Annotated in this window: 45 protein-coding genes and 1 pseudogene; 29 read left to right on the forward strand and 17 right to left on the reverse strand. The window is 58.8% G+C overall.

The features are described from left to right. The 7 genes from lpdA to AC1XOS_RS00770 form a co-directional block, all read left to right on the forward strand. A partial coding sequence (lpdA, locus tag AC1XOS_RS00740) for a dihydrolipoyl dehydrogenase (RefSeq protein ID WP_481960301.1) occupies positions 1–1,350 on the forward strand: 1,350 nt, incomplete at its 5' end. Positions 1,351–1,419: 69 nt separating this feature from the next. After that, positions 1,420–2,412, forward strand: coding sequence for a GDSL-type esterase/lipase family protein (locus AC1XOS_RS00745; RefSeq protein ID WP_481960302.1), 993 nt, complete (start codon positions 1,420–1,422; stop codon positions 2,410–2,412). A gap of 59 nt (positions 2,413–2,471) precedes the next feature. Continuing rightward, positions 2,472–3,482, forward strand: coding sequence for a LacI family DNA-binding transcriptional regulator (locus AC1XOS_RS00750; protein WP_481960303.1), 1,011 nt, complete (start codon positions 2,472–2,474; stop codon positions 3,480–3,482). A 51-nt stretch (positions 3,483–3,533) separates the two neighbouring features. Continuing rightward, positions 3,534–4,382: a DUF1559 family PulG-like putative transporter gene (locus tag AC1XOS_RS00755; RefSeq protein ID WP_481960304.1), complete on the forward strand. Its 849-nt coding sequence runs from the start codon at positions 3,534–3,536 to the stop codon at positions 4,380–4,382. Between the two features lie 79 nt (positions 4,383–4,461). Continuing rightward, a complete protein-coding gene (locus AC1XOS_RS00760) occupies positions 4,462–6,555 on the forward strand; it encodes a tetratricopeptide repeat protein (RefSeq protein ID WP_481960305.1) in 2,094 nt (697 codons plus the stop codon). Between the two features lie 38 nt (positions 6,556–6,593). Beyond that, entirely contained in the window at positions 6,594–6,917 is a 324-nt protein-coding gene (locus AC1XOS_RS00765; RefSeq protein ID WP_481960306.1) for a hypothetical protein, read from the forward strand. Next, positions 6,904–8,583: a CRTAC1 family protein gene (locus AC1XOS_RS00770; RefSeq protein ID WP_481960307.1), complete on the forward strand. Its 1,680-nt coding sequence runs from the start codon at positions 6,904–6,906 to the stop codon at positions 8,581–8,583. The genes AC1XOS_RS00765 and AC1XOS_RS00770 overlap by 14 nt, the downstream gene beginning before the upstream one ends. A 12-nt stretch (positions 8,584–8,595) precedes the next feature. Here AC1XOS_RS00770 and AC1XOS_RS00775 read toward each other — a convergent pair whose 3' ends face one another. After that, the gene (locus AC1XOS_RS00775) at positions 8,596–9,669 is read right to left on the reverse strand and encodes an RNA-guided endonuclease InsQ/TnpB family protein (protein WP_481960308.1); all 1,074 of its coding nucleotides are present in this window, start codon (positions 9,667–9,669) and stop codon (positions 8,596–8,598) included. A 158-nt stretch (positions 9,670–9,827) separates the two neighbouring features. Here AC1XOS_RS00775 and AC1XOS_RS00780 point away from each other — a divergent pair, with 158 nt between their 5' ends. Beyond that, positions 9,828–10,202 (forward strand): hypothetical protein, encoded by a 375-nt coding sequence (locus AC1XOS_RS00780; RefSeq protein ID WP_481960309.1) that lies wholly within the window; start codon positions 9,828–9,830, stop codon positions 10,200–10,202. Between the two features lie 46 nt (positions 10,203–10,248). Here AC1XOS_RS00780 and AC1XOS_RS00785 read toward each other — a convergent pair whose 3' ends face one another. Further along, entirely contained in the window at positions 10,249–10,485 is a 237-nt protein-coding gene (locus AC1XOS_RS00785; protein WP_481960310.1) for a helix-turn-helix domain-containing protein, read from the reverse strand. 209 nt (positions 10,486–10,694) lie between these two features. Here AC1XOS_RS00785 and AC1XOS_RS00790 point away from each other — a divergent pair, with 209 nt between their 5' ends. From AC1XOS_RS00790 to AC1XOS_RS00800, 3 genes are all read left to right on the forward strand, one after another. Next, on the forward strand, positions 10,695–13,181 hold the full coding sequence (locus AC1XOS_RS00790) for a sugar phosphate nucleotidyltransferase (RefSeq protein ID WP_481960311.1): 2,487 nt from the start codon (positions 10,695–10,697) through the stop codon (positions 13,179–13,181). Positions 13,182–13,267: 86 nt separating this feature from the next. Next, on the forward strand, positions 13,268–13,732 hold the full coding sequence (gene mscL, locus AC1XOS_RS00795; RefSeq protein ID WP_481960312.1) for a large conductance mechanosensitive channel protein MscL: 465 nt from the start codon (positions 13,268–13,270) through the stop codon (positions 13,730–13,732). Between the two features lie 108 nt (positions 13,733–13,840). Further along, positions 13,841–15,901, forward strand: coding sequence for a DUF5916 domain-containing protein (locus AC1XOS_RS00800; RefSeq protein WP_481960313.1), 2,061 nt, complete (start codon positions 13,841–13,843; stop codon positions 15,899–15,901). Between the two features lie 35 nt (positions 15,902–15,936). On the opposite strand, the gene AC1XOS_RS00805 is transcribed toward AC1XOS_RS00800, so the two are convergent. The 3 genes from AC1XOS_RS00805 to AC1XOS_RS00815 are packed head-to-tail and all read right to left on the reverse strand — an operon-like array spanning position 15,937 to position 18,941. Beyond that, positions 15,937–16,131, reverse strand: coding sequence for a hypothetical protein (locus tag AC1XOS_RS00805; RefSeq protein ID WP_309720427.1), 195 nt, complete (start codon positions 16,129–16,131; stop codon positions 15,937–15,939). 23 nt (positions 16,132–16,154) lie between these two features. Continuing rightward, positions 16,155–17,267: a DNA-processing protein DprA gene (gene dprA, locus AC1XOS_RS00810; RefSeq protein ID WP_481960314.1), complete on the reverse strand. Its 1,113-nt coding sequence runs from the start codon at positions 17,265–17,267 to the stop codon at positions 16,155–16,157. A gap of 60 nt (positions 17,268–17,327) precedes the next feature. Continuing rightward, positions 17,328–18,941 (reverse strand): outer membrane protein assembly factor BamB family protein, encoded by a 1,614-nt coding sequence (locus tag AC1XOS_RS00815; RefSeq protein ID WP_481960315.1) that lies wholly within the window; start codon positions 18,939–18,941, stop codon positions 17,328–17,330. A 145-nt stretch (positions 18,942–19,086) separates the two neighbouring features. On the opposite strand from AC1XOS_RS00815, the gene AC1XOS_RS00820 reads away from it, so the two are divergent. From AC1XOS_RS00820 to AC1XOS_RS00835, 4 genes and pseudogenes are all read left to right on the forward strand, one after another. After that, a complete protein-coding gene (locus tag AC1XOS_RS00820) occupies positions 19,087–20,142 on the forward strand; it encodes a glycosyltransferase family 4 protein (protein ID WP_481960316.1) in 1,056 nt (351 codons plus the stop codon). 68 nt (positions 20,143–20,210) lie between these two features. Further along, a pseudogene (locus AC1XOS_RS00825) lies at positions 20,211–20,636 on the forward strand (ATP-binding cassette domain-containing protein); the annotation flags it as partial. Positions 20,637–20,846: 210 nt separating this feature from the next. Beyond that, positions 20,847–21,668, forward strand: coding sequence for an ATP-binding cassette domain-containing protein (locus AC1XOS_RS00830; protein ID WP_481960344.1), 822 nt, complete (start codon positions 20,847–20,849; stop codon positions 21,666–21,668). Continuing rightward, positions 21,665–22,654: an ABC transporter permease gene (locus AC1XOS_RS00835; RefSeq protein ID WP_481960317.1), complete on the forward strand. Its 990-nt coding sequence runs from the start codon at positions 21,665–21,667 to the stop codon at positions 22,652–22,654. Before AC1XOS_RS00830 ends, AC1XOS_RS00835 begins: the two co-directional genes overlap by 4 nt. A 39-nt stretch (positions 22,655–22,693) precedes the next feature. On the opposite strand, the gene AC1XOS_RS00840 is transcribed toward AC1XOS_RS00835, so the two are convergent. From AC1XOS_RS00840 to AC1XOS_RS00875, 8 genes are all read right to left on the reverse strand, one after another. Next, complete coding sequence (locus AC1XOS_RS00840; RefSeq protein WP_481960318.1) at positions 22,694–23,494, reverse strand: ABC transporter ATP-binding protein; 801 nt, start codon at positions 23,492–23,494, stop codon at positions 22,694–22,696. Next, positions 23,491–24,249: an ABC transporter permease gene (locus AC1XOS_RS00845; protein WP_481960319.1), complete on the reverse strand. Its 759-nt coding sequence runs from the start codon at positions 24,247–24,249 to the stop codon at positions 23,491–23,493. Before AC1XOS_RS00845 ends, AC1XOS_RS00840 begins: the two co-directional genes overlap by 4 nt. Continuing rightward, complete coding sequence (locus AC1XOS_RS00850; protein ID WP_481960320.1) at positions 24,250–24,996, reverse strand: DUF1559 family PulG-like putative transporter; 747 nt, start codon at positions 24,994–24,996, stop codon at positions 24,250–24,252. A 77-nt stretch (positions 24,997–25,073) separates the two neighbouring features. Beyond that, entirely contained in the window at positions 25,074–25,229 is a 156-nt protein-coding gene (locus tag AC1XOS_RS00855) for a DUF2292 domain-containing protein (RefSeq protein WP_481960321.1), read from the reverse strand. Positions 25,230–25,231: 2 nt separating this feature from the next. After that, complete coding sequence (locus tag AC1XOS_RS00860) at positions 25,232–26,257, reverse strand: ABC transporter substrate-binding protein (RefSeq protein ID WP_481960322.1); 1,026 nt, start codon at positions 26,255–26,257, stop codon at positions 25,232–25,234. A 120-nt stretch (positions 26,258–26,377) separates the two neighbouring features. Beyond that, positions 26,378–27,007: a hypothetical protein gene (locus AC1XOS_RS00865; RefSeq protein WP_481960323.1), complete on the reverse strand. Its 630-nt coding sequence runs from the start codon at positions 27,005–27,007 to the stop codon at positions 26,378–26,380. A gap of 22 nt (positions 27,008–27,029) precedes the next feature. Further along, positions 27,030–28,313, reverse strand: a complete 1,284-nt coding sequence (locus tag AC1XOS_RS00870) for an ABC transporter permease (protein ID WP_481960324.1) — start codon at positions 28,311–28,313, stop codon at positions 27,030–27,032. Continuing rightward, entirely contained in the window at positions 28,313–30,112 is a 1,800-nt protein-coding gene (locus AC1XOS_RS00875; RefSeq protein WP_481960325.1) for a hypothetical protein, read from the reverse strand. Before AC1XOS_RS00875 ends, AC1XOS_RS00870 begins: the two co-directional genes overlap by 1 nt. 291 nt (positions 30,113–30,403) lie before the next feature. Here AC1XOS_RS00875 and AC1XOS_RS00880 point away from each other — a divergent pair, with 291 nt between their 5' ends. Genes AC1XOS_RS00880 through galK form a run of 3 tightly spaced genes read left to right on the forward strand, consistent with a single transcriptional unit; the run spans position 30,404 to position 32,813 of the window. Beyond that, positions 30,404–30,592, forward strand: coding sequence for a hypothetical protein (locus AC1XOS_RS00880; RefSeq protein WP_481960326.1), 189 nt, complete (start codon positions 30,404–30,406; stop codon positions 30,590–30,592). A 6-nt stretch (positions 30,593–30,598) separates the two neighbouring features. Then, complete coding sequence (locus tag AC1XOS_RS00885) at positions 30,599–31,615, forward strand: adenosine kinase (RefSeq protein ID WP_481960327.1); 1,017 nt, start codon at positions 30,599–30,601, stop codon at positions 31,613–31,615. Further along, positions 31,605–32,813 (forward strand): galactokinase, encoded by a 1,209-nt coding sequence (gene galK / locus AC1XOS_RS00890; RefSeq protein ID WP_481960328.1) that lies wholly within the window; start codon positions 31,605–31,607, stop codon positions 32,811–32,813. Before AC1XOS_RS00885 ends, galK begins: the two co-directional genes overlap by 11 nt. Positions 32,814–32,826: 13 nt before the next feature. Here the strand turns inward: galK and AC1XOS_RS00895 are convergent, their stop codons facing one another. Then, positions 32,827–32,961: a hypothetical protein gene (locus tag AC1XOS_RS00895; protein WP_481960329.1), complete on the reverse strand. Its 135-nt coding sequence runs from the start codon at positions 32,959–32,961 to the stop codon at positions 32,827–32,829. A gap of 40 nt (positions 32,962–33,001) precedes the next feature. On the opposite strand from AC1XOS_RS00895, the gene AC1XOS_RS00900 reads away from it, so the two are divergent. The 8 genes from AC1XOS_RS00900 to AC1XOS_RS00935 all read left to right on the forward strand — a co-directional run bounded on the left by AC1XOS_RS00900 (position 33,002) and on the right by AC1XOS_RS00935 (position 39,074). Continuing rightward, positions 33,002–33,265 carry a hypothetical protein gene (locus AC1XOS_RS00900; protein ID WP_481960330.1) on the forward strand — a complete coding sequence of 88 codons (264 nt, stop codon included), beginning with the start codon at positions 33,002–33,004 and terminating at the stop codon, positions 33,263–33,265. Positions 33,266–33,355: 90 nt separating this feature from the next. Continuing rightward, positions 33,356–34,357, forward strand: a complete 1,002-nt coding sequence (locus tag AC1XOS_RS00905) for an ABC transporter ATP-binding protein (protein WP_481960331.1) — start codon at positions 33,356–33,358, stop codon at positions 34,355–34,357. Then, entirely contained in the window at positions 34,354–35,151 is a 798-nt protein-coding gene (locus tag AC1XOS_RS00910; protein ID WP_481960332.1) for an ABC transporter permease, read from the forward strand. The genes AC1XOS_RS00905 and AC1XOS_RS00910 overlap by 4 nt, the downstream gene beginning before the upstream one ends. Positions 35,152–35,235: 84 nt before the next feature. Continuing rightward, positions 35,236–35,814: a TetR/AcrR family transcriptional regulator gene (locus AC1XOS_RS00915; RefSeq protein ID WP_481960333.1), complete on the forward strand. Its 579-nt coding sequence runs from the start codon at positions 35,236–35,238 to the stop codon at positions 35,812–35,814. A gap of 28 nt (positions 35,815–35,842) precedes the next feature. Beyond that, entirely contained in the window at positions 35,843–37,000 is a 1,158-nt protein-coding gene (locus AC1XOS_RS00920) for a DUF418 domain-containing protein (RefSeq protein WP_481960334.1), read from the forward strand. Beyond that, entirely contained in the window at positions 36,997–37,698 is a 702-nt protein-coding gene (locus AC1XOS_RS00925) for an arginase family protein (protein ID WP_481960335.1), read from the forward strand. Before AC1XOS_RS00920 ends, AC1XOS_RS00925 begins: the two co-directional genes overlap by 4 nt. A gap of 17 nt (positions 37,699–37,715) precedes the next feature. Further along, positions 37,716–38,477, forward strand: a complete 762-nt coding sequence (locus AC1XOS_RS00930) for an ABC transporter permease (RefSeq protein ID WP_481960336.1) — start codon at positions 37,716–37,718, stop codon at positions 38,475–38,477. 15 nt (positions 38,478–38,492) lie between these two features. Next, complete coding sequence (locus tag AC1XOS_RS00935; RefSeq protein ID WP_481960337.1) at positions 38,493–39,074, forward strand: Uma2 family endonuclease; 582 nt, start codon at positions 38,493–38,495, stop codon at positions 39,072–39,074. 57 nt (positions 39,075–39,131) lie between these two features. Here the strand turns inward: AC1XOS_RS00935 and AC1XOS_RS00940 are convergent, their stop codons facing one another. Next, positions 39,132–40,103 (reverse strand): aldo/keto reductase, encoded by a 972-nt coding sequence (locus AC1XOS_RS00940; protein WP_481960338.1) that lies wholly within the window; start codon positions 40,101–40,103, stop codon positions 39,132–39,134. A 42-nt stretch (positions 40,104–40,145) separates the two neighbouring features. After that, positions 40,146–42,113, reverse strand: coding sequence for an acetate--CoA ligase (gene acs, locus AC1XOS_RS00945; protein ID WP_481960339.1), 1,968 nt, complete (start codon positions 42,111–42,113; stop codon positions 40,146–40,148). A 77-nt stretch (positions 42,114–42,190) separates the two neighbouring features. Between acs and AC1XOS_RS00950 the strand changes: the two genes are divergently transcribed. Further along, positions 42,191–43,147, forward strand: a complete 957-nt coding sequence (locus AC1XOS_RS00950) for an L-threonylcarbamoyladenylate synthase (RefSeq protein WP_481960340.1) — start codon at positions 42,191–42,193, stop codon at positions 43,145–43,147. Positions 43,148–43,250: 103 nt separating this feature from the next. Here AC1XOS_RS00950 and AC1XOS_RS00955 read toward each other — a convergent pair whose 3' ends face one another. Further along, a complete protein-coding gene (locus AC1XOS_RS00955) occupies positions 43,251–44,093 on the reverse strand; it encodes a sugar phosphate isomerase/epimerase family protein (protein ID WP_481960341.1) in 843 nt (280 codons plus the stop codon). Positions 44,094–44,161: 68 nt separating this feature from the next. On the opposite strand from AC1XOS_RS00955, the gene AC1XOS_RS00960 reads away from it, so the two are divergent. Together AC1XOS_RS00960 and AC1XOS_RS00965 are read left to right on the forward strand one after the other, a co-directional pair. Further along, the gene (locus tag AC1XOS_RS00960; RefSeq protein WP_481960342.1) at positions 44,162–45,490 is read left to right on the forward strand and encodes a purple acid phosphatase family protein; all 1,329 of its coding nucleotides are present in this window, start codon (positions 44,162–44,164) and stop codon (positions 45,488–45,490) included. Positions 45,491–45,525: 35 nt separating this feature from the next. After that, the coding region (locus AC1XOS_RS00965) for a metallophosphoesterase family protein (protein WP_481960343.1) at positions 45,526–45,812 on the forward strand (287 nt) is incomplete at its 3' end.

Raw genomic sequence — 45,812 nt, forward strand, 5'->3', positions numbered from 1 at the left:
GGGACGTGTCTGAACTGGGGCTGTATTCCGACCAAAACGATGATCGGCTCGGTCGCGGCGCTGCACACGCTCAAGCATGCGAAAGACTTTGGCCTCACGGCAGAGAATGTCGGCTACGACTTTGGGGCGCTGATGGGGCGCAAGGACAAGATCGTCACGGGGCTCAATAAAGGCGTCGAGTTTTTACTCAAGAGCGTGAAAGTCAAGCATATCGCAGGCTACGGCAAGATTTTAGATAAGAACACGGTCGAGGTGACCAAGGCTGATGGCTCGGTCGAGAAGATCACCACCGCCAATATTATTATTGCTACCGGCTCTGTTCCGAGCAAGGTGCCGATTCCCGGTGTGGACAGTGCCGATATCTGGGTGGACAACGCGGCGGTCAAGGCCAAGAAAGCCGCTGGCACGCTAGCAACCGGCCCGCTCTGGACCAGCAACGAAGCCGTCAGCGCTCAGAACGTCCCCGGCGAGCTGGTGATTGTCGGCGGTGGCGTGATTGGGGTGGAGTTTGCCTATGTCTATGCGGGACTGGGCTCGAAAGTGACTGTGCTGGAGTTCCTGCCGCGCGTGATCGCCAACATGGACGAGGATCTTTCTAAAGAGCTGGCCAAGAGCCTGAAGAAGCAAGGAATTGTGATTCAGACTGGCGTCAAAGTGACCCGTGTCGAAGACAAAGATGGCAAGAAAGAAGTGTTCTTTGCCGGTGAAGATGGTGCGGAGAAGAGCCTTCCCGCCGATGTGGTGCTGATCGCCACGGGCCGCACGCCCTTTACGACCGGCCTTGGGCTGGAGAGTGTGGGCATCACCTTGGGCTCGCCCAAGGGCCGCGCCGCGATTGCGGTCAACAACAAGCTCGAAACCAGCGTCCCCGGCATCTACGCCATTGGCGACGTGATCGGCTCTGGGCTGGCGCACACCGCCACGGCGGAGGGGCTTGTGGCGGCGGAGAATATCTGCGGCCACGCGGCGACCATGAGCTATAAGGCGATCCCGAGCTGTATCTACACCGAGCCGGAAGTCGCTGCCGTGGGTCTTACCGAGGCGCAGGCCAAGGAGCAGGGCTACGATGTCAAGGTCGGCACCTTCCCTTTCCGCAACCTCGCCAAGGCCATGGCAATCGGCCAGACTGAGGGCTTTGTCAAAGTCGTCGCTGAGGCCAAGTACGGCGAGATTTTGGGGGTGCACATCATCGGCCCCCACGCCACCGACCTCATCATGGAGGCTGTCGTCAGTATCCAGCTAGAGAACACGGTGGATGAGCTCATGAAGACCGTCCACTCCCACCCCAGCCTCGCCGAGGCAATGGGACAGGCCAATGAGGACGTCAAGGGCTTGGCAATCGACAAGTAGCATATTGCACAGTGAGCAAAAGGCGAGGGGCCTCCCCTCGCCTTTTGCGTTTCGGCCAAGGAGCCTTTTATGTGGTCAAGAGAGCTTTGTTTCTTCGGGCGCTGGGACTTGCGCGGCAAAGAGCGTGCCATCACGGTTAACAGTGGCAGCTATGTCAAGGCACGCTTCTCAGGCACAAGCCTCAGGGCGAGCTTTGATCTCTCTCTGAATAAACCGCACTGCGAGTGCACCAAAGAGGGCTCGTATCCCACGATTGCCTGGCAGATTGATAGCGGCGCGTGGCAGGAAGCCGAGATATCTGCAAGCGTTAAGCTCGCCCAGGGGCTAGGTAAGGGCTCGCACACCGTGATGTTAATCGTGCGTGGCCTTGACGAGCACCAGAGCCGCTGGATGCCGCCGCTGGTTGCCAGCGTGACGTTCACCGGGTTTGAAGCGCAGAAGCTAGAGCGGGCGCTTCCCGCGTGGCGAAGGCCCAAGCTCACGATGGAGTTTCTGGGCGATAGCATCACCGAGGGCGTGATCGTGAATGAGGGACGCGCGGGGGTGCTTCCGGGCATTCCCTTCACCTGGCCCTGGCTCGCCGATGCACGGCAGTCCTACGCGGCGCAGACCGCACTGGCGCTCGGGGCGGAGTGGCGACAAGTGGGCTTTGGGGCGACGGGCCTAAAGCTTGTGGGAAGCGGCGGTGCGCCGGGAGCCCTAGCAGCGTTTGACTTCTTCTACGCCGGTTGCCCGCGTGATAAGTGGCAGCCCGATGTGGTGGTCATCAATCAAGGCACCAACGAGCCGCCTTCTCCTGAGTACCAGGGGCTCTATGGTCAGTACCTGGCGCAGCTACGCCGTGCCTACCCTAAGGCGAAGCTTGCCGCCCTGCGCCCGTTTGGTGGCGCACACGGTGAAGATATCAAGGCTGCGGTGAGTGCTTGTAATGCTGCGGGGGACTCGCGCATGTACTACATTGATAGCACAGGCTGGTACACAGGGCCCCTGCATCCCAATATTGAGGGAAGTGCCACACTTGCGGAGAAGCTGGTGCACGCTCTGAAGACACAAGTTTTATAACTTTCTCCATGGTTCTTGACAAAATCTAACCGTTTAGATAAAATGCGACGGTATCAATCATGGTAACGATTCGCGATGTTGCAAAAGAAAGTGGCGTGTCCGTGGCGACCGTCTCCTATGTCCTGAACAATGGCCCCCGTGCCGTTCGCCCCGAGACACGAGAGCGGGTTGTCTCCACCATGCGTCGCCTTAACTACCATCCCAATGCCGTCGCACGGAGCCTCGTACGCAAGCGCACCCACATGATGGGGATTCTGGTAGGCGATGAGCAGTCCGAGATCGTGAACAATAACTACTACGCCGGAGTTCTCGCGGGCGTCTTTGCAGGAGCACGGCAGCGCGGCTACAATATCACGTTTTTTACCGCAGCAAGCACCGACAAAGACATCGAGCATCATATTCGAGCGCAGCGGCCTGATGCCATGCTGATGATCGCCCCCCGGCTCGGGCAGGATCTTCCCAAGCGCCTGAAAAGCGTCGGGGTTCCCCTGGGAGTTGTGGGAGCCGGAGATTCCTACGAAGACGATGCGGCGATCTGTGTGGACGTGGACAATCGGGCGGGAATGCGGCTTGGGATGCAGCATCTTTGGGAGCGCGGGCACCGCAAGATTGTGTATGCGATCGGCGATCCGAACCAGGAGAGCACGCAAGTGCGGCGCATGGTTTTTGAGCAAGTTCTACGTGAGTGGGGAGTGGAGCCAAGCGAGCACGACTTCATCGCGCACTCGTTTCATAAGGAAGTCGTGTATACAGCGGTCGAACAGCGCTTGCAGCAGGCTTCTCTCCCCACAGCGATCTTTGCCGGCAACGACGGTATCGCGCTGGCTACCCTTCAAGCAGCGCGTGACTTGGGGAGGCGCGTCCCAGAAGATATCGCCGTGATCGGCTACGACGACTGGCCCATCGCCTCGTACATGACACCAGGTCTAACGACCATACGGCAGCCCATGCACGAAATCGGAGAAGCCGTCGTGCAGGGCCTCGCGAACCTTATAGAGAAGAAAAGCGTCAAAGCCGAGACGAGAGTGAAGCGTTTCCCGCCAACTCTGATCATCCGGGACTCGACGTAAGAAAAAAAGAAGATCAGACACCAATTCAAACCTAACGTAAGGAAATTTGCAATGAATAGCAATAAGAGAGCGTTTACGCTTATTGAACTCCTCGTGGTGATCGCGATTATCGCGATTCTCGCCGCGATTCTTTTCCCGGTCTTTGCCCAGGCCCGTGAGAAAGCACGCTCCATCAGCTGCCTCTCCAACCTGAAGCAAATCGGCACCGCGTCCATGATGTACATTCAGGACTACGATGAGACCTACATGTGTGGCTGGGGTGAGCCCGATGGGAGCACGATGTGGCGCTGGGTGCTCAACCCTTATATCCAGAGGAACGGGACATCCATGTACAACGGTAATGCTACCAACAATAGCATTCTGATCTGTCCCAGCACCCGTATTGGGGTAACGAGCTATGGCTACAACCAAGCACACTTCGCCAACCGCTGGGCTCAGGCACCTAATGGAAACTGGAACAATGGTGGCATAGGCATGGCCGCTATTACGGAGCCTGCAAACCTCGTGATGATCGGAGAAGCCGCCAAGTCAGGACGTACCTCACCTGGGATTGATCCCAACTATGCTGATGGCTCTGCCTACTGTGGCACACGCAATGGCACCGCAGCCAACAACCCTGCGGACTGTGGGCCTTACCGCTTTAAGGCAGACACCTGGAAAAAGGATCCAGGCGATCCGACCTGGGATGCAACGGTGGACTGGGACATGGCAATGCCGGGCGATGGCAAGGGTGAGTGGAATATCGCATCAGGTCAGGGCAACAACGGTAGCCGTCGTCCGCTGTTCCCGCACAGTGGTCTGGGTAACTTTGTCTTTGCCGATGGTCATGCTAAGGCGATACAGGGTGGCAAGCTTGCAGTTAAGATCGGTACGCCCGACGATATCTGGCATAACCGCTAGTTCGTCTACCAGGAGGTACACCTGTACTTTCTGGTAAGAAAAGGGGGAAGCGATTGCTTCCCCCAATTTTTGATCTCCTATGCGTCAGCGTCGTTTGGTTACAACCCTCGCCTTCCTTCTAGTGCCTCTCGCCGGGGTTCTTTGGTGGCGTGCCGCCCGTTTCCTTCCCTCCTCCCGAGAAAGGGAAGCGGTACGTCTGTCCCTGCCTGAGCTAGAAAAAGGGTTTCCCTCCCACCAAGACGACCCTATTTATCTCTACCACCTTGGGAGTCGTCTACAGGCGGCTGGCCGCTCCGAGGAAGCTCTGGGCATTCTCGAGCGTGCCGCAGGGCTGAGTCCCGATGAAGTTCGAATCCGTCGCGCTTGGACGGATGTACTGATGGCAACGGGGCGTGTCACGGGTGCGCAGGGCTATCTTCAGGAGTTTGTGAGGAGCCACCCCAGTAGCTCTGAGGGACACACCCTACTCGGTGAGTTCTACGGCTCGCAAAACTCGATGGAGCGCGCCCAAGAGGAGCTAGAGACAGCGATCCGGCTGGACTCCCAGAATAGTCATGCCTGGACACTCCTTGCCAAAGTGCGCGACTACTTCTTCAATGCGGGGGGAGCGCGTGAGGCGGTACTTGCAGCTCTCAAAGCGGATCCTCAAAACGCCGATGCCCATGCCTACCTGGGTCGCCTGGAGACTAAAAGTAATCCTGAGGCCGCTATCGGCTCGCTCCGTGAAGCCGTGCGTCTTGCCCCAGAGCAGAGTGAGTTCTCCCGAGCGCTTGCCGGGCTACTGCTGGACACCACAAAACCAGAGTCACTCACCGAGGCGGAGGGGCTTCTCCGTAAGCTACAGAGCACTCGCCCCGAGGATGCAGAGAGCATGCGTCTTCTGGGCCGGGCCTTGCTTCTGCGAAAGCAAGTCGCCCAAGCGCTCCCTCTACTTGCGAAAGCCGATACTTTAGCGCCAAGCGAGCCACTGGGAGCCAAGTACTTGCTAGAGGCCTATCGCCTTGCAGGAGAGACCACGCAAGTCAATCGCTGGCAGAAAATCTACGAAGAGCGCCAGAAAGATGCCGAGGCAGCTCGCCAGCTACGGGATCAGCTCGTCAAAGACCCCAAGAACAAAGACACACATCGCCAGATGGCACATCTCATGGCAAAGCGTGGTCAGCCGGAGCCGACCCTACGTCACTATGCCAGCGCTATTGGAGCCGCACTCGACTCTCCCAAGGCACTCATTCTCGCTGCCAACGACCTGACAGAGTTTGGTTTTGGGAAAGAAGCTCTCGCGCTGGCGCGTCTTGCCGTGCGGCATGGACAGAACAACCCAGGTGCCCTAGAGGCGCGGGGCAATGCCTTACTCTCCCTGGGACGTATCCGCGAAGCCTCGGTGGACTATGCCCAGATCAGCGACCTCCAGCGCGAGAAAATGCCGATGTATCGCCAAAAGCTTCTTGCGGCCATCCAGAAACAACAGCAAAACCCAACACCAGGTGAGCGCACTCTTTTGGACGTTCAGCAGAGACAGCAAGCGGAGATTGGCCCTCGGCGGACCACCAACGAGCTGCTAGGACTTATTGAAAAAGCACTGGAAAAAGAGCCGGAGAGCATCGCTCTTCTCTCAAAGCGCTTTGAGATGCTGGTGGCGCGGCGGGAACGCGATAAGGCCCTGGCTTGTGGCGCTCAGCTCTTGGCTCTCTCGCCTGAGGATACACAGACACATGCACGTATGGCGGCGCTCCTGACAGATACGGACGATGCAAAGTTTGATCCGGCTCAGGTAGAGAAGCACCTCGATGAGGCCGACCGCGACCCTCTCGTCCAGCCCACCCTACACTATGTTCGTGGCCTCCTGGCGCTCCGTCGCCAAGACTGGCCCGTCGCCGTCACGGAGCTTCGACAGGCCATTGCCATGGACCCTAGCAGCGATATCGCATACCTTCGCCTTGCTAAAGCTGAGCGAGCCGCAGGGAATGAAAAAGAAGCCGCAGAAGCAACACAGATCTATGACCAGCGGCGGCGCAGTAAACAAGAAGAAGTGGATCTACTCATGGAGATTGCAGATCACCCCAATCAAAAATCTGGCTACCAAAAAGCCATCCAGTACTACCGTCAAAAAGACAGAGCAAGTGAGGCGGATGCAATCCGTCGGGAAGCGATCCGTCGTTTTGGCAGTCTCTGAGACAGAGTCTCAAAACAACCAAGAAAGGCCTTAAAACAATGAAAAGTGAAATAAAACCCCTTTGGATTGCTCTGGCAGCAATCGGAGCGATTCTTCTTCTAGGAGTTCTCTACAAAGTATTCCTCGCAGAGCCTCCTATCCCTGCTGGAGTTTCAAAAGAAGAAGAGATGAAGCACAAAGGCATGAACGCCAAAAACTACTCGTCGAGCTACCAGCAGCAGTACACCAGCGGTGCCCCGCGTGCGGGTTCCCCCGGTCAGAGTGGTGGCTATGGTGGCGGTTACGGCGGTGGCTACGGCGGAAGCCGCCCCAGTGGCTATGGCGGAAGCCAGGGAGGTTATAGCGGCGGTGCACCGCGCTAACCAACATCGTTTACAGGCACTGCTGACTTCCTCTCTGGCGATAGCCGGAGGGGGAGTTTTGCTTGCGGGTTGCCCTAAAGCAAAAGAAGGCGCCACTCGCGAAGCGCCGCTCTTTCGGAGTGTCCTTGCGGAGTCTGGGATACGCTACCAGTGGGAGATCCCGGGCAAGCGCCCCTTAAATATCCTCCAGACCATCGGCAACGGGTGCGCGTTTTTAGACTACGACGGCGATAGCAACCTTGATATCTTGCTCGTCGGCCCCAAGCCTGCACTTTTTAAGGGGGATGGTAAGGGAAAGTTTGTCGATGTCTCAGAAACGACGGGAATTGGGGCGCTGTCCGGGCACTTTCTGGGCTGTGCTGTCGGGGACTACGACGGAGACGGCTTTTCGGATCTCTATCTCACCGGCTGGCGTGAGGGTCGGCTCCTGCACAACAATGGGGGTAAGGGCTTCACCGATGTCACTGTCGCCCAAGGGCTGTCCCCCGAAACGTGGGGAACATCGGCGGCTTTCGTGCCGCGCAGGCGATCCGCGCAGCTAGATCTTGTTGTCTGTAACTACGCCATTTTTGGCCCCGAACCTGGCATCAAGCAGCTCTGTGAGGCAAAAGACAAGTCCGGCAAGATGATCCTGACTTCCTGTGGCCCCCGTAGCTACACCCCCGTTCCCGCAGCTCTCTACCGTTTTTCTCCCACCGGAAAAGCGCAGCGGATTGTTTTAAAAGCCTCGACGGGGCGCGGTCTCGGCGTGGCCGCACTCTTCCCCGAGGATGAGACCGCTCCCTACATCGCCTTCGCAAACGATGAGATCTCAGGGGACCTTCTCCAAGAAGGCTCCAGCGGCTTTACCAATCTCGCAACCACAGCAGGAACCGCTTACGATCGCGATGGAAATGTGCACGGTGGGATGGGCACCGACTGGGGCGATGTCGAAAATGATGGCCGCCTTGATCTTCTTGTCGCCACGTTTCAGAACGAGGCCAAGTCGCTCTATCACAACGAAGGTAGTAAAGTTTTCTCCGACATGGCGTACCCCGCAGGCATTGGTAGCACGACCACGCCACCTGTCGCCTTTGGGATTCGTTTCCTTGACTTCGATAACGACGGCTGGCTCGATGTGGTCGTAGCCAATGGGCATGTACAAGACAATATCGCGGAGATAGACACGAGCACAACTTTCCGTCAGGCATCCCAGCTCATTCAAAACAAAGGCCTCGGAGCCAACCGCTACGCCCGCTTTGACGATATCAGCAAGCGCTGCCCTGATCTTCAGAAACCTATTGTTGGGCGAGGACTGGCCACAGGTGACTTCGACAATGATGGACAGATAGATGTGCTTATCGTGGATGCCGAAGGAGAGCCCCTACTTCTCCACAACGAGAGTCGTAGTAAGAGCCACTGGCTGGGGATAAAGCTCGTGGGTAAAGGCCGAAATCGGGATGCCTACGGTGCCCTTGTCACCCTTGAGCTAGAGGGCCGCAAGATTGTCCGCCACTGCCACGCCGATGGCTCCTACATGTCCTCGTCTGATGCACGCGTCCACTTTGGTTTAGGGGCTGCCACCAAGATAGAGCGCCTTACGGTTCGCTGGCCCAGTGGTCAGCTTCAGACGATAACGGAGCTTTCTCTAGACCGCTATACCACTCTTCAAGAGACCACAAAATAACTTATCTCCCGCCTAAAGGCAGGGAGCTTTGACAGTGGAGGGAGGCGAAATCAGGCCACATTCTAGACATTGGAATTTGCATTGAGATTTTCGATTATGCTTATCGCAGTAGCCACAGGTAGAGCAAGTACGGGAGGTGTTGCGTGGATCAACCAGAACCACGGGCACTCCTGCACGTCTTGCCTTGTAGCTGACAAACTGTTTAAGCTGATCGAAACTCCAGTTTCCAAGCTCAAAACGCATTTCTCCCCAGAGGTTCGAACCTCCGTCTCTGTTCATAACCGAAGCCCGTTCTCGAATCCCACTAAGGTCTTCAAGAGCGATTGCCTTACCAGAGACAGCAGCCGATTCGACAAGGCGACGGCTGATATTGTGGTTTACCCATTTGGTAAACCGAGATTGACGACGGCGCAACTTCTGAAGGTGCCGCTTTGCCGACTTAGAACCATGCTTTTTTGCGGTATGTTGAAGCCCCGCTTTGAGCTTTCGCATTCGGCGACGGAGGGAACGAATAGACTCTCCGCTATATTGGTTTCCTTCGCTGTCAGAAGCAATCTGAACAATGCCAAGGTCTACACCAATATACTCAGTGGCTTCGTTCTGAGGGGCTTCTGCAATGTCGCAGACGACCATAAGATAAAACTCACCACCGATAAAACAAAGATCGCATTCGCCTTTTTGAGTCAGAAGCATTTCCTTCTGAAACTCTCCAGCGGCGAAGGGAATTTTCATGCGCCCGACAACTGTCCAGAGCGAAATTTGGCTCTCCTCGGTGAAGAAAGTCAAGATTCTGGAATCGTAGGCGATAGAACCTGTGGGGCGAAAGTCTCGCTTCGTGAGTTTGTCCAGCTTGTACGAATCAGCGACTTTGGCATTACAGCGAATAATCAACTGAGAAGCCAGCCCAAACTCTTCCCGGATGTTGTGATAGCAGGCTTTGTGCAGGTCAAACTGTTTGAAGCATTTGTTCTGCCAAGCGTGCTCAGACATGCGATTGCAAGCCTCGTTCGCCTTTTTGAGCGTGGTGAGAAGGACTTGCTTTTGCTCTGGAGAGGCAAGGAGTTTGACCTGTGCAACGAGCTTCATTGTCACGTTACTCCTAACCGTTCGTCAAAACCGGAAAGAAAGAGAGAGATTAATTTGAAGACTCAATTGCGGGAACTTCCATGCGGTTCCCGATTCATCCCACGGCTAAACGCCCTTCCCTCCGGGTGGGCACCCAAGGTTTCCTCAGAGGTGTTTTCATGAAAGATGAAACTCCTCTGCCTAAACAGCGCTCCTGGATCGAAGCCTACGGAACCCCCGTGGCACTTGGCGCGGTGATCCTTATTGTTATCATTGTGATCTTCTCTTCCGTACCCGCATCTGTGCAGCCCAAAGTCAATCCGTCTCCTGGTATCACGGAAAAAGAGTACTATCAGAAACAAACAGAGGACACCGATCAAGTGATCCGCAAAGCCGTTCAAGAGTCGGGGGGAGACTGGAATAAAATTCCACCGGTTGGTCAACAGCGTATCCAAGAACTAAGCCAAGGTCATGGCAGAGAAATGCTTGAGATCTATGTGGAGCGTATGAAGGAAGAAAAGAAAAAAGGGAAAGCGAAGTCACCATCAAAATAGCCCCCGTGCCGCTGGCGCAACACGGGGGCTCTCGTGCAAATCGGAACTACTGTGGGTTTCCGCTACCCGGATAGGCAAGCAGGCCGCGACGAGTTGCCTCGCGGAAGGCCTGGAGCCTATTCGTAACACTCAGCTTGCTGTAGATATTGGCCAAGTGGAAGTCCACTGTCCGCTTGCTGACATAGAGCTGGTCGGCAACTTCTTTGCTCGACTTACCTTCGATGACTAAAGACAACACTTCGACCTCACGCTTGGTGAGCTTCACTTGGCTGTCTGATGACACTCCGCTATTAGTATAAACGCCCATGGGGCTGTATCCCTCCTGTTTTCTCTCTCCACGGCTGATGGAAGATCTTCTGTCTCCTTGCAGCCGAGAGCCCGATCTCTCTCTTCGGTGCTCTGTATTTTATATTTGCCATACCCAGGTAAATAAATCATTGAAAAAATTACCAGTTTTCTCGTGATTGTTCTAGCTGGTGTACAATACGGGTAATGCAGGCTGTCATTCTCGCAGGGGAACGCGGCGCTCCCCTCTATCCGCTGACGGCGCGAACCCCGCGCGCCATGCTTCCGATCGTGGCAAAACCACAGGTGCAGTACTCGCTAGAGCTTCTTAAGCGCCATCATATCTCCGATGCGATTCTCTGTCTCCAGGTGCTTCCTGAGGTCTTTGAGAGCCGCTTTGAAGACGGTAAGGAGCTGGGGCTGACTCTGCGCTACCACCGGGAGCAGGTTCCCTTGGGAACGGCGGGAGCGGTGCGCGCCGTTTCGGATCGCTTGGTGGGCAAGAATATTCTCGTGCTCAATGGCCATGTGCTCACCGATGCCGATCTCAGTGCCTTAATCGCTTTCCACGAAGAGAAAGAGGCGGCAGTGACGATCTTGCTAGCGACGGTGCCGGATGCCTCGCGCTACGGGGCGGTGGTGCGCGATGCCGAGGGCCGTGTGCTGGCTTTCGCGGAGAAGCCACCCGTGGGTGAGGTCGCCACGGACACGATCAATGCGGGAATCTATGTGATCCGCCGCGATATTCTGCGCCGCATCCCCACGGGCACGGAGTTCTCCTTTGAGCGCCAGCTCTTTCCTCAGCTGGTGGCGGAAGGAGCACCCGTCTATGGCTGCGTCGCCCAAGACCGCTACTGGCGCTCGATCACGACGCTCACCGACTACCAGCGTGCCCAGTCCGATGTGCTGGAGCAGCGTGTCGAGGCGCGGATTGAGGGAGTCGAGGTGCGCGAGGGAGTCTGGGTGGGAGAAGGTGCGACGATTCACCCGACGGCGGAGATCCGGGGACGCGTCTTCCTCAACCACCATACGGATGTGGGGCGTGGGGCACAGATTCGGGGAACCGTGGTCATTGGCTCCCGCTGCCTCATTGGCGAGGGAGCACTGATTGAAGACTCCGTGATCTGGCGTGGCTGCGTTCTGGAGGAGCAGACCGAGGTGCGAGGGAGCATTCTGGGCAACCACTGTACGGTTCGTGCCGGGGCCAGAGTCCGCCCTGGAGCCGTGGTAGGGGCCGATGCCGTGATTGCGTCCGTGGTGGCGCACCTGCCGAGCCAGAGTGAAGTCCAGCGGGCAGGGATTCGCTTTGGCACCGACGGCTGGCGGGGCATTTTGGGCGACGATGTGACTTTTGAGAATGTCCGCCTCGTCACCCAAGCGCTCTGTGACTGGGTCAAGTCCGATGCCGTGCCTGGCGAGGGCGTGATTATCGGCTACGACACCCGCTCCCAGTCCGATCTCCTGGCCCGTGCGGCAGCGGAAGTGGTTGCGGCCAATGGACTGCGTGCACGCCTCTCCCGAAGCGCTTGTCCGTCTCCTACCGTCAGTTTTGCCTGCCGCTTCTTTGGAGCCGCAGCGGGGATTGTGGTCACTGCGAGTCATAACCCCGCGTCTTTCTCGGGCTTAAAGGTGAAGGCCAACTACGGTGGCCCCGCCTCCCCTGAGATGACCGCCCGGATTGAGGAGAAGCTGCGTGAGCTGCTCATGAGCGGGGGGACGGCCCGAACGGAGGGCGGAGCGGTCGAGGTCACGGATCTGGCGGCTCCCTACCTGGCACACTGCGCTCGCTTTGTTCCGCTCGACAAGCTCTCGGCGGTGGGCCCCGTGGTGGTGGATGCACTCCACGGCGCGGCGGCGGGCTACCTGACCCAGCTCCTGGCTCCGGCGGGAGTCGCGATTCAAGAGATTCGCACCGAACGCAACCCTTTCTTTGGCGGGGTTACCCCCGATCCGACTCCTGAGAACCTGGAGGCCCTCTTTACCGCCGTGCCTGCCGCACAAGCCACGCTGGGGCTCGCCCTAGATGGTGATGGGGACCGACTGGGTGCCTGCGATGCATCCGGCGCATTTGTGGATGCCCACAAGCTCTTTGCCCTGCTCCTGCGTCATCTCATTCGCACCCGTGACGGTAAAGGCAGCGTTGTCCGCACGGTTTCCACGACCCGGATGATAGACAAGCTCTGCGCCGCGCACAACCTGCCTCTGATCGAGACCCCCATTGGCTTCAAGTTTCTCTGCCAGAAGATGCTCACGGAGGATATCTTGCTCGCAGGCGAAGAGTCAGGGGGCTTTGGTGTCGCAGGCCACTTGCCAGAGCGTGATGCTGTTTTGTCAGCGCTACTCATCCTTGAGGCCGTCGCACTCTCGGGGAAATCCCTGATGGAACTGCTTGCCGAGATCACCGAAGAGGTGGGACCCCATGAGTATCTTCGCATCAACCTGCGGCCCACACCCGCCCAGATGCACCGTATTCATACCGCGCTTCAGGGCTTTCGAGAGACCCACCTTGCCGGCGCAGAGATCGCCGCGATCCGTCGCCGCGATGGCACCCGGCTCGACTTCACCGATGGCTCTTGGCTGCTCCTGCGGCCCTCCGGCACAGAGCCGCTCGTTCGTGTTTATGCCGAGGCTGCCACCCGCACCCGCGCCCGAGAGCTCACTGAAGCCGGTGCAGCCTTTATAGTAACATCATAATATTCCAATCTTGGGAACATTTCTTGTACAATTAACCATCTGATGCAACGGTGCCTTAAAAGAGGCCAAATTAAAGGGAAATATCGATGTCACTTGTAAAAGAATTTCGTGACTTTGTGGGATCGGGGAGCGCTGTAGACCTCGCCGTGGGTGTGCTGGCCGCAGGAGCCATTGGCACTATTCTAAAATCGTTTATTGATGAGATGGTTCTTCCGCTAACAGGACTATTGGGAAAAGCCGACTGGGCCAACTCCTATGTTATTCTCAAAGGCGGAGATGCACCCGCTTACACAGATCTTGTTGCAAAAGCGAAAGATGGCGTTGTCGCCCTTGCCGAAGCACGCAAGGCAGGTGTGGTTGCGCTAGGCTATGGCCAGTTTATGACCGTCGCCGTGAATACGCTGATCCTAGTCTTTGCTGTCTTCATGGTCGTCAAGGCCATCAATGCCTTGAAGAAAAAGCAAGCGGAAGAAGCTGCCGCAGAGCCTGCTGCTTCACCTGCACAAGAAGTGCTCCTCACCGAGATTCGCGATCTGCTCAAATCAAGATAGCCGCGGCGATGTTAGGTTTTTTGCTTTTATCGGCAGGATTTTGCACACGGATGATCACAAAGTAACTTTTGGGAACTCAAGTCGCAGAAACGCGTAAAGTATCCCAGCATGGATAGCAAAGGTTTCCAGGCGGCGAGTTGTGCACTCGTCGCCTTTCTCATGAGTGGCCCCGCCGGAGCATCAGGCCCCGCACAGCGGGAGAGCTTCGCGCTTCCCACCACAAAAACAGCCCCCAAGATAGATGGCAATCTCTCCGATGTCTGCTGGAAGAGCGCCTTTAAGGCAGGAGACTTTGTGCGATTTACCGGCAATGCTCCCATTGTCGAGCAGACCGAGGCTTGGGCGACTACCGATGGAGCGACCCTCTATATCGCCTTTATCTGCCAAGACGAGCACCCGGAGCTGATGCGCGCCAGTGAGACCCAGCGTGGAAGCTCTGCCGTCGAGGGCGATGACCATGTGACGGTCGTCATTGACAGTCAGAACCTGCGCCGTGGGGTCTCCAGCTTCTCAGTGAACGCGCTAGGAACCCAGGTAGAGCACCTTGAGGGAGGAACTGCGAGCAATATTACCTGGTCAGGTGACTGGAAGGCGGCCACAAAGCCTCTGCCAGATGACAAGGGCTGGGCCTGCGAGATCGCGATTCCCTTTCAGCTCCTGCGCCACCCCGCGAAGTCAAAGGCATTTGGGCTCCAGCTTGCTCGCTCCCTCAACCGAGAAGGCAACCAGATGATCTGGCCCGCCCTGCCGCCTGAAGGCCAGTCGTTTTTCTCCCGCGCCCAGTTCCTCCCCGAGCTACGCCTCGCGCAGCCCATGCCCGACCAGCGCCCCCCCACAGTGATCTTGCCCTACAGCCTCACCACAGCCTCCACAGAGGGCGCACGGGCACGACAGGGGGTTGATGTCAAGTATCCCTTTAGCACCACGGTCACCGGCCTTCTGGCGGTCAACCCAGACTTCCAGACGGTCGAGCAGGATGTTGCCAATGTTAACTTCTCTTACAACGAGCAGCAAGTGCCGGATCGCCGCCCATTTTTCGCCGAAGGAAATGAGTTTCTGCCTTCTAGTGAGGTTTTCTACTCACGGCGCATCGGACAGTTTGACCAAGGCCTGAAGGTGGTTGGTCGCGAGGGGCCGACCTCGATCGGGCTTGTGAGCTCACAGTCGCAGGTGGGTGAAGCAGACCGCACGAGTGCGGCTCTGGCGCTCCGTCAGGCCGTCGGTCTTTTTAGCGAGTATGGTGTCTATGCTGCCAGCGACAACCGTGCGGATCGGCTGAGTAACCGCGTGGTGCGTGCGTCGGGAACCTACGGCTGGGTTGAGGGCTCCCAGCGCAATAGTGTCTCGTTTGCCCGGAGCCAGTCTTGGCAAGGGGGCGTACAGAAAGGCGGTGCGGGTGATGTGACGCTCAGTAGCCGAGGAGCGCCCGGCCGTCCGCGCTATCGCCTCTCAAGCTCCTATCTCTCCGAGGACTTTATCACCGACCTTGGCCTTGTACAGGACCGCAACCGTCAGGGTTGGTCCGCGAGTATGGGAATCCGTAACCAGCTCGACCGTGGCCGCTTACTCTCCTATGATGTGGACTGCGACTATACCTCCAACAAGCGGCTTACCACAGGAGATTTTTTCAACGAGAGTATCTCCCTTGACATGGGAGTCAATACCCGCGATGGCTTCGGTCTCGATATCAACCTTGACGACGGTCGCCGCCAGCAAGATACCAGCAACTACTTCCGCGACCGACTGGCGGGAGGGGGCTTTTCCTGGAACCAGCGAACTCTTTTTCAAGGCGGAGGACTGCGCTACCGTAGCGGCACACAAGGCGGACAGCCAACCCGCAGCCTGAGTCTAGCGCAGGGTTTTCTGGTGAGCAAGCCTTTCTCTATTCGGACATCCTACAGCCAGCAGCAGCGCGGGGGCGTGACCACGCAGCAGGTTATCGCAACGGGTACCTACCGCATTGACACCCTGCGTGCCATCTCCGCGCGTCTGCTCTCGCAAAATGGAACGGGCAATGCTGCCAATGTCGGGGCCCAGACTGGCACGAATTTCTACATGGCGTTTTCGCAGCGCTCCCGCCGGGGCACAGACTTCTTTCTCTTGCTCGGCGACCCCAATGCCGCCCGCACAACGAGCCAGATGACGGTGAAAGTCACCCGGCCCTACTAAGACCTCTCCTCGACCTCTCCTCGATCTCTCCTCTGCTACTTCCCGCGTCCTGAGGCTTTGGGAAGCCGGGCGGCGGCAGGCGGCGCAGCGGGAGTGGGCTTGCTTGCGTTGCCCTCATCGCCCGATGTTCCCGCGGTGTTGCCAGGTTTGGGCTGTCCTGAGCTACGGTACTGCTCTAAAATCTTTGCTGCTGCCGGCGAGAGTGCCGGTTTTTTCTTACTTGCTGCCATTGTATTTCCTTTGTATTCTCCTCTTAGGATCGTCGAAACTGATTGCCTGGCTGGCGCTGAACCAGCCCCTTCATCTCTAGCATCGTCGCGGCCACCAGCGCCTGCGCGGGCGCTAAGCCCGCTGCCTCGGCGGCATCGTCCAAGCCACTTGCCATGCTAGAGAGCTGTGTCAGGAGCGCCGCTTCATCGGGCGGAAGCTCCGGGAGCGGCTTTTGCTCGGGCACTCTCTCTTCGACTTCCAGCGGCAAAGCCAGGTTTATCGCCCGAGGCATTACCGCCAGCGCCTCTAGTATATCCTCTGGGCTGTCGGCAAGCGAGGCTCCGTCTTGGACGAGGCGATGGCCCCCTCGTGAGCGCCCCGTGTCCACCGGCCCTGGCACCACCCAGACATCGCGCCCGTACTCAGCGGCGTTGCGAGCCGTGATCAGCGCTCCCGACTGCTCCGGCGACTCAATCACCACAGTAACTTGCGAGAGTGCCGCAATAATTCGGTTTCGGGCGGGAAAGCGCCAGGGCTCGGGCTTGGTGCCCACGGAAAACTCACTGACAATCGCTCCCCCTTGCGCCACCAGCTGCTCAAAGAGCTGTCGGTTCTCCGCCGGGTAGATATAGTCCAGCCCACAGGCCACCACGGCGATAGTGGCTCCTCCGACCTCCAGCGTGCCCTTGTGCGCCGCCGTGTCTATTCCGGCTGCACCTCCCGAGACCACCGTAAACCCGGCCTCCGCAAATACCTGGGCAAAGCGTACCGCCTGGCCTTTGCCATAGCCTGTCGCGCGACGAGAGCCCACAATGGCGAGACCCGGCGTCGCTGGCAGCTTACCACGCACAAAAAGAATCGGCGGAGAGTCGTCAAAGTGCCTTAGGTCTTGAGGATAGTCCGGACTGGTGCAGACGAGGGCCGTCACGTCCCACGCAAGTGCCTGCTCCCACACACGTGGGTTAGGGGTCGCTTTTGCGGCACGCTCTAGGCGCTCGATCTGGCGCGGGGTAAGCCCTGTGTGCGATGCCAGAGCCGCCTCGGGATCGCCTCCGGATGCCTCAAGAAGTGCCCGCAGGCGTGGCGGCGGGAGCATCGCCTCCGCAAGACGGTGGCAAGCCAGAAAAGAAGAGGTCTCTGCCGTAAAGTAAGTCATGGTAAAAAACGAAGCGGGCGAAGACTGCTGCCTTCGCCCGCCCAGAATCCAAGGCGGCGGCTAGCCCCCTCCACCCTTTCCTGCCCCACCAGGACCAAGCCCCCCCCCACGAGTGGAGCTAGGAGCCGAGGAAGTGGGACGAACCGGCAGGCTGTTGTCTACGACAAAGGACCAGGTCTCCACAGTCTCATTGCCACGCCAGTCTTTGGCGCGGAGCGTGACTTCGTGCCGACCATCCGCAAGCGGTGGATCCACAATACGCCCTGAGGACTGAGTGGTGTACCGAATCCGGCTCAGCTTACTGTCATAGACCGCCGTGATATCTTTACCGTCTAGCGATGCGGTGATCGTGGCGGGATTTAGCCCAGAGCCATCGTCAATCAGCTTTGCGCTGATCACAAAGGGCGGCTTACCATTGAGTGCTGTCCCTGGTTTAGGAGAAAGCTCATTGATCACAGGGCCACTGGAATCGGGTGCATCGGCACGGAAAGCAGTCAGAGAGCCATCGGCAGAGAGAGCGTAAAGAGTTCCTCCTGAGAGAGCAAGGGGGGACATGATCGTCGTCTCGGTGCCAGGATTGATATTTGCTCGATTCGTTGCAGGCTGAATCCGGTAGGTCCAGAGCACCTGACCATCGTTCTTATCAACCCCCATGACAGTGCCACGCTGGCCGGGCACATAGATCACCTCACCGGATACCACAGGGGCACCCATGGGGTTAAACGGCAGTGCAACGGGGTCTTTCCAAAGAGTGCGGCCATTGTCTTTGATGGCATAGAGAAGGCCCGCATCACCCTTGGCATCTTTACAGCCAACATAGACAATCCCATTCGAGACAACGGGAGCCGCCTGGATGTCGTTGGGCAGGTTACGGTGCCAGCGCTCCGAGGCAGAGGCAGGCAAGAGCGCATAGAGCGAAGGGCCTGTCGCCACAAAGACACTGCTCCCCGCAAATGTCATCCCATTGGGCAGGAAGGCATAGGGAAGACGGGTCTTCCAGCGGAAGTTGCCCGTGGCCTGCTTGAGCCCGTGCACCTGGTTGTCCGAGGTCTGGAAGAGCATCATGTCCCCCGCCAGAAGAGGAGCGGAGCTCACGCCCTCGCCCGCGGCGTAGGCATATCCTACGGTGCGGCGGTTGCGGACATCCATCTTGGTCCAGCGCTTCTCCCCCGTCTGGGCATCGAGCGCATAGAACGTCCCATCGTTGCAACCAAAGTAAAGGGTTCCGTTCTCCACGATGGGTGCAGACTCAATGCGCCGTCCGAGCTGAAAGGGACCACCGACTTCTTTGAGCGTGGTCGCATCCAAGACATAGAGGGTTCCACTAGAAGACCCGATGTACAAACGCCCCTTGTCATAGGTAGCGCTCGTGGTGAAGTAAGATCCCCCCGGCAACCCATTGGGATCGTTCGGGAACGAAAGCTTCTTAGCTCCGGTTCGTGTGTCCAGCGCGTAGAGAATCCCACCCTGCTGAGCGCTAGCGCGGGTCGTGTAGTAGACAGTATTGCCTACGACCACAGGAGAGGTCAAGTTGTTGTTCTGTGCGCCTCCAGTGAAACGCCATAGCACTGCCAATGGTGGCTTGATTGCCTCAGCAGAAACGCCCGTTCGCTGCGTGTCTCCACGAAGCTGGGGCCAGTCCGCAGCCACGGCAGCGATACCAGATGTCATCATGATTGCGGCAGCTACACCGACATGGGTATGTTTATTGCGACGAGAAATTCGCATGGTTTATCCTTCGACACGGCCTAAGATGTCGCATAATTATAACTCTAAGCCTTCCCAGAGTCAAGCGCCAGTTTTATGATAGGATTCTGAGATGCGTGTCTTGCTTCATTGTCCCTTTGTCCTGGCAGAAAATACAGGGATCACACGCTACATAAAAGGGCTCCTTCAGGCACTCGCCGCGCACTCCGATATCGAGATTCACTGCCTGATCCCCCCCGGCTGGAGCGGCCTTCCCGACCCGCTCAAGCCCATTGAGCTGCCCACGCACTCCGGTGGTGGAGCCGGACATCCCCTGGGTCGCCTGCTCCGTGAGTCGGCGTTTTTGCGACGGCTCCATAAGAAACAGGGCTTCGCACTTTTCCACTCCCCGTTTGGTTATCTGCCCTTCTCTCTCCCCACCCCCAGCGTCTTAACCGTCCCTGATCTGCGTATTCTGCGCTGGCCCCAGAGCTTCTCCCCTCTACGCGGAGCCTTTCTACGGGCGATCATGCCGCGCTCGATCCGGCAAGCATCCCATATTCTACCCATGTCGCAGTTTACAAAAAGGGAGATTCTTGCGCTGGTTCCAGGGGTGTCTTCCGAAAAACTCACGGTCGCCTACCCTGGCGTAGACACGTTCTGGAGCACGCCAGCTAGCCCCCAAGAGCGCTCAGAGTTTCGCCAGCGTCTCTCCAGGGATTTTGTCTTGGCCGTGGGCACGAGTGAGCCACATAAAAATCTCCCGGCGCTTTTAGAGGCGATGGAAAAACTTCCCGAAAAAAAATTAGCGCTTGTCGGAGAAACTTTTTCCAGTGGCCGCTCCCAAGCCCTCACACTTCCCCCCAATGCCTGTATTCTGGGCCGCCTGACCGACACCGAGCTACGTGCCGCCTACGCCGAGGCAAGCGCCTATTGTTTTCCGTCGCTCTATGAAGGCTTTGGCTATCCACCACTCGAAGCCCTCGCACAGAGCTGCCCTGTGGTCGCCGCGGATATTCCCGTGCTCCGAGAGGTGCTCGGAACCTCGGCAAGCTTTGTTGATCCACGCGATCCCGCAGGGCTGGCAGCGGCCCTGCAAGCGGCTCGCTATGACAGCACGCCTGCCTACACCTGGCAAGCCCACGCGGAGACGGTTCTCGCCGCCTACCGTGCTATACTTTCTTCGTGACGACTCCTGAGATCCAGCTCTCTGAGGTTACCGTGCGCTTTGGCGCGGTAACCGCGCTGGAGAGTGTCTCGCTCGCTCTACCGCCAGGTACGCGGGTCGCCGTGGTCGGGGAGAACGGCGCGGGAAAGTCTACGCTGATGCGCGTCCTCTTTGGCCTGCTCCCGCCCGACTCAGGTCAGCTCCTGCTCAATGGCCAGCCTACTCGCTTTACCTCACCCCGCAGCGCCATCGCCGCTGGAGTTGGGATGGTACAGCAGCACTTTGAGCTCATCGCACCGTTCACGGTGACGGAAAATATTATTTTAGGCAACGAGCCCCACACCGGTCCCAAGATCAATGTCGCTGAAGCGCATAGACAAATCGAGGCTCTTGCCAAAGAGAGCGGCCTGGCGATTGACCCTCGCGCTCGTGTGGAAACTCTCTCCGTGGCGGCCCAGCAGCGGGTGGAGATTCTCAAGGCGCTCTATCGAAAGGCCCGCGTGCTGATTCTCGACGAGCCGACGGCAACTCTCGCTCCCCCTGAGGCCCACGAGCTCTGGGCAGCAACGCGCCGCCTCTCGGCGCAGGGCGTGACGGTGGTTTTCATCACCCATAAGCTCGATGAAGTCATGGCCAACGCCGACTCGGTGACCGTTCTACGGCGCGGCAAGCACATTCTGAGCAAAGAAATTCGTGAGACCAGCCCCGCCGAGCTAGCAGCGGCGATGGTGGGTATTCCCTCCTCCCGATCCCGGGAGGAGGGGAGCCAGTCTCCCTCTTCCCAACCCTCCTCCCAGGGTTGGGAGGAGGGCAGGGGAGGAGGGAATTCAGGAGGAGGGAATTCAGGAGGAGGGACTGGCCTGACCCTCCAGAACCTCACCGTGGGTAGGCTCAAAGACTGCTCACTCACGGTTGCGCCGGGGGAGATCCTAGGGATTGCGGGCGTGGATGGCTCTGGCCAGACCGAGCTTATCGAAGCGATTGTCGGGCTACGAAGGCCAGAGAGCGGCACGATTACGGGCACAGAGACAGTGGGCTTTATCCCCGAAGATCGGCACCGTCACGCCGTTGCGCAGAGCCTTTCGCTGGCGGAGAATGCCGTGCTAGGGCGGCACCGAGAAGCCGTCTTTATGAAGGCAGGCGGATGGATTAAAAAATCTGCGATCCAAGAGTTTCTCGCCGAACGCGTCGCGACTTTTGATGTGCGCGGCGCAGAAAATCCCACTGCCCCGATGCGCTCGCTCTCGGGCGGCAACCAGCAGAAGCTTGTGTTAGCGCGGGAGCTCTCGAAAAAACCAAAGGTAATTGTCGCCTCCCAGCCCACGCGTGGTTTAGACTTCGCCGCCACCGAGTTCGTCCATCAGCGCCTGCGAGAAGCCGCCGACAGTGGGGTGGCAGTGCTCATCCAATCGCTAGACTTAGGCGAGGTCCTCACACTTTCTGACCGAGTGGCAGTGCTCTTGGAAGGAAAGCTCGTCGGAGTTTTAGAGCGCACAGAAGCCACCGAAGAGCGTATCGGGGCGCTAATGACGGGAGCAAGCCAATGAGAGCAGTGTTCGCGTTTCTGGCGGCTTTGCTACTGGGAGGCACTGTCATCGCTCTGATTGGGCAGAGTCCGATGGAGGCGTATCGGGCGCTCTGGGACGGGAGCTTGGGATCGCCAGACGCGTGGCTGAAGACTCTGGGACAGGCGACACCACTCTTGCTGACGGGAATCGCGGTGCTGATCGGGCTTTCCGTTGGGCTGTTTAACATCGGAGCCGAGGGACAGATGGCCATCGGAGGGCTGGTGGGTGCCCTCGTCGCAGCAGCCGTGCCGAGCGTGCTGGCAGTGCCGCTGGGGCTGCTCGGTGGCGCTCTGGGCGGCGCTTGCTGGGCGTGGCTCCCGGCGTGGCTGAAGCTCAGGCGTGGGGCGCATGAGGTGATTGTTGCGATCTTGCTGAACTATGTTGCCCGCAACCTCACGCGCTGGCTGGCGACCATGCCTCTGAAAGACCCCACCGGCCAGGCACCACAGACCACAGAAGTCCACGCCACACTCCCACGCCTCTTTGAAGGCCACGATGTCCACGCGGGTCTGCTCCTAGGGCTGGTCGCCGTGGGGAGTATCGCCTGGGCCCTGACACGTACGGTCTGGGGCTATGAGACGCGCCTCGTGGGCCAGAACCCCGAGGCGGCCCGTGCAGCGGGCGTGAGAGTCGAGCTTGTGACACTGCGGGCATTTCTGCTCTCCGGGGCGCTGGCAGGGCTTGCAGGAGCCGTGGTGGTACTGGGCGTGGTTCCGTTCCACCGCTTCCCCGCCGACTTCTATGGCATCGGCTATGGCTTCGATGGTCTAGCCGTGGCGCTACTGGCGGGGAGCCAGGCATGGGCCGTTCTGCCCGCCGCCCTGCTCTTTGGTGCACTCGGAGCTGGGGCGGATCAGATGAGCTTCGCCACCGAGACACCCAAGCAGCTCGCTCAAGTCGTCCAAGCACTTCTCATTCTCGGGCTCTCCGCACGCTTCGTCTGGAAAAAACGTCCCGCCCGTTAGAGGGGTGGGACTGGAGAGCCTTCGTTCCAATCGAGGGGACTATATCCCCGAACCCGCCTCTTCTCCCTCGCGCACCAAGGGAGTTTTCATGTTCCAGTCCGTGTCGTACTCTTGAGCCGCCACACGCGCTACTTCCTCAGAGAGCTGGGCAAAGAGGCGATCCTGGATCGCAGCAAGGGTCAGATCACGGCGGAGATCACGGGGACGGGGCGCGTCAATCAGCACATCGGCGATGATCCGCCCAGGGCGTGAGGCCATCAAGATCACCCGGTCTGAGAGCGCAACGGCTTCTTCCAAGCTATGGGTCACAAAAACCACGCTGAGCTTCGTGCGCTCCCAGAGCGTCAAGAGCTCGATCTGAAGCAGTGCACGGGTCTGGGCATCGAGTGCACCAAACGGCTCATCTAGAAAGAGCGCATCGGGCTCCAGCACCAGTGCACGGGCAATTGCAGCCCGCTGGCGCATCCCACCGGTGAGCTCATGGGGGTAGGCTTTTGCAAAACGCGCCAGGTGAACCGTCCTTAGCGCCGCCTCTGCCTGCGCCTGACACTCGGCTCTGGGCAAGCCACGCAGCTCCAGCCCAAAGCACACATTCTGGAGCACTGTCTTCCACGGATAGAGCGCCGCCTCTTGAAAGACCACGCCAGGGCGCTTCACCCCTGCCACGGTGCCCGCGCTAGGCTTGTCGAGCCCGGCCAAGAGCGAGAGCAGGGTGGACTTCCCACAGCCCGATGGCCCTACCAGGGAGACAAACTGCCCGTCTGGGATTACCAGCTTGATGCCTTCCAGCGCAACCGTCCCGCCCGGAAACTGTCGGGTAAGATTTTGTGCCTCGATCATGCGCCCTCCACTCCCCAGCGCCGTGCGATCAAGCGCTCTAGCGGGGCAAAGACCACAACGTCCACGGCAACGCCCAGAAAGAGAATCACGCTCACCATTCCCAGTACCATCGGCATGTCGTTAAGATCACGCCCCGTGCTGAGTAAGTGCCCCACCCCAATCTTCAGCGACTGGGAGAGCAGCTCCGCCGCCATGAGTGAGCGCCAGGCAAAGGCCCAGCCTTGGCGCATTCCCGCCAGAAAAGCGGGCAAGATCGCGGGAAGTAAGACGCGTCGCCAGAGAGTCGGGCCCGTCGCGCCCAGCATCTGCGCCGCCTTGAGCCAGAGCGGCGGCAGGCCACGCACTCCCGAGCGCACCGCCAGCGTGATGGCAAAGAGTGCGCCCATCACCACCACAAAGAGCACCGATTTCTCCGTCAGCCCAAACCAGAGTAGCGCTAAGGGAAACCAGCAGATCGAGGGCAGGCTCTGGAGCCCTGTGACAGCCGAGCCAAGCGTGGCATCGGCCAGCTTAGAGCGCGCCAGCAGCAGCCCCAGTGCCGTTCCGAGACTCAGCGAGATCAGATAGCCCAGCCCCACCCGGCCTAGCGAGGTGAGTAGCGCCGAGAGCAGCGAGCCGTCTTTGAGGGCTGCGAGCAAGAAGACTCCCACATCGCCCGGAGAGGGGAGCAAGTAGGGTGGCCAGAGACGGAGCGCCGAAGCGCTCCACCAAGCCAGACCTAGGAGCACATAAAAGACAATCCGGGCAGCCTTCATCTATGGAGTCGGGTTCCTTCTCCAGAGGTTGTTGGTATACGACTTCCAGGTCTGCTCCGGGCGCAGCCACTTGGCATGCCCATCGGCGAAAGCGATATTGCCACCGCCCGAGTGCCGTGCCCGAAAACGTGCCTGCTGAGACGCATCAGGGAGAGCACCATCATCAAAGGCCCAAGGCTGGGGATAGAGTCCGCCTCGTGAGGCAATGCCACTCGCACGCCCCGCTTCGGCAATCGCGATAAACTCGGCGGGACGATCCAGGATCGCCAGCGTGGTGGTCTCGTTAAAGCCGAAGTCTGGGTTGTTGATATACCAGATACGCTGAACTGCTCCGACGAGATTGGCCTCGTTGTGATTGTTGCCATAATCAGTGGTAAACCAGGCTCCTACCTGAGGTGTGGGCCAAGCCGGAGCGGAGGGACACTTGAAGATCTGGGCATTCTTGATATACGGCTCTAGCTTGGTCTTGTAGCTGAACGGAGCACGTGATGCCTGATCCGCCCCTGTTCCAGGAGGAGCGGTGCGCTCGGTGACATGGGGATAAAAAGTCTCATCATAGTCCTGGAGATACATGGTCAACGCCGTGCCGAGCTGCTTGGTATTGGAGAGGCAGCTTGTCTGACGGGCTTTCTCACGCGCCTGGGCAAAAACGGGAAAGAGGATGGCGGCAAGAATCGCGATGATCGCGATCACGACAAGAAGCTCAATGAGCGTAAAGGCATGTGTTTTAAAGCGAGCTGTTTTCATTTTTTAAGTTCCTTTTTTTAAGTTCCTTAGTTGGCTTTTGGCCTCCCGTAGTCGGGTCAGCACGCAGAGAGATTTTGCTAGCGCAAGCGCTGTTTTTCGGTTTTGTCGATCTGCACGACAACACCATCTTGGATGATGATCTGGACAACACCAAAGCGAATACTACGAATCGCAGCCTCGATCTCGCTCAGGGGAAGGGGCGGTGGCTCCGGCGTGGTAGGCTTTTCCATCATCGCTAGTCCTTGAAGAGTTCCTTGAGTGCCTCGCGGCCTTCCCGGAGATAGCCGAGGTCTTTCGACCAGTCTGCAAAAGTCAGGATGCTCTCTTTGAGGGGATCAGTAGTGATCTCGGTACGGGTAAGTGCGGTCTTGAGCAGCGCATCTGGGATGGCTTTTCCCGTGAGCGCTTTTATCTTCTCGCCAATAGCGGCGCGTACCGTGTCAGGCTCGGCCTGGATGGCCTTGACTGCCTCTTGGTGCGCTAACAGAAGCTTGGTGACGAGCTCCGGGTGGGCCTTGAGAAACTCGGAGCGGACAATCACCACGGCAGTGGAAAAGCGCCCTTCTGGCCAGAGGGTCTTCTCATCCAGGACAAGCTTCGCGCCTTGCTCACTCTCCAGCCGCGCCACCCAGGGCTCGGGCAGCCACGCGGCATCCAGCTCGCCACGAGGGAAGAGATTGAGCACATCGGCGGGGGCAAACTGCACCACATCCACCGTGCCTCCCTTGTCTTTGGCATCCAGCCCCACGGTCTTGAGGGCGTGGCGCAGCGAGATATCTTGCGTGCCTCCGGTCTGTGGCACCGCGACACGCTTGCCGTCTAAGTCTCTCAGCCCCATGATGGCAGTATCTTGACGAACAACCAGCGCCGCGCCCCCCGACGATGCCCCCGCGATAATCTGGAGTGCCTCGCCTTTGGACTTTAGGAAGCCATTGACCGCTGGCCCCGGCCCAATATAGCCAAGGTCTACTTCTCCCGCAAAGAGCGCCTCAATCTCCTCAGGTCCCGCTTTAAAGACACGCTCCTCAACACTCCCCGAGTCGCCCAGTGCCTTGCCAAAAAGGCCCTTCGCAGAAGCATAAAGCGCAGCGGAGTGGGTGACATTGGGAAAATAGGCAACACGAACCGTCGGCTTGCCCGTCGCTTTTCCCGACGGCTCTTTGGACGACGGACAGCCTGCCAGAAGAGGGAAAGCAGCAAGAAGTAGGCGGATCAGAGAGTGCCACGTCTTTATGTTGAGTATCCTATTAGAAATAGTCATGTTTAATCATATGCATTCTAAGTTCATAAATCGGAATTGTCAACTTTATCGAAAAATAAAAGCCCCCCGCGCCTAAAACACGGAGGGCTAGACTCAGTCCCAGAGAACAGGCTCTCTGGCTTACTTCGCCTTTTTCTCTAGCGCCGCCATGCCATCTTTGACGGGCTTGATAGAGCGCTCTTTCATCGGGCTCTCTGGCACTGTGGCGAAGTTAAGCGGGTTGTAGCCCTTCATCATCGTGTCGAAGCGCTTCTTCATGGCCACGGGATCCATCGCTCCCATTCCACCGCCTCCGCCCGGACGACCACCACCGCCCGGAGCGCCACCACCGCCACCGGGACGACCGCCGCCGCCACCACCGCCCCACTGACCGCGCTTGGCTGCTGCTTCTTTGGCAAGCTGGGCCGACTTAGTTGCCTGCGCGACCGTCATGGTTGCCCCGATGGTCTTAATCAGCTCCTTGGCGTTGGCATCGGTCATGACGGGCTTAGTCTTCCAGGGGCCAATAGCTGCCATGATCTTCTTGGCCTGATCCTTAGTGAGAGCCGTCTTTGGGTCTTTCTCAAACTCGGCAAACATCCCAATAGTCTGCCCCATGTTGGCAAGATTCTTATTTTTCTCGCGCCACTCCCCAAACTTCTTAAACATGGCCATCATCTCGGGAGAGGGGCCACCGCCACCGCCAGGTGGCTGAGCAAACGATGCCCCGGAGATACTAAGCAACAGAGCTACTAAAACGATTTTTTTCATAGAAAACAACCTTTCTTGATATTTATTCATATCGAAGTGCCTCAATCGGCGAGAGATTCGACGCCTTGAGCGCCGGGTAGAAACCAAAGAACACGCCCACGACGGCGGAGAAACCAAAGGCCAGAAGAATGGTGGACGACGAGACCTGGACGCGCCAGCCATTTGCTTGCGCCACTGCATCGCTCCCCAGCATCCCCGAGGCCACCCCAATCATCCCACCGACAAGAGAGAGAAAGAGCGCCTCCAGCAAGAACTGCGTCAGAATATCGCTACGCCGCGCTCCAATGGCTTTTCGAATGCCGATCTCACGGGTGCGCTCGGTCACCGAGACGAGCATGATGTTCATGATCCCGATACCCCCGACCACCAGCGAGACAATCGCCAGATACTTGATCAGATTCCCAAACGTGTCCTGTTGCTCATTCTGGGTTGCGGCGATATCGGCCTGGTTGAAGATAATGAAGTTATTGCCCGTAGAGCTTGTCCCCAGGCGCTTCTGCATCACTTTCTCAATCTCAGTCTGGGCACGGCTCATGAGGCCAAACGACTTGGCTTGTGCTGTGATGCTATTGACATTGTCCAGACCAAAGAGGCGGCGCATGGCGGTCGTCACCGGGACATAGACCGCATCGTCCGGATTGCGGAAGCCCATCCCGCCTTTTTCCTTGAGCACCCCGATCACCTGGAAGCTCTGGCTGTTGATGCGAATGATCTTATTGAGCGCGGCTGAGGTACCCCCAAAGAGGTCTTTGGCAGTCGTCGAACCCAGCACCGCGACGCGCTTCTGGGAGCGCACTTCATCGGCGTTGAAGTAGCGACCGTATTGTATGGGATGGTTGCTGACAATCGGGTAAGGCGGACCATTTCCATTGACCGTGGTGCTGGTATTTTTATTGGTCGCCTTGATCTGCGCCGATTTATTCACCGACGGATACGCTTCACCCACCGACGGGCAAGAGCGCTTGAGCAGCTCCACATCGGAGAGCTTCATCGTGCTCTGGGAGCCAAAGCCCATGCTCACACCACCACGGCGCTGCTGGCCGGGAAGAACCGTCAGCACGTTACTGCCCAGCTTCTGGATACTCTCCTGAACCGCGGCCTTGCTTCCCTCTCCAATCGAGATCGCGACAATCACCGCCCCAACCCCAATAATCACGCCAAGCATGGTCAGAAAAGAGCGGAGCTTATTGGCCCCCAGTCCTGTCCAAGCCATCTGAAGACTAACCAGAAACGCACTCGCACGGCCCAGGCTTGCCGAGCCTTCCTGCGATTCAGGAGCAGGAGTAGGAGAGATAGCAGTTGCCATTACCGTCGGCCTCCACCACCGCCACCCATACCACGATTGTTGCCACCGAAAGGTGAGGTGCCGCCGGTCTTAGGAGGCTCAGGCTCAATGGTCTGTAAGACAATCACATCGCCCTCAGCAACGCCTGATTTGATCTCCGTCGTATCGTTGCCCTCCATGCCTAGCTCGATTTTTACTTTCTCAATCTTGACATCAATCTTGGTGTCTGCCTCAGCAGGCGTGCCCGTCGTGGCATCCGGCGGAGCAGGCTTGCCCCCACTGGCCTTCTCGATGTACTTAGTGCCATCACTTTCGTCTTTGAGGGCATCGTTGGAGACCACTAAGACATTGCTGGCCTCACGTACCACAAACTCACAAGTGGTGTTCATACCAGGCTTGAGGAGCTGAAAAGTCGGGGTTGCATTGTCCACTTCGACGCGTACATGGACACTCGTGACATTCTGATTGACCACAGCCTGTGGATCTACCCGAATCACTTTTCCCTCAAAGGGAACACCCGGATAGGCCTCAATCGAGACATCCACTTTCTGGCCCATCTCGACATTGGCAACATCGGTCTCATCCACCACGACATCCACGTACATCCGGCTGGTATCGCCGATGGTCATCATGCTCGCCCCTGCGGAGTTGATTCCCATCGCCGAGGCGATAATGGTTCCCTGCTCTACGGTCTTGGAGAGCACCACGCCACCCATCGGGGAGCGGATCTCGGTGCGCTGGAGCGTTGTCTCGGCATTGGTGCGACTCGCGGCAGCACGCACAATTGAGGAGTTATTACTATCAATGTCGAAGCGTCGCACATCGTTGGTGCCGATATTATTGCGAGCCTGATCCAGCGCCACTTTGCTACGCATCAGGGCAGCCTCGCTCTGCTTCACCGCAGCCTCGCTCTGTTTGACTGCCGCTTCCGCCTCTAGCACGGAGTTTTTTCGGTTGGAGATATCCGCAATCCCCGCTTGGGCCTGCTCCAGCGCGGCTTTTGTCTGGGCCACACGAGCATCGGCGGACTCCAGCGAGCCACGCAGCTCACTGTCTACGGTGTCTAGCTTGATCTTGGCAGAAGTCAGAGTCGCCTCGGCGACATCTAAGCTGGCATGGGCACTGTCTACAGCCTGCTGGGAGACAAAGCCTTTCTCCACCAGCGCTTTTTGCCGATCCAACTGAAGACGCCCATTGTCCCGGTTGGCGACCGCTTGCCGGTAGGCAGCATCGGCGGCGGCACGCTGCTGTTTGGTGGTGGAGTCGAGCTGCTCGCGCTGGACTTTAGCCTGATCGTAGCTGGCCTTGGCATTGGCGATCGCGGAGTTGGTGAGCGCAGGCTGGGTCTCTGCCTGCTGCTTTGAGGTGAGGAGCCGTGCCCTCGCTGCCGATAGGTTCGCCTTCGACGAGTTGAGAGTCGCCTCCGCAGAGCGAACCCCGACTTCCGCATCGCGCACCGAGATTCGGCTCTGCGAGACCTGCATTTGCCAGGTCTTCTGGCTCTGGTCGCGCCGGGCAAGCGCCGAGCGCTCATCCGCCTTGGCCTGGTTGAGCTGCATCTGAACATCCAGCGGGTCAATACGGGCAAGAAGCTGCCCTGGGGTCACCTTGCTACCAATGTCCACCCCTAAATACGTCAGCTCGCCACCCGCGCGTGCCTTGATATCCACCACTTTCCAGGCCTGAAGAGTCCCGCTGGCAGAGACCGTCTTCTTGACGCTCCCCGTCTCCACTTTGCCCAGCTTGTACTGAGTCTTCAGTGCCGCCCCATCGGCACCTGCGAGCCGCTTACTGAGAAAGTAGCCCCCGCCGCCAAGCACGCCTAGCGCAACAACTATAGAAATCAGCCTCCGTAACAATCTCACTCACCTCACTTATAAAACACAGTATTCCTGAATACATCATCTTATGCACGCATGAAAAAACGATTAAAGCCCTAAAGAGCCTACTCTGCTACAATACCCTATGGTTCTCACCCGGCGCACTCTCTTGCTGGCTTCTGTTGGTGGGCCGCTTTCTCCCCCGCAAAATGCCCCTCGCTGGAACGCAGAGCGAAACGGCACTCTTCTTATTATCGCCCCCGAGCGACACCTTCGCCTACCCCCTAGAGCATGGCCTGCTCGACCCAGCAGGCTAACTTTAATGTCGTGCAGGGCGAGCTTTGCCAGCGCCTCGGGGAGCGCGATTTTCGGAGAAGCAGTTTACCGATGCTCTACTTAGATGCACGGCTTCTCTCCCTAGACGAGCTGGAAAAGCGATTGCGGCGCTCTCTACTTCACAACCCGGCTATGCTACAATAGCGCGAAATGCAAAAAAAATTTGATGTTTTCGGGATGTGTAACGCCCTCTTTGATCTTCAGGCCGAGGTCACCGACACCACACTCACAGAGCTGGGCGTTGAAAAGGGCACGATGCGGCTGGTCTCTGCGGAGGAGCAAAAAGCCCTTGTCCCTGCTGTTTACTCTCATATTGTCAATACTCAGGCGGGCGGCTCCGGGGCGAACACGATGATTGGGATCGCGCAGATGGGCGGCACGACGAGCTTCACGAGCCGTGTGGGACGCGACGAGCACGGGCAGATGTATAAGGCGAGCCTGGAAGAGTCCGGGGTTAAGCCCAATGTCGGGGTGGCAGCGACGGGGGACACAGGCCTCTGTTTGGTGCTCATTACCCCCGATGCCCAGCGCACCATGGGAACCTGTCTTGGGGTCTCTCAAGAGCTGCACCCCGAAGACATCAATGTCGGTGATTTAGTGCAGAGCAAGTATCTCTATGTGACGGGTTATCTCTGGGACACAGACACGCAGAAAGAGGCCGTCGAGTACGCCATGCGTGAGGCCAGGCAGGTGACCGATGTCAAAGTAGCCCTCTCGCTCTCGGATCCGTTCTGTGTGAGCCGCCACAAAGACGACTTCACCCGCCTTCTCACCGAGTACGTGGACGTCGTCTTTGCCAACCGCGATGAAGCCCGGATGATGACCGGCGAGGACGATGCAAAAGTCGCGGCGAAAAAGCTGGCGGCGATGTGCAGCGGGCTTGCGGTTGTGACGCTTGATAAAGAGGGCTCAGTTCTGGTGCAGGGCGATGATGTCCATGAGATTCCGATCTACACGGTGCAGGCCGTGGACACAACGGGAGCCGGTGACATGTACGCCGCGGGGATTCTCTACGGGCTCTCCAAAGAGCTCCCGCTCCCCATCACCGGACGGATTGCGGCGTGGGCTGCCGGAAAGATTGTCGCCCATCTCGGGCCACGGCTTCCCTCGCTGGATCTCGATGCCATTGCGGAGATCGAGCGCGGAGGCTTCCCGTATGACGCGTGAAGCGTCGCCGCTCACCCGTGAGCAGGTAATTGAGGCGGCGCAGGCTGCCTTTCTTACTCACTACGGCGTGGCCCCGACCGCTGTCGGGGTTGCGCCAGGGCGTGTGGAGCTTCTCGGTAACCACACCGACTACAACGAGGGCTTTGTGCTCACCGCTGCCGTGGACTATGTCACCGCCATCGCCGGAGCCCACAGCCAGCGTCCCCTGACCCCTATCGCGACCTCGGCAGGCTTCCCTGAGGCGACGTTCGATCCCCATGCGATGGAGAAAAGCGCGGGGGAAGACCGCTGGGCCAACTACCTCAAAGGCATTATAGATGAGCTCCAGAAGACGGGCTGCCCCGTGGGCAACTTTGCCGCCTTCGTGACCTCGTCGGTGCCCGATGGCTCCGGGCTCTCGTCGTCGGCGGCGCTCTTGGTTGCAGCCGCACGGCTTCTTACCACACTCTGGCCCGACCCGATAGCCGCCGACCCCATGGAGCTGGCGAAGCTGGCACGACGTGCCGAAAATGGACGCTTTGTCGGGGCTCCCGTCGGGCTTTTGGATCAGTTTTCTTCTGCGTGTGGCCTCGCCGGTCATGCGCTCTTTCTCGACTGCCGCAGCTTCACCTGGAAAGCGGTTCCGCTGCCTGCCGAAAAAGCGGGGATTCTTCTGGCCAACACCAATGTCAAGCACGAGCTTGCCGCCGGTGGCGGCTACTCCGAGCGGCATGGGCAGTGCATGCAGGCCGCGCGCCAGCTTGTAGGGCGCGGCGATGCCAAGCTCCGCGATGTGACACCAGCACTCCTGGAGAGCAAAGGAATCGGCCTGGACCCCGTGCTCAAGCAGCGCGCGCATCATATTGTCTATGAGAATGTACGGGTCGAGAAAGCCGCAGAGGCTCTGGAGCAAGGCGATCTCTTTGAAGTCGGCAGGCTGATGAAGCAGTCCCATGAGTCTTGTAAGCGCTACTTTGAGAACTCCTGCACCGAAGTAGACTTTATCGTCGAGCTCGCTTGCAATCAGCCAGGTGTCTATGGCGCAAAGCTCACCGGAGGCGGCTGGGGCGGCTCTGCTGTGATCCTCCACGATCCCACCGAAGACATCACCGAGGCGCTCAACGCGGCTCTCATCAAGGGCTACACAGAGCAGTTCGGCGCGGCTCCCACGCTTCTGGCCACCACTGCCGCACAAGGGGCCGAAGGATTTTCGTGCTAGGCAACAAGAGCGGCTAGGCGGCAAGCGCTAGGACTGCCTCGCGTGTCAAGCCACCCCCTGTAAGGAGCTCTCGGTCATCGAAGGTGAGGACATCGGCCTGCTCGGGCAGGGCAACGGCACTGCAGGGACACTCACCGTGGTGCGTCACGCATACTCTCTCCACACGATAGCTCCCCGGCTATAGTAAAGTGACCGGCGGGCTTACTCTCAATGGGCAGAGCTTTGCCTACGCCCTTACACTCTCCCCCGTAGCGGCCCTTGATGGGAGCTATGGCTTCACTCTGGTTGGCAATACCGGACGGACAGGCAACGCGCTACTGGTGATAAGCGGGCGCTTTACCCCACGACGGCGCACCACGCTCGCCCGCCTCGTGGGGGATTTCCAGCGCATCGCCCCTCGTGGGGGGAGCTTAGTCGAAGCAGGCCGTTTTACCATCACTCAGGTTCTTTAAGTTGCTCCTGGTTCCTTGAAAAGGAGCAGGTGAGATCACACATTTTTTAACGAAATAAGAGGGCAAGGGGTATGGTAAAATACCCCTCCCATGCCCCAAGCGCCTCAGATCACCGTCGAGAACCTGGTCAAGCACTTCACGATCTCGGAGGGCGGCTTTCTGCGCCGCACATCTAAAACCGTAAAAGCCCTCGACGGCATCTCACTGAGCATCGAGCCCGGCGAGGTAGTCGGCTATATCGGCCCGAACGGCGCGGGAAAGTCCACTACCGTTAAGATTCTCTCTGGGATTCTCGTGCCCGACAGCGGAAACGTCACGGTCAATGGGCGCACGCCTTGGCGGGAGCGGCAAGCCCATGTCGCCAAAATAGGGGTGGTTTTTGGACAGCGCAGCCAGCTCTGGTGGGATCTGCCCGTGGTGGAGTCTTTCGCACTCCTTCGGGAGATCTACGACGTCTCCAAAGCTCAGCACGCGCAGACACAAGCGGAGCTGGTCGAGAAACTCGATATTGGTAGCTTTCTCACCACCCCTGTGCGCCAGCTCAGCCTAGGCCAGCGCATGCGCTGTGAGCTCGTCGCCAGCCTCCTGCATCGCCCTGAGATTCTCTTCCTTGATGAGCCGACGATTGGCCTGGATGCCATCAGCAAGCTCGCCGTCCGTGAGTTCGTGGGACGGCTCGCTCGCGAGCACGGCGTCACGGTCTTGCTCACCACGCACGACATGGACGATATCGAGGCGCTCTGCTCACGGGTTCTCGTGATCGGTGGCGGCAAGATTCTCTTGGACGGCCCGCTGGAAGCGCTTCGCCAGCAAGTCACCAAAGAGCGCTGGCTGGTGATTGACACCCCCCACGGCATCAGCGCCGTGACCCCCTCGGCAAGCGAAGGGGCTGAGATATTAAAAGTGGAGGGCGAGCGTGTCACCTTGCGCTTCGATCCCGAGAAAACTCCCGTCGCCACGCTCATCGCCCAGCTCAGTGAGCACCTAGAAATCCGTGATCTGTTTGTGCAGAACCCACCGATTGAGGAGATTATCGCGCGGTTTTACCAAGCCCCACCCCCCCAGCCCCCGTCCGACGGGGGAGCTAAGTGAGAGCCTACACCGCGATCTTTACCGCACGGCTTAAGATGCTCTTGCAGTACCGAGCGGCGGCGTGGGCGGGCGTGGGGACGCAGCTCTTTTTCGGGGCGGCGCTGGTGGCAATGCGCCAGGCGTTCTACCACAGCAGCCATAGCACTCCGCCACTTCCCGAGGCGCAGATGGTCACCTACTCCTGGCTTGTGCAGGCGTTCTTTGCGCTCTCGCCCTTCACCTCCAACCCCGACCCGGAAGTGCGCTCGATGATGCGCGATGGCACCGTAGCCTACGAGCTGGCCCGCCCACTGGATCTCTACACCCTCTGGTTTACCCGCAACTCTGCCAATAGGCTGGCTCCAACAATTCTCCGCTGCCTTCCGATCTTCGTCATCGGAATGGCATTTCTCGGCATGCAGCCCCCGCCCTCAATCGCCGCCGCTCTCGCCTTTCTCTTCGCGCTTCCGGGAGCCGTCGCACTGATCGCCGCGTGGTGCACGCTGATTACGATCTCGCTGCTCTGGACAATCTCCAGCGATGGCATTGCGCGGATCATGCCCGGCCTTGTCGCCGTTCTCTCTGGCCAGATACTTCCTCTTGCGCTCATGCCTGACGGCTTCAAACCGATCTTAAATTTCTTGCCCTTCACCGGCATGGTAGACACCCCATTTAGTCTCTGGGTCGGGAGCCGTGCGCCCAGCGAGGTGGGGAGCATTCTTCTACACCAGCTTGCTTGGACGGCGTTCTTTGTGCTGATCGGTCGGGCTCTGCTGACAAAGGGACTCAAGCGACTGGTTGTGCAAGGAGGGTAGGGCCATAAATCTGTCTCCTCGTCTTGACAGTTCGCTAGCATTTATGATATAAACCGAACGTTCATTCTAAGATAGAAAGCCACTATGTCCCAACGCACCGATCAGCGCCGAAGCGAGGTTCTCCAAGCCGCCGCTGCCTGTTTTATCCGCCGTGGATTTCACCAGACCTCCATGAAAGAAGTCTGCGCGGAGGCGAAGCTTAGCCCTGGGCTGGTCTACCACTACTTTGAAAGTAAAGAGCAGATCATCCAGGCTATTGCCCAGGAAGCGCATCAGGCAACAGGCAGTCTTATGGCGGAGCTAGAGACTCTCCCTACCTTGCGGCTCGCCCTCGCTCGCCTCACAGAGCGACTCACTCACTGGCTTACCCAAAATGGCGAGGCGAGGCTCTACATTGAGGCGAGTGTCGAGGCGTCACGCAACCCGAGCATTCGTGAGACGTTCCGTGCCACAGATGATGCCTTTGTTGCACAGTTTCGCACGCTTCTCGATGCGGCTCTGCACCGAGGCGAGCTCACCCACAACCCCGATACGGAGCTTTTGGCGGCTCTTGTGGGTATCTGTTTGGATGGAATTATCCTGAACACTGCCATTCAAGGAACCTTACTTCTCCCCGCAGAGGTACTCCAGCACCTTCTAGAGCGACTCGTGGGGCTTTCCTAAGAGCCTCTTTTTTTGGAAAGATATTCGAATGAACACTCAATCAATTGCGATGCGCCCTGAGCGACTGGCTCTGCCAGATCTCTTACGGGGCTTTGCCCTCCTGGGAATTCTGGTGGTCAATCTCACGTTTTTAGCGCATGGCATTAACCCCGTGCCCGCCTCGCTGGAAGCCGCGCCTTGGGATCGCCTCGCAACCTGGATCGTCCGCTTTGCCTTCGAATCTAAGTTCTATCTTTTGTTTTCGTTTCTCTTTGGATACGGTCTCTCGCTTCAGCTTGCCCATGCAGAACGCCAAGATATCACCCTTGGGCCGCGCTATGCACGACGGCTCTTAGGACTGACACTTTTTGGTATCTTGCACGCCACCTGCTTTTTCATGGGTGATATTCTCATCTCCTATGCCTTACTGGGAACCATTCTCTGGGGCCTACGGAAGCGCTCCGTGCTCTTTCTTATGAGATTCTCTCTTGGTATGCTTCTAGCTGCGGTTCTAGGGCGCTTTGTGCTGGCAATACTCCTCTCCGATGCGACAGGGTCACTCACCTCGGCCCTGTCCTCCACGAGAACTGGCTACCGAGGCACGTTTACCGATGCGATTCAGCAGCGCCTGCAAGACCTGATCGTCTTCTATATCTTTACGCCACTCTTCAACTGGCCCAGCGCTCTGGGGCTCTTCGCCCTTGGGCTGGCAGCAGGCAAGGAGCAATTGCTGGAGAAAACCGAGCGCCTTGAGCGGTCTCTCAAGCGCACTCTTCCATGGCTCTTACTTTTGGGTATCGGAGGAAATGCCCTCTATGCCTCGTGCCCTGAGCACATACTGAGCCTCGTCCTGGAGGCGCTCGCCGCCCCCGCGCTCTCGGCTCTATATCTGCTTGGAGTCCTTGTGCTACGCCATCGCCTGAGCTGGCTTGCTCCCGCAGGCCAGATGTCACTGACAAACTATCTGGGACAGGCCATGATTGCCTCCTTCGTTTTTTGTGGCTGGGGTCTGGGGCAGTTTGGGCTCTGGGGTGCCAGTACGCTCCTTCTCTTTGCACCGCTTCTCTGGGGAGGACAGCTTCTACTCAGCAAGCTCTGGCTCCAGAAATTTCGCCAAGGCCCCGACGAGTGGCTTTTGCGCTGCCTGACCTATGCTCGCTGGGAGCCGCTACGAAGAGAAAAAGATAGAATAGCTACTGGTTCATGAAAGTCATCTACTCGCCGCGCTTTGATATTAACTTCTTCGGGCTGGAGAAGCTGCACCCGTTCGACGCGAGGAAATACAGTCGGGCGTGGGCGCGGGTGCCTGAGCTCCACGAAAACGCGCTGACCGAAGGGCTGGTTTTTAATCTCTCGGGCGGCTACCATCATGCCAAGCCGGATCAGGGCGAGGGCTTCTGCCTCTTCAACGACATCGCCGTCGCAATCGCCATTCTGCGAGCCGAGGGGCTACTGGGCAACATTATCTACGTGGATATGGACGCGCACATGGGCAATGGAGTCGCACACTGCTTTCTCGACGACCGCTACCCCTACAGCGACACGCTTGCCCGGCAGCGTCTCGACTGGCCCATTCCGCTCAAAGATGGGACGGCGGGTCCGCTCTATCTCAGCTTGCTCAAGGCCCAGCTCCCGGAGTTTATTGAGACCGTCGCCAGCATGGGCGAGATCGCGCTGGCGATCTACAACGCGGGTACCGACCCGTTTGAGAAAGACTTGCTCGGGGTCTTGCGCCTCACGGAGCCCGAGATTCTGGAGTGTGATCTGTTTGTACTGACCACCCTCCGCGCTCTAAACCTCCCGACTCTTATCCTGCCCAGCGGCGGGTACAGCGATGCCAGTCACCGGTTGATTGCCAACATGCTACAAGGAGCACTGGGTCTCCCTGAGGAGCTGTCGTGCTAAGAGTCTTGCTTGCCCTCATGCGAGCCTCGATTCGCTCCCAGATGCAGTATAAAGCCAGCTTTATGCTCTTCTCCATAGGCAATTTCTCCGCAGTGGCGGTGGAAGTAGTAGGGCTGTGGGCCTTGTTCGCACGCTTTGGGAATCTGCCGGGCTGGACTCTGCCGCAAGTGGCGGTGCTCTACGCCATGGTGCACATCGCCTTCGCCCTTGCCGAGGCAGCCGGGCGGGGCTTCGATCAGTTTGCCAGTGTGGTGCGTGCCGGAGAGTTTGATCGGTTTCTCCTGCGCCCTCACCCCACGGCACTACTTTTGGCGGGCCAGACCTTCGAGCTGTCGCGAATCGGGCGCTTTATCGCGGGGCTGGTGGCGCTCTTCTGGGGCGCGACGAACGCGGGCGTGCACTGGGACGCACTAAAAATCGCGACTCTGGTCGGGGCGATCTTGGGCGGTGCGCTGATCTTCTACGGTGTCTTGGTGATGCAGGCCGCGCTCTGCTTTATCACGGTTGAGTCGCTGGAGATTGTCAATGCGCTCACCTACGGCGGGATCATGGCCGCCGAGCTTCCCCTGACGATCTATCCCAAGTGGATTCGCCTGCTCTTTACCTATCTGGTGCCGATTGCCTGCTTCAACTACCTGCCCGCCTCGGTGATCTTTGGCCACCCCGGCGCGTCTCCATGGATAGCCCTCCTCGGCCCAACAGTTGGCGTATGCTTCCTCACCCTCGCCCTCCAGCTCTGGAAGCTCGGCGAGCGCAAGTACCGCTCCACCGGAAGCTAGCGGTATAATTATCGTATGTCTGCCCCTATCCCTGCTGGTTTTGACCTTGCTAACCCGGAGCACTTCTATGCGTTCTGCCAGGCTAGTGCTCCCTGGCGGATTGAGCGCAATGTCAAAGGAGAGATTGTTATAAAAATGCCCACAGGAGGCGAATCGTCAAACAGAAACTTTGAGCTAAATCTTCAGCTCGGTATCTGGGTTAAGCAAGATGGAACAGGCCGAGGCTTTGATTCCAGTGGTGGCTTTGACCTTCCCAACGGCGCGATGCGCTCGCCTGATGCGGCATGGGTGAGCAAGTCCCGCCTCGACACGCTCACTGCGGAGCAAAAGAAGAAATTTCTTCCCCTCGCCCCGGACTTTGTCGCCGAGCTACGCTCTGAGACCGATAGTCTTACGCTCCTTCAGGAGAAGATGGAGGAGTACATCGCCTGCGGCGTCCGCCTCGCGCTGCTGCTCGATCCCACCACCCGCAAAGCCCATCTCTACCGCCCCAGCACCGAGCCGCAAGTCCTCGAAAACCCCACCGCCGTAGACTGTTCCCCCGAGCTCCCCGGCTTTAGTCTCGACACCCAACCCCTCTTCGCCAACGAGCTTTAGCAACTCCCTCCGCCAACCTTCCTCCCAGGGTTGGGAGGAGGGCTGGGGAGGAGGGCCTTACGCCGGGCTGTCGGCCTTTAAATCGAGGTAGAGAAGCTCTTGCTCGGTGAGGTCGGTGTTGAGCGCGGCGACGTTGGTATCCACTTCTTCCTGGTTCTGGGCACCGACGAGCGCAAAGACGTTCATCGGGTAGTTGAAGATGTAGGCCAGCGCGACCTGCGGAACCGTGAGGCCCTTGGCATCGGCGAGCTCTTGCACACGATCCAGACGCGTGAAGTTGGCATCGGAGCAGTAGCACTCGCGCACCAGCTTTGCCTGGCCCTCCGTGTAGGTCTCGACACCCTCACGGTTGAAGCGCCCGGACCAGAAGCCACCCGCCATGCTCGACCAGGAGAAGATCGGCAGCTGGTTGGCCTTGTACCACGCGCGATCCGCCTCGTACTGGTCGCCGGAGATCGTCAGACAGCCACCCCAAGGCACGCGAATCGGGTCTGCGAGCGAGAAGTTAGGCGACGACGACGTGAACGGGATCTGGCCGGTCTTTTCGGCGTAGTCGTTGGCGGCTTGCAGGCGCGCCGTGCTCCAGTTGCTCCCACCAAACGCCCCGATCTTGCCTTGCTTGACCAAGAGATTGAGCACGTCCACAATCGGCCCCACTTCGACGTTTTCATCATCGCGGTGGAGCACGTAGAGATCGACGTAGTCCAGCTGCATCTTAGCCAGGGTCTCGTGGAGATCGTGCTGGATATCGAACGGCGTCACTTTCTTACGGATGCTATCGTGGGCACCCTTCGCCAAGATCACCACATCGTCGCGAACGCCACGCTCCCGCACCCACTTGCCTAAAAACGCATCCGTACCGTAGATATAGGCCGTGTCGATACAGTTGACGCCCGCCGCAAACGCGGAGTCGAGCTGCGCAAAGCCAATGGCTTCGTCGTTGCGGTTGACCTGAATGATGCCCTGCACCAAGCGCGAGACGGGTTTCGTAATCCCCGCAATCGAGCCGTATTTCATCTGATTGCTCATAACACCTCAGGATTCCCCGCCCAGAGGCGGCTTTCCTGCTCCTTATCCTTCACTATTCTCGTACTTATCTTTCAGCCCTGAAACGACGCTCGGGTCGGCGAGGGTGCTGGTGTCGCCCATTGCTCTTCCCTCAGCGATGTCGCGCAGTAATCGGCGCATGATCTTGCCAGAGCGCGTTTTAGGAAGCTCGGCGGTGAAGAGAATGTCATCGGGGCGGCAGATGGGGCCAAGCTTCTGCCCGACGTGCTTTTTCAGCTCATCTTGTAGCTCCTGGCTGGCGACAATGCCTTCTTTCAGCGAGACAAAGGCGGCGATTGCCTGGCCCTTGATCTCGTGGGTCTTGCCGATCACCGCGCTCTCCGCCACGGCGGGGTGTGAGACCAGCGCAGACTCAATCTCCATCGTGCTGATATTGTGCCCCGCCACCAGCATCACATCGTCCACGCGGCCCAGGAGCCAGAAGTAGCCGTCTTCGTCTTGGCGGGCACCATCTCCCGCAAAGTAGAGATTTTTGTCCCCAAACTTGCTCCAGTAGACTTTCTGATAGCGCTCATCGTCGCCCCAGAGCGTGCGCAACATCGAAGGCCAGGGCTTCTGAATCACCAGTAGGCCGTCTTTTCCCGTTGGCGCAGGGTTTCCCTCTTCATCGACAATGGCCAGCGTGATACCGGGGAAGGGGCGGGTTGCGCTACCAGGCTTGCCCGCGACAATGCCGGGCAGGGCCGTGATCATGTGCGCCCCCGTCTCGGTCTGCCACCAGGTGTCCACCACGGGGCAGTTGCCGTGGCCCACATGCTCGTGGTACCAGAGCCACGCCTCGGGATTAATAGGCTCGCCCACGGAGCCCAACAGGCGCAGGCTCGAAAGATCGTATTTTTCTAGGTGCTCCGTGCCCCACTTCATGAACGTCCGAATGGCGGTCGGGGCCGTGTAGAAGACGCTCACGCCGTATTTTTCAATCGTCGCCCAGAACCGATCCCGCGCGGGCCAGTCGGGAGCGCCCTCGTACATCAGCACGGTTGCTCCTGCGGCGAGTGGCCCATAAACCACGTAGCTGTGGCCCGTTACCCAGCCCACATCCGCCGTGCACCAGAAGACATCGGTCTCTTTTATGTCGAAGGTCCACTGGAAAGTCGCATTGGCCTGCGTGAGATAACCACCCGACGTATGATAAATCCCCTTGGGCTTGCCGGTAGAGCCCGACGTGTAGAGAATAAAGAGCCCATCCTCGCTGTCCATGACCTCAGGTTCGGTCACGCGCGGGGCCTCTTCCACCAGCCGGTGCCACCAGTGATCGCGGCCCTCGGTCATGGGCACCTGCGAGGGATCCATCGCACGGTTCAGCACCACCACGCTCTCCACCAACGGACAGGCATCGCCCGCAAGCGCAGCATCGGTCGTCTCTTTTAGGCGAACGACATTGCCCCGCCGCCAGCCACCACTGCTGGTCACCACAACCTTGCTCTGGCTGTCGTTGATGCGCTCCCGCAGGCTCTCGGAAGAAAACCCACCAAAGATCACGGTGTGAATGGCCCCAATGCGTGTACAAGCCAGCATCGCAATCGCCGCTTCGGGGATCATGGGCAGATAGATACTCACGCGGTCGCCCTTGGCCACCCCGAGATTCTTCAACACGCCCGCAAAGGCATTGACCTCACGCCATAGGTCATGGTAGGTCAGCACCCGCGTGTCGCCCGGCTCGCCCTCAAAGATAATGGCGGCTTTATTTCGTCGCGCCGTTTTGAGGTGCCGGTCAATGCAGTTGGCGCTCACATTGAGCTTTCCGCCCACAAACCACTTCGCATGCGGCGGGTTCCACTGGCAGACCTCCGTCCACGGCTCGATCCAGTCCAGCTTCTTGGCCCACTCCGCCCAGTAGGCCTCGGGATCGGCAGCGGCGCTCTCATAGATCGCAGCATCGGCAGCATTGGCCTGGGACACAAACTCCGGCGACGGAGGAAAAACACGATCTCCGCCCAGCGAAGACCCCATCACACTTTCATTGCTCATAATGCTTAGAGTATACCCTCCTTCATAGAGGGAGGGTGCCGAGGAACGAGGCGGGTGGGTTCTGATAAAATTCTGTCATGCCTGCCCGAATTACCGTCCCGGATAGCACCGCTCTCGCCGAAGCCGCCAAGCGCCTGCGCGCCGGGGAGCTGGTTGCCTTCCCCACCGAGACGGTCTACGGCCTGGGCGCGAACGCACTTGATGGCGATGCCGTGGCCAAGATCTACGCCGCCAAGGGCCGCCCGGCCACCAACCCGATTATCGTCCATGTGGCCCGTGTCGAGCAGGCCAAGGCGCTGGTCAAGACCTGGCCCGCCATTGCCGACGAGCTAGCCGCGAAGCACTGGCCCGGCCCGCTCACTCTGGTGCTGGAGAAAGCCGATCATATTCCCGATATCGTCACCGCAGGCGGCGCGACTGTCGGCATCCGCATCCCCAACCACCCTGTCGCGCTGGAGCTTTTGCGCCAAGCCGGAGTCCCCGTCGCCGCCCCATCGGCAAACCGTAGCGAAGAAGTCTCCCCGACACAGGCCCACCATGTCGCTGACTCGCTCGGGGCGTTTGTGGACGACTTGCTGATTTTAGATGGTGGTGGCTGTAGAGTCGGCATTGAGAGCACGGTTCTCGATGTCACGTGTGATCCACCAAGAGTGCTCAGGCCAGGGATGGCGAAGATTAACCTCCCCCCTAGCCCCCGCCGGGTACCCTCTGGGTGGGGGGAATCTGACAGGGATGTGGCGCGGTCGCCGGGGCAGATGCTGCGGCACTATGCCCCCAAAAAGCCGACGATTCTGGTTCGCACCGACGACAATAAGTTCTCGATGCACAAAAATAAATTCTCGATGCACAAAAGCGACGCGCTCTTAGTGCTCCCCGACGATCCAAACGACGCCGCTACGGTTCTCTACGCTGAGCTGCGGCGGCTGGACGGTGATGAGCACGTCGGACGCATTGTGATTGTTGAGCCGCCCGACGGCTCGGAGTGGGAGGCGATCCACGACCGTTTGCGGCGTGCTGCCAGTCCCGCCCGTTAGAGGGGCGGGACTGGAGAGCGTCGCAGGCTCCGCTGCAAAGGCCGTTCCGGCCATACGGAGCTAGGATGGGCCGGGTACCCTCGTTCCAATCGAGGGGACAAAACTAGAGGCTCCAGCACTCATGCAGATACCGCAGGCTCTCGCGGGCTATGGTCTCGGGATCGGGGCTGTAGTCGAAGACCTCGACCGAGACATAGCCGCTAAAATTCGTCTCTTTGAGGACGGTGGCAATAGGGACAAAATCAACATCGCCGAAGCCGGGGCCGCGCCGGTTGGCATCGTTGGCGTGGACATGGACGGTCTGTGCACCAAACTGGCGGCAGAGCGCGGCGGGCGCGTCTGGGCCTTCGGAGCACATGCTCTTGACATCCAGCATCATCCGAATCGCCGGATGGTTGATTTCCTCGACCATGCGCCAAGCATCGGCCTGGGTCAGCAGAAAGTCCGCCTCGGGGCGCGGCAGCGCTTCCGGGCAGAGGACAGTGTTGCAAGCCGTGAGCGTCTCCGTGAGCGCGGCCAGTGTCCCACACATCCGCAGCCACGCACCAGCTTCATCGCCGTTCTCGATGGTACGCGCCTTGGGCGATCCTAACACGAGCACCGGAGCGCCCACATCACCGGCAAACTCGACAAGTGCTTTTAAGTAGTCTAATGTCTTCTGGCGCAGCGCAGAGTCTACCGTGTGCAGGTGCAGGCCCGGCGGGGAGACCAGCAGCCAGTGCGCCCCGACGATTTCGAGGCCATGGTCACTTGCGACACGCTTTATCTCGTTGCGCTGCACCAGGGAAATCTCACGGACATCGGGCGCAAAAGTAAAGGGAGCCAGCTCGATACCGTCGTAGCCAACTTCAGAAAGAAACGCGCAGGTGCGCTCCCAGCTCCAGGGATCGGCAGCACCCAGTGGTGCAAAAGTCTCGTTGCAGATCGCAAATTTTTGTGCAGACATAGGCGCATTTTATCGTGCCAAACACACGCTCTTAACCTACCCTGTGGGAGATGCGCTACAATCAACCTATGAAACGACCCGCTCGTGAAAGCCTGGTTATTGTGGGAAGCATTCTTGCAGGAGCGCTTCTGGCAAGCTGGCAGGCAGTCGCAAAGACCCTAACCCAGGCCATTACCGCTGTCTCGGAGCAGCGGGCATGGCAAGCCAGTGCCATCCCCGACCGCGTGATCTTAACGGTAACCGCCACCCCAGCAACCGCACAGGCCGTCACTTGGCGCACCGACACCAGTGTTGCTCCGGGCCAAGCCGTTGCCCAGCTTGCTCCCGCCTCGGCGTATCCGAAGTTTGCAGAAAAAGCCCAGATCTTTATTGCCCACACCGAGCCTCTTCTCACTGATCTTGCGCCCACTCACTGCCATAGCGCTGTCTTTACGAACCTCAAGCCAGAGACGCTCTACGCCTACCGGGTGGGCGATGGCACGAACTGGAGCGAGTGGTTTCACTTCCGAACCGCCAGTGATAAGCCCAAGCCCTTCTCTTTTATCTACTTTGGCGATGCCCAAAACGATATCAAGTCTCTCTGGTCGCGGGCCATACGCTCCGCCTACTCCGAGCTTCCCAAAGCGAGCCTTCTGCTCCATGCGGGTGATCTGATCAATACCCGCAAAGATGCCGAGTGGGGCGAGTGGCACTACGCGGCAGGCTGGATCAATGGGATGACCCCTAGCCTCCCCACGCCCGGAAACCATGAGTACTCGGGCACCAAGACCCTGACTCCCAACTGGCGGGCGCAGTTCACGCTTCCCGAAAATGGAGTCCCTGGGCTTGAGGAGACCTGCTACTTCGTGGACTATCAGGGGGTTCGCTTTGTCTCACTCAACTCCGAGGAAAAGCAGGCAGAGCAGGCAGCTTGGCTCGATACGCTTCTCTCAAAGAACCCAAACCGCTGGACGATCCTGCTCTTTCACCGCCCGATGTACTCCAGCGCCAAAGGTCGCGACAACAAAGAGCTGCGCGCACAGTGGCTCCCCATTATTGAAAAGCACCGAGTGGACCTGGTTCTTCAGGGACATGACCACACCTATGCCCGCTCACAGAACCTCAAAATGGGTGTCAATACTCAGAGTCGTGACTATGGCACGGTCTACGTAGTCTCGGTCTCGGGGCCCAAGATGTACACGGTCGAGCGGGAGCCCTGGATGCAGCGTGCGGCGGAGAACACACAGCTCTACCAGCTCGTTACAGTAGACGGCGGAGCGCTACGCTACGAAGCCCGCACGGTCACCGGCGAGGTCTACGATGCCTTTGAGCTTAAAAAGCGCCGCAACCGTCCGAATCTTCTTATCGAACGTGGCCCTAAAACCCCGGAGCGCCTGGGAGAGCCGAGCAAACAGTAGTCACACAGGGGCACTTGGTCTGGTACAATGGCGACGTGCCCCACCCTGCTGAGACAATTCGTTTGCTTCACTTTGCCGATGTCCATCTGGGGGTCGAGACCCACGGCAAGTTCAACCCGGAGACGGGCCTCAATACCCGGCTCGAAGACTTCAAAAACTCGCTGGATCAGGGTATCTCGCTGGCTTTAGACGCCGACATTGACCTGGCGATCTTTGCCGGAGATGCCTACAAGGCGCGCGACCCCAGCCAGACCCACCAGAAGCTCTTTGCCGATAGCCTCAGGCGACTTACCGACGCAAATATTCCCGTGGTGATGCTGGT

The sequence above is a fragment of the Armatimonas sp. genome (assembly GCF_964826245.1).

Coding starts and splice junctions, on each gene's coding strand:
- AC1XOS_RS00745 (WP_481960302.1), top strand. CDS start 1,420: ATGTGGTCAAGAGAGCTTTGTTTCTTCGGGCGCTGGGACTTGCGCGGC.
- AC1XOS_RS00750 (WP_481960303.1), top strand. CDS start 2,472: ATGGTAACGATTCGCGATGTTGCAAAAGAAAGTGGCGTGTCCGTGGCG.
- AC1XOS_RS00755 (WP_481960304.1), top strand. CDS start 3,534: ATGAATAGCAATAAGAGAGCGTTTACGCTTATTGAACTCCTCGTGGTG.
- AC1XOS_RS00760 (WP_481960305.1), top strand. CDS start 4,462: ATGCGTCAGCGTCGTTTGGTTACAACCCTCGCCTTCCTTCTAGTGCCT.
- AC1XOS_RS00765 (WP_481960306.1), top strand. CDS start 6,594: ATGAAAAGTGAAATAAAACCCCTTTGGATTGCTCTGGCAGCAATCGGA.
- AC1XOS_RS00775 (WP_481960308.1), bottom strand. CDS start 9,669: ATGAAGCTCGTTGCACAGGTCAAACTCCTTGCCTCTCCAGAGCAAAAG.
- AC1XOS_RS00780 (WP_481960309.1), top strand. CDS start 9,828: ATGAAAGATGAAACTCCTCTGCCTAAACAGCGCTCCTGGATCGAAGCC.
- AC1XOS_RS00790 (WP_481960311.1), top strand. CDS start 10,695: ATGCAGGCTGTCATTCTCGCAGGGGAACGCGGCGCTCCCCTCTATCCG.
- mscL (WP_481960312.1), top strand. CDS start 13,268: ATGTCACTTGTAAAAGAATTTCGTGACTTTGTGGGATCGGGGAGCGCT.
- AC1XOS_RS00800 (WP_481960313.1), top strand. CDS start 13,841: ATGGATAGCAAAGGTTTCCAGGCGGCGAGTTGTGCACTCGTCGCCTTT.
- AC1XOS_RS00805 (WP_309720427.1), bottom strand. CDS start 16,131: ATGGCAGCAAGTAAGAAAAAACCGGCACTCTCGCCGGCAGCAGCAAAG.
- dprA (WP_481960314.1), bottom strand. CDS start 17,267: ATGACTTACTTTACGGCAGAGACCTCTTCTTTTCTGGCTTGCCACCGT.
- AC1XOS_RS00815 (WP_481960315.1), bottom strand. CDS start 18,941: ATGATGACATCTGGTATCGCTGCCGTGGCTGCGGACTGGCCCCAGCTT.
- AC1XOS_RS00820 (WP_481960316.1), top strand. CDS start 19,087: ATGCGTGTCTTGCTTCATTGTCCCTTTGTCCTGGCAGAAAATACAGGG.
- AC1XOS_RS00830 (WP_481960344.1), top strand. CDS start 20,847: ATGGTGGGTATTCCCTCCTCCCGATCCCGGGAGGAGGGGAGCCAGTCT.
- AC1XOS_RS00835 (WP_481960317.1), top strand. CDS start 21,665: ATGAGAGCAGTGTTCGCGTTTCTGGCGGCTTTGCTACTGGGAGGCACT.
- AC1XOS_RS00840 (WP_481960318.1), bottom strand. CDS start 23,494: ATGATCGAGGCACAAAATCTTACCCGACAGTTTCCGGGCGGGACGGTT.
- AC1XOS_RS00845 (WP_481960319.1), bottom strand. CDS start 24,249: ATGAAGGCTGCCCGGATTGTCTTTTATGTGCTCCTAGGTCTGGCTTGG.
- AC1XOS_RS00850 (WP_481960320.1), bottom strand. CDS start 24,996: ATGAAAACAGCTCGCTTTAAAACACATGCCTTTACGCTCATTGAGCTT.
- AC1XOS_RS00855 (WP_481960321.1), bottom strand. CDS start 25,229: ATGATGGAAAAGCCTACCACGCCGGAGCCACCGCCCCTTCCCCTGAGC.
- AC1XOS_RS00860 (WP_481960322.1), bottom strand. CDS start 26,257: ATGACTATTTCTAATAGGATACTCAACATAAAGACGTGGCACTCTCTG.
- AC1XOS_RS00865 (WP_481960323.1), bottom strand. CDS start 27,007: ATGAAAAAAATCGTTTTAGTAGCTCTGTTGCTTAGTATCTCCGGGGCA.
- AC1XOS_RS00870 (WP_481960324.1), bottom strand. CDS start 28,313: ATGGCAACTGCTATCTCTCCTACTCCTGCTCCTGAATCGCAGGAAGGC.
- AC1XOS_RS00880 (WP_481960326.1), top strand. CDS start 30,404: ATGGCCTGCTCGACCCAGCAGGCTAACTTTAATGTCGTGCAGGGCGAG.
- AC1XOS_RS00885 (WP_481960327.1), top strand. CDS start 30,599: ATGCAAAAAAAATTTGATGTTTTCGGGATGTGTAACGCCCTCTTTGAT.
- galK (WP_481960328.1), top strand. CDS start 31,605: ATGACGCGTGAAGCGTCGCCGCTCACCCGTGAGCAGGTAATTGAGGCG.
- AC1XOS_RS00905 (WP_481960331.1), top strand. CDS start 33,356: ATGCCCCAAGCGCCTCAGATCACCGTCGAGAACCTGGTCAAGCACTTC.
- AC1XOS_RS00915 (WP_481960333.1), top strand. CDS start 35,236: ATGTCCCAACGCACCGATCAGCGCCGAAGCGAGGTTCTCCAAGCCGCC.
- AC1XOS_RS00920 (WP_481960334.1), top strand. CDS start 35,843: ATGAACACTCAATCAATTGCGATGCGCCCTGAGCGACTGGCTCTGCCA.
- AC1XOS_RS00925 (WP_481960335.1), top strand. CDS start 36,997: ATGAAAGTCATCTACTCGCCGCGCTTTGATATTAACTTCTTCGGGCTG.
- AC1XOS_RS00930 (WP_481960336.1), top strand. CDS start 37,716: ATGCGAGCCTCGATTCGCTCCCAGATGCAGTATAAAGCCAGCTTTATG.
- AC1XOS_RS00935 (WP_481960337.1), top strand. CDS start 38,493: ATGTCTGCCCCTATCCCTGCTGGTTTTGACCTTGCTAACCCGGAGCAC.
- AC1XOS_RS00940 (WP_481960338.1), bottom strand. CDS start 40,103: ATGAGCAATCAGATGAAATACGGCTCGATTGCGGGGATTACGAAACCC.
- acs (WP_481960339.1), bottom strand. CDS start 42,113: ATGAGCAATGAAAGTGTGATGGGGTCTTCGCTGGGCGGAGATCGTGTT.
- AC1XOS_RS00950 (WP_481960340.1), top strand. CDS start 42,191: ATGCCTGCCCGAATTACCGTCCCGGATAGCACCGCTCTCGCCGAAGCC.
- AC1XOS_RS00955 (WP_481960341.1), bottom strand. CDS start 44,093: ATGTCTGCACAAAAATTTGCGATCTGCAACGAGACTTTTGCACCACTG.
- AC1XOS_RS00960 (WP_481960342.1), top strand. CDS start 44,162: ATGAAACGACCCGCTCGTGAAAGCCTGGTTATTGTGGGAAGCATTCTT.